The organism is Klebsiella sp. GW_Kp182, assembly GCF_040062275.1.
Taxonomy (GTDB): domain Bacteria; phylum Pseudomonadota; class Gammaproteobacteria; order Enterobacterales; family Enterobacteriaceae; genus Klebsiella; species Klebsiella michiganensis.
Window position 1 is genome coordinate 1 of the sequence record NZ_JBEAFQ010000060.1, and the last position, 40819, is coordinate 40819.

Below are 40819 nucleotides of genomic sequence, written 5' to 3' on the forward strand. Positions count from 1 at the left end.
TTTCAATCCCCTGCTCTACCGACTGAGCTATCCGGGCAACGGGGCGCATTAAACCGTAATCCGTACTCGGCGTCAATCAAATTTCTCGATTTATCTACCGGTTGCTTAAGTTTGCGGCAATTCTGCGCCTGAAGACGCTTTTTTGCTGAAAATTACATCATACCGTTGTCGCCTTCACGGATTTTCCAGCCGCTGGTCACCGAGATAGCGCGGCGTAATCCGGAGATCGCGTAGTCGCCAACAATGTCTTCGTCATCGCGCGGCGAGCTGATTGTGATTTCCGCATCGACGCCGTGACGATAGGCGCCGTGGTGGCTAAAGATGGTGCCGATAAAACATTTATCGTTCAGCCAGACCGGGATATATGCCACGGTTTCATAGATATAGTTCGACGCTACCCCGCTGTAGTAGTTTTCCGCGTCGTCGGATGATGTGCCCGGAGGAATAGGGCAAATTGGCGCGTCATTGTCGCTCTGCGGCTTATCCTTGAGCAGGTTGCTCTGCATTACTTCCAGCGACTTCAGCAGGTCTGACTTTTCCCGCTCATTCAGCGCGGGCGTCAGAGGCTGGTCTTTTTCCGGCGAGCGAATGTCGTTAAGGGTGTAGCGATAGCGGATTGTCACTGCCGGCGTACTGCCTGAGGGGCCAAACGGGCGCAACAGATAGAGATTATCTTCGCCAAACTGGCCGTTGTACCAGAGCGCGTAAACCTGGCCGTTAATGCGCACCCAGTGACTCCACTGGTTGGCGCCGCGGCCGTTGAGAGAATAGAGCGCGCCCGGAACGCCTGCGTCAAAATCATCGCCATTGCCGCTATCATCGCTGTTGACCGCAGCAAAAGCGTCGTCGCTGCGTTTTAGTATCCCGGTATAGCTAAAGAGTCCGGTGCCGCCAACGTAGCTGTCGATAATTAAATCGCGTTTACCGTCTCCGTCGAGGTCGACCAGCGTAAAGCTGACTTTACCGTTTTCGGAGTCGGCGCTGATATCGGACTGGAGAAACGCCTGCCACTCATCATCGCTGATATCGGCGGACGGTTTTGTCGTCGATACCAGAGAGTCGTCCGCGTAGGTCAGCGTAAAATGGCTGACGTTCCCGCTGAGGGGGAACTGCTCGGCGATATTATTCAGATCCAGTTCAGGATTGGCCTTCTGCTCCTTTAATACGGCGTTATACAGCGCTTTCAGCGCGTTGTTATCGGCATCTTTCTGCTGCTTCGGAATAACCTGGCTCACAAAGGTGGGCAGCATCCACGCGCCGCCGGGGGCGATCTCCCGGCAGTCGCCGGTGGTGTATTTCAGGCTCTGGACAAACGTTTTGCCATCCCAGACGCGCTCTTCACCGCTGATGCAGTCGGCGATACCGCGGCCTTTATTGAAAAAGGTGAGCACGCCGTCGGCATAGCTGGAGGCGTCAGTGGTGACCAGCTGAGGCTGGGTCATAAACGCCTTGTCGACCACCCACGTTGCATAGCCGTCGTTGTAGGCAGCGCGCCAGCACAGCGCCTGAATCAGCGTGTGGCTTTTATCCAACGGCGTTGCGGTGATCTGGCGCTCAGATGCCGGGATATCCGCGTTTTGCCAGTCGTCGCAATGGCTGTTTAGCAGAGGGACGAGCTGAGGACGGAGTTTCTGCCGCTGCTTTGCCGTCAGCGCTGCGGTGGCAGCATTGTGGATGACCGGCGCGGCGATAATTTCCGGCGCGGGCGCGGCTGACAAAATATTGTCATCACCGGCGTCGCCCTGGCGTAACAGCGCATCGGCAGTGCCCAGGCGCTGCTGAAACTCATCCATTTTCAGGAATACGGCGCTGCTGCCCGCGTCGGAGAGCGTCTTACGCTCGCCGTTAAGGGCAAGCTCAATTTTGCCGTTGTGCTCCAGGGCCTGAATCAGGGCCGCCGTTTGGGTGTCGTCAAAGCGAAAGTGGCTCTCGTCGGCGGCCTCAAGTGGACCGTTATCCCGATCGTCAATGAACAGATTTACCGTTGCGTCAGGGGGGATATCGCGTTCGGTTTGCGCGAAAGTCGCCACAGCGATGACGTGCTGCGCCGCGCCCGCATTGCGGGTCAGCAGAACGCTGACTTCGCCCATGGTGGCGCCATAGCCGGCGGCTCGGCAGGTCCCGGTGTTGTCGCAGGCGAGCTCCCAGTCTTTGTGCGCGAAAGAAAAGCCCTGCGGAGAAGCTGCCAGGAGCGGTGTTGAACACAGCCCCATGATGGCAACCCAAAGAAGAGAGCGCATATCAAACCCTGTCAGCATATCGATGAGGAGGGGATTATATGCGCGATGAATTGGTTAAGATATCGGAATCAGGTCAGGGCGCCGCCCATACGGCACTGGGCAAAACGCAAAATGTCTTCTGCCAGGCGACGCGCGGTATCGACATCCGTCTGGCTGCGCTTGATCAGCAGTCGGCTCAGGCAGCCTTCAACGATTAGCTCCATCTGCTTTGCGACCATTGCCGGATCGTCAACTTCGAGCTGGCTAAGCAGTTCATGGGTATAGGCCAGCGAAGCCTGCTTTTGCTGCTCGGCCAACTGATGGATCGGATGCTGAGGGTCCGGATAAAAAGTACAGGCAGCAATAAACAGGCAGCCGGGATAACGATGGTTGCTTACGCAGGTGGTCAGCGCGGCGTAGCGGGCCAGCAGCTTCTGCTCCGCGCTGAGCGACTCGTCCAGTAAAAGCTGGCGGCGCCAGGCATCGACCTGATGGCTGAGATAGCGAAGCGCGTCGTACAGCAGCGCTTCCTGGTCAGGCCAGAAACGTTTGAGGTCATTGAGCGGGTAAGCCACGCGCTCGGCGACCATTTCCAGCGTGGTGTTAGCGATACCCTCGATTTCGAGGATTTGGATGGCTTCACCCAGGACATCTTCACGTTGCACGGTCTTTTCCTCCATTATTCCTCCTACAGTGTCGCTCACGGTTGTCGATCGCGCAAATGGGCGCTGAATGCCGCGGCATCCATAAAGCCGGTGACGCGCTGCGCGGGCTGCTCCTCCCCCTGTTCATTGAAAAACAGAATGGTGGGCAAGCCGAGCACCTGGAGGTGCTTCAGCAGCGCCGCGTCCTGCGCGCTATTTTTGGTGACATCAACCTGCAGCAGAACGGTCTCTTTCAGGGCCTGTTGCACCTCAGGTGAGGTAAAGGTGTATTTCTCGAACTCTTTGCAGGCCACGCACCAGTCGGCGTACAGGTCGAGCATCACCGGTTTGCCTTTCGCCAGCGCCAGCGCCTGATTGAGCTCATCGACGCTATGGATACGGGTAAACTGGAGATGGGACTGCCGTTGCGCGACCGGCGCATCGAAAGCCCAGTCCTGCAGCGGACGGGCGCTGACCAGCGCGGCGCCGAGCATCGCTATTTGCACAATACGCAGCCAGGGGCGCGTGCCGCCCAGCGAGGTAATAAACGCCCAGCTAAAAAAGGCGACGCCAAGCAGCGACCAAAGCCGCAGGCCCCACGGTTCGCCCACGACACGCTCGAGTAAAAATACCGGCAGCGCCAGGATCACAAAGCCAAAGGCGGTTTTGACGTGGGCCATCCACGGGCCGCTTTTCGGCAGCAGACGGTTACCGAATACGGTCACCAGGATCAGCGGCAGCCCCATACCGAGCGCGTAGAGGTACAGGGTACCGCCGCCCAGCCACAGATTACCGCTCTGGGCAATATAGAGCAGAATGGCGCTCAGCGGCGCGGTGGTACAGGGCGAGCAGATTAATCCGGCAATCGCCCCCATGGCGAATACGCCGCCGGGTGAACCGCCCTGGCGTTTATTGCTCATCATCGTCAGGCGCGTTTGCAGCGACGAAGGCAGCTGGAGCGTAAACAGACCAAACATCGACAGCGCCAGCAGGATAAACAGCACCGACAGGCCGATCAGCACATAAGGGTGCTGCAGCGCCGCCTGGAACTGCAGGCCCGCAGCGGCAACGACCAGCCCCAGGGCGGTGTAGGTCAGGGCCATACCCTGGACGTAGATAAAGGCCAGCAGCAGCGCGCGGGCGGTGGAGAGGCGTTTTTGACCGCCCAGCACGATGCCGGAAATCAGCGGATACATCGGCAGAACGCAGGGGGTAAACGCGATGCCGATACCAATCAAGAGCGCCCACAGCGCGCTAAAGGGGAGAGCGGCATCTTTATTGTCCACAGCGGGGGGCGGAAGTTCAGACGGCGACTCTACCGGCAGCGCCGGGCGCGTTTCCAGCGGCAGAGGCGGGGTCAGCCCGGGTTGCCCGACGGCGGTATCGCTGCCGGAGCGCGCGAGCGCGTTGCCGAGCGGCACGATTTTGGTTTCCGGCGGATAGCAGAAACCGGCATCCGCGCATCCCTGATAAGTCACGGTAAGAGTCGCGCCGGCGGCGGCGTGAGTCAGAGTGACCGGCACGGTCAGGCGCTGGCGGTAAATTTCGCTTTTACCGTAAAACTCGTCCTCATGCCATTCGCCTGCAGGCAGCGAGGGATCGGTAAACGCCGCATCGGCGGACGTCAGCTTTATCTGTTTACGGTAAAGATAGTAACCATCCTTGATTTGCCAGGTCAGATTAAGATCGTGTTGATTCTGCTGAAAATCGAAGGCAAAAGCCTGGTCAGCAGGAACAAAGTTCGAGCGGCCAGGGGCGTCGAACAGGCCGGCAATGGCCGATGTGCTGCAAAGCAGCAGGATCAGCGTAATGATGCGTTGAGCCATGAGAGGTAATCGTTGTCTCCGTGAATAACGGGCAGAACCAGAAGTTCAGGGGTTTGATACGGGTGATGGGACTTCAGGCAGTCCAGCAGCGCCTGCTGATGGGCACGGTCGGTTTTCAGCAGCATTTGCACTTCATACTCCTGCTCCAGTTTTCCTTCCCAGTAGTAAAGCGATGTCGCTCCCGGCAGGAGAGTGGCGCAGGCGGCGAGTTTTTCCGCCAGCGCTTTGGCCGCCAGGTCCTGGGCGGTCGCTTCATCCGGCGCGGTACAGAGTACAACAACAGCATCAGGCATCGTCATCGTGAACCTCGTATCAGCGAAAAGAGGCACTATAGCATGCAAGATAGGGAGGATTAACGAAACGGGCCAGGATCTGGCCCGAATTTGAAGAGATTTACAGCATGATGCCGCCGAAAATAAACCCGAGGATCACGCATAGCGTAATGGCGATGACGCCGGGGATCAGGAAGGCATGGTTAAAGACATATTTGCCTATGCGGGTGGAGCCGGTGTCATCCATTTCGACCGCCGCCAGCAGGGTGGGGTAGGTCGGCAGAACGAAAAGGGCGGAGACGGCGGCAAATGAGGCGATGGCGGTGAGCGGGCTCACGCCCAGCATCAGCGCGGCGGGCATCAGCGCCTTAGTGGTCGCGGCCTGGGAATATAGCAGGGTCGCGGCGAAGAACAGCACCACCGCCAGCAGCCACGGGTAGTTGTGCAGCAGGTCGCCCGCCACGGTCTGGATATCGCTGATGTGGGCTTTGACGAAAGTATCCCCCAGCCATGCGACGCCGAGAACGCAGACGCAGGCGCTCATGCCGGATTTAAAGGTGCTGGCGTTGAGCACTTCACCGGTGTCGATTTTGCAGGTGATGCTTATCAGCGTCGCGATAGTCAGCATAAACACCACAATCGCTTCGTTACGCGGCAGGACAGGATCCTGGATCAGCCCTACGGTATCGCTGATGGCGGTGGCGTAGAACATCACCGCGACGATACCGATCAGAAACAGTAATACCGAGCGTCTGGCGTGCGGCTTCAGTTCAAAAACCTGGCTGCCGCGCAGTTTGACTTCCCCTTTTGCCAGTCGCTCCTGATAAATCGGGTCGTCTTTCAGCTCACAGCCGAGGAAGTTACAGACGATGGCGGTAAGCATGACGGCAATCAGGGTAACCGGAATACAGATCGCCAGTAGCGTCAGGTAGCTGACGCCCAGGGGCTCGAGAATACCGGCAAAGAAGACCACCGCTGCGGAAATCGGCGAGGCGGTAATGGCAATCTGCGAAGCGACCACCGCAATGGAGAGCGGGCGTGAGGGGCGGATGCCCTGTTCTTTTGCCACTTCGGTGATAACCGGTAAGGTTGAGAACGCCGTATGCCCGGTTCCGGCAAGCACGGTCATAAACCAGGTGACCAGCGGCGCGAGAAAGGTGATGTATTTGGGATGACGCCGGAGCATTCGTTCGGCAAGGCTGACCAGGTAATCCATCCCTCCGGCGACCTGCATGGCGGCGATAGCGGCGATAACCGCCATAATGATTTCGATGACGTCGAAGGGGATCGCGCCAGGTTTAATTTGAAACACGAGGGTCAGGACGAGGACGCCCAGGCCACCGGCGAAACCGATGCCGATTCCCCCGAGCCTGGCCCCCAGATAAATCGCCAGCAGGACAATAACGAGTTCTGCACCAAACATATTTGCCTTCCTTGTTTTATTAACAAGTTGATATTGGGTTGTTGTAATTTAGTAAATCAATAAGAACAAAAAGGGCATGTCATTGCTGACATGCCCGTGGTTAGTTTAATCGGAAAACCTACTGTTCGCTTTCATCGGTATAACGCTTCGCTTTATAGGCCGGATGCATCAGGTTTTGCGCAGAGAAGATATCGTCCAGCTCCGCCGCGGTCAGCAGGCCGCGTTCAAGCACCACATCCCGCACGCTTTTGCCCGTTTCAGCGCAGATTTTGCCGACGATATCGCCATTGTGGTGGCCGATATACGGGTTGAGGTAGGTGACGATGCCAATGGAGTTGTAGACGTAGCTTTCACATACCGCTTTGTTGGCGGTGATGCCGCTGACGCATTTTTCCAGCAGGTTGTAGCAGGCGTTGGTCAGAATATGGATAGATTCAAACATCGCCTGGCCAATCACCGGTTCCATCACGTTCAGCTGCAGCTGGCCCGCTTCGGAAGCCATGGTGACGGTGGTGTCGTTACCGATTACTTTGAAGCATACCTGGTTGACCACTTCCGGGACCACCGGGTTAACCTTGGCGGGCATGATGGAAGAGCCCGCCTGCAGTTCAGGCAGGTTGATTTCGTTCAGGCCAGCGCGCGGGCCGGAAGAGAGCAGGCGCAGGTCGTTACAGATTTTGGACAGTTTTACCGCCAGGCGCTTCAGAGAGCTGTGGACCATCACGTAGGCACCGCAGTCGGAGGTCGCTTCGATCAGATCTTCCGCGGGGACAACCGGCAGGTTGCTGACTTCCGCCAGTTTTTGTACCGCCAGCTGCTGATAGCCATCCGGGGTGTTCAGACGGGTGCCGATAGCGGTCGCGCCAAGGTTCACTTCCAGCAGCAGTTCCGCGGTGCGCAGAATGCATTTGGTCTCTTCGTTAAGCAGAACATTAAACGCGTGGAACTCCTGACCGAGGGTCATCGGTACCGCATCCTGTAGCTGAGTCCGGCCCATTTTCAGAATGTCCTGGAACTCCACGGCCTTCTGCTGGAAGCCTTCGCCCAGCTGATTAATCGCATCGATCAGTTTGAGGATGGAGGCGTAGACCGCGATGCGGAAACCGGTCGGGTAGGCATCGTTGGTGGACTGGCATTTGTTAACGTGGTCGTTCGGGTTGAGATACTGATATTCGCCTTTCTGATGGCCCATCAGCTCAAGGCCGATGTTCGCCAGTACTTCGTTGGTGTTCATGTTAACGGAAGTGCCCGCGCCGCCCTGGAACACATCGACCGGGAACTGGTCCATGCATTTACCGTTATTCAGGACCTCATCGCAGGCGGCGATAATGGCATTGGCGACGCTTTTGGGGATAGTTTGCAGCTCTTTGTTAGCCTGCGCAGCGGCCTTCTTCACCATCACCATTCCGCGGACAAATTCAGGGATATCGCTGATTTTGTTGTTGCTGATGTAGAAGTTTTCAATCGCTCTCAGAGTATGGACGCCGTAGTAAGCGTCAGCTGGAACTTCCCTTGTACCCAACAGGTCTTCTTCGATACGAATGTTGTTTAACATGTGAACCTTCTCTTTCAAGCTGCCTATGAATTCACCAAATACGCAGAATTAATGGGATCTAGCGCATTTTCTGGCCGCAGATTATTTCCTTAATCGGCCCGGTGCCCACGATCATATGCTGATGATAGCGAATATCAGCCGCCCTGATCACTTATTATGTAGTGAATCTTATAAGAATTATTAATCTGTGAAATGAGTCACCGGTTTTCTAATTTTGAAAAAAATAAGCTTTTTTTACGATTGAAAAGTGACGTTTTGGCCCAACATCTTGCTGATGCGAATAGCACATCTATGACTACGGGCGCCGATGCTGGCGTCTGTTAATGAAGGAGACGCCGGTGCGTTGGATTCCGTTAATTGCCGTTTTTTTATACGTTTACATTGAAATCTCGATCTTTATCCAGGTCGCTCATGTGCTTGGCGTTCTGCTGACGCTGATTCTGGTGATCTTCAGCTCGGTGGTGGGGATATCGCTGGTGAAAAACCAGGGCTTTAAAAACCTCATGCTGATGCAGCAGAAGATGGCGGCGGGGGAGAGCCCGGCCGCAGAGATGATCAAAAGCGTGTCGCTGATTATCGCCGGTTTGCTGTTGCTTCTGCCGGGGTTCTTTACCGATTTCCTGGGGCTGCTGCTGCTGTTACCTCCGGTACAGAAGCATCTGACCTTAAAACTGATGCCGCATCTGCGCTTTAGCCGGATGCCGGGCGGCGGGTTTAGCGCCGGAAAGGGCGGCGGCGATACCTTTGAAGGCGAATACCAGCGTAAAGACGACGAACGCGACCGTCTCGATCATAAAGACGATCGCCGCGACTAACATGCATTGCCCGGGCCGGTTACTCCGGCCTGGAATACCCCTCCGCCAGCCTGCGCTTCGGTAAAAACAGCCACAGTACCGCCAGCATGATAAACGCGTAAAGGCTCTTCCAGCCCACCATCGCCAGCAGCAGCAGGCACAGCAGGCTGCCAAACGCCGCTAACGCGCGATAACGTCCCTCAAGCAAACGGCAGCCCGCCAGCATGCACAGCAGATAGATCATAATAAAAATGCCGTTGGCGTAGACGATCAGCGCATCAAGATTGATATTGAGCGCATAAATGCATAACGCGCTAATGACGCAGCAGCCGAGCACCGCGTTCAGCGCGTTGCGCGGAATCTGTCGCGGCGACAGCCGGGCCAGATAGCTCTCGGGTTTGTACTGCGCCTGCGACCAGACCAGGCGAGCAAAACTCTGAATATAGATATTGAGGCTGGCGAAGCAGGCGAGATAGCCGATAACGCAGGCAATCCACAGCGCCTGCACGCCAAACAGGTGCACCACGATATTGGGCAGCGACGCGGCGGCGGCCATCTCCTCGCCAAAGGCATGAAAATGCAGGACCAGCACGGTACAGGCCCAGTAGACGGAACCCGCCAGTAATAAGCCAATCATCAGCGCGCGGGGGAAATCGCGTTCCGGCTGCTTAAACTCAGAGGCCAGGTGTGCAAAAGCCTCCAGCCCGACAAAGCACCAGAACATCACGGAAAGCGCGGAGAAAAGCTGCGAACTATCGATTTCAGCGGGCGCGGGGAAGGGGATCTGCGCGGGATTGATCGCGCCGCGCCACCAGATGGCGACGATCAGGGCGACAATCAGCACGGCAACCAGCGTTTGTAGATTGGCGCTGGAGCTGGCTCCGCGGGAACCGACCCACCAGATAATCGCCAGCGTTCCCAGCTCGGCCAGCAGCAGCTGGCTGTCGTGCCAGCCAAAAAGCGCCTGACCAAAGCCGGTGGCGATGTGCAGGGCCGCGGGTAATCCCACCGGGATCACCGATAAAAAGAGCCAGCCGGTGACGCGCGCCAGACGCGGGCCAAAGGCCATATTCACAAAATGCGCCACGCCGCCGGCGCTGGGAAAGTGGCGGCCCAGCGTCGCAAAGACGATAGCGATGGGAAACACCAGTAAAATCAGCGCCGGCCAGGCCCAGAGGCTGTTATCGCCGGCGACCAGCGCGGCCAGTGCCGGAACGGCGAAGACCCCGGTTCCCAGTAATGACGTGGAGAGTAATCCCACGCCTTGAGCCAGCCCTAACTCCTGTTTTAAACCACTCATGATTCAACCTTGCGCCCGGCAAAAAAAGGATGGTATCACAATCGCTTTTGCTTATGACGTCAGGCGAGGACGGCAAATTTATGTGCGTCCGAGCACGAGGACAAATTTTTTTTTGCGTTTCCCCTTGAAGCGGTAAAACCCCATCCCCATCTCTCAGGGCACTAGCCGGAAAACCGTGTGCGGACCGGCGTCATCCATAACTGATAATGACTTTCTCAAAGGAGAGCTATCAAAATGAGTATTCGTCCGTTACATGATCGTGTGATCGTCAAACGTAAAGAAGTTGAAACGAAGTCTGCTGGCGGCATCGTTCTGACCGGTTCTGCGGCAGCAAAATCAACTCGTGGCGAAATCATCGCTGTCGGTAAGGGCCGCATCCTGGAAAACGGAACCGTGCAGCCTCTGGACGTTAAAGTTGGTGACATCGTCATTTTCAACGATGGCTATGGCGTGAAGTCCGAGAAGATCGACAATGAAGAAGTGTTGATCATGTCCGAAAGCGACATTCTGGCAATTGTTGAAGCGTAATCCGCGAACGACACTGAACATACGAATTTAAGGGAAAGATAAAATGGCAGCTAAAGACGTAAAATTCGGTAACGACGCTCGTGTGAAAATGCTGCGCGGCGTAAACGTACTGGCAGACGCAGTTAAAGTAACCCTGGGCCCGAAAGGCCGTAATGTGGTTCTGGACAAATCCTTCGGTGCGCCAACCATCACTAAAGACGGCGTTTCCGTAGCGCGTGAAATCGAGCTGGAAGACAAGTTCGAAAACATGGGCGCGCAGATGGTGAAAGAAGTTGCCTCTAAAGCGAACGACGCTGCAGGCGACGGTACCACCACCGCAACCGTACTGGCTCAGGCTATCATCGCTGAAGGCCTGAAAGCCGTTGCTGCGGGTATGAACCCGATGGACCTGAAACGTGGTATCGACAAAGCTGTCGTTGCCGCCGTTGAAGAACTGAAAGCGCTGTCCGTACCGTGCTCTGACTCTAAAGCCATTGCTCAGGTAGGTACCATCTCCGCTAACTCCGACGAAACCGTAGGTAAACTGATCGCGGAAGCGATGGACAAAGTCGGTAAAGAAGGCGTTATCACCGTTGAGGACGGTACCGGTCTGGAAGACGAACTGGACGTGGTTGAAGGTATGCAGTTTGACCGCGGCTACCTGTCCCCGTACTTCATCAACAAGCCGGAAACCGGTGCTGTTGAGCTGGAAAGCCCGTTCATCCTGCTGGCTGACAAAAAAATCTCCAACATCCGCGAAATGCTGCCGGTTCTGGAAGCCGTAGCGAAAGCTGGCAAACCGCTGGTTATCATCGCCGAAGACGTAGAAGGCGAAGCGCTGGCGACCCTGGTGGTGAATACCATGCGCGGCATCGTTAAAGTGGCTGCGGTTAAAGCTCCGGGCTTCGGCGACCGTCGTAAAGCTATGCTGCAGGACATCGCAACCCTGACCGGCGGTACCGTTATCTCTGAAGAGATCGGTATGGAGCTGGAAAAAGCGACTCTGGAAGACCTGGGTCAGGCGAAACGCGTTGTTATCAACAAAGACACCACCACCATCATCGATGGCGTGGGTGAAGAAGCTGCGATTCAGGGCCGCGTTACTCAGATCCGTAAGCAGATCGAAGAAGCGACTTCTGACTACGACCGTGAAAAACTGCAGGAGCGCGTTGCGAAACTGGCAGGCGGCGTTGCGGTAATCAAAGTTGGCGCAGCGACCGAAGTTGAAATGAAAGAGAAGAAAGCCCGCGTTGACGATGCCCTGCACGCGACCCGTGCTGCGGTTGAAGAAGGCGTGGTTGCCGGTGGTGGCGTAGCGCTGGTTCGCGTTGCGGCTAAACTGGCTGGCCTGACCGCTCAGAACGAAGATCAGAACGTCGGTATCAAAGTTGCGCTGCGCGCAATGGAAGCTCCGCTGCGTCAGATCGTATCCAACGCCGGTGAAGAGCCGTCAGTTGTTGCTAACAACGTGAAAGCCGGTGAGGGTAACTACGGTTACAACGCCGCAACTGAAGAATACGGCAACATGATCGACTTCGGTATCCTGGACCCAACCAAAGTGACGCGTTCTGCTCTGCAGTACGCAGCATCCGTTGCTGGTCTGATGATCACCACCGAGTGCATGGTTACTGACCTGCCGAAAAGCGACGCGCCTGACTTAGGTGCTGCTGGCGGTATGGGTGGCATGGGCGGTATGGGCGGCATGATGTAATCGTGCGCTATACCCCTTAGAAATAAAGAACCCTCGGGCAGAAATGCTCGGGGGTTTTTCTTTTTGTCGTCTTTTTAGTATAAGGTTGTACATCCGGGCCAGTGCGTCCAGCTCATTGATCGTGGGGAATAACATGCAGGTAAAATATTTAGCAGGGATTGTCGGCGCAGCATTGTTGTTAGCAGGTTGCAGCTCCAGCAACGAATTGACCTCTGGTGGCCAGAACGTACGCTTTGTTGAGGATAAACCGGGTTCCGAATGCCAGCTGTTAGGCACTGCGACCGGTACGCAGAGCAACTGGCTGTCCGGGCAGAATGGTGATGAAGGCGGCTCTATGCGCGGTGCGGCAAACGCTCTGCGTAACCATGCGGCAGAAATGGGAGGCAACGTGATTTACGGCGTCAGCAGCCCGACGCAGAATCTGTTGTCCAGCTTTGTCCCGACAGATAGCCAAATGAACGGCCAGGTTTATAAGTGCCCGAATTGATTTAACAGGTGCCTCTTTTGAGCCAATAGAGGCACCTGGCATATTTTTTAGCGCGCGTTGATTTTGGCCTGTGTCGCCATGTAGAACGCATGTAAAGGCCGCAGGCACTCCTCCAGCGACAGCATTCTTCCCGGCTGAGAAGGAATAATTTGGCTAAAAATCTGGCAGGGCTGATGCTTTGCGTGCACTTCTTTCAGTTTTGGGCTCTTCTCAATTAAGCGCATCACTACGCTATTCTCCTGCTCTGACGGATGGGCGGCGTTGGTTTTAATCACCGCGCCGGAGATGATTTTTCGTCCTGCCTCCGTATCACAGCAGTACAGCACGCCCAGATAATGGGAAAACAGATTGAGCTTCCACTCATCCTGGATGTACTGTTGATAATCAACATTCTTGTTATTCGTTAAATCCAGGGCATATAGCATCAGGCTTTCCAGTGATGACGTTAAATTTTTAATCAGTTCGTTATCACCGGCGTTTTTAAGAGATTGCTGAACTCCAACCAGCAGCGCTTCAACCTGCATATCATCAATGCGCAGCGTAGCAATTTGCTCGTTTTGCAGCACCAGAATGAGCGTTGACCAGGTATCTCCTGGTTTTAACGTAATCGATATGACTCGCCTTTCCGAATTGGGCTGCTGGACTTCCGGCATATCTATAACCGGGGTGTTTTCTATGAGCTGCTCATTAAAAGCGACCAGTTCGCTCTTATAACTTTCACCTTCAGCGTTTAAGCGCTGTAATACGATGGCCATCCTGTGTTGTAAAACTAACAGGAGGTCGGTAAGCGCCTGGGCCTGAAGATAGTAAGACTGGCAAAGTTGATTACTCAGCTTTACTTTGAGCATTAAAGCTAAAAATTTGTCTTCATATTTAATTGATGCGGTATTAAAACCAATAAACGTGCCTTGCATTCGGATCTCCTTTTCCTGAGGGTTACGCTGGTGCCAGCGTGCGTAGCTGTGATAAATCAATGATGCGATCGGCCGAGGCAATGGTGGATGGCCGATGGGCGACGATGATTCGGGTAATGCTTAGCCCAGAGATAGACTGGTTAATCACCGACTCATTTTTAAGATCGAGATGACTGGTGGCTTCATCCATAAACAGAATGCTGGGTTTTCGATAGAGGGCGCGAGCGATTAAGAGCCGCTGTTTTTGCCCGCCAGAGATGCCTAAACCGAGCTCGCCGACAATGGTTTCGTACCCCATCGGCATTTTCATGATTTCATCATGGATATTACATCTGCGTGCGCATTCAACGATAAAGTCCATATCGGCGTTATCTTCAAAGCCGCTGATATTATCGATCAGGGAACCCGAAAAGAGTCTGTCTTCCTGCAGAACGCAGGCCGTTCCATGACGGAAGTTGTTAATGCCGATTTTCTGAATATCGAGGTTATCCGCTATCACATCGCCGCTGGTTGGGGACAGCAGGCCGCACATGACTTTCAGTAGCGTGGTTTTACCGACGCCGGAAGGGCCGACCAGCGCGATGGATTCGCCCGGTTCAACGGTAATATTTAAATTAGAAAAAATAGGCTGCGAGAACGGATCGTACTGGTAGCTGAGATTCTTCACTTCCAGTTTAACGCCCGTGTTTTCTGCAAAAACGCGTCGTGAAGGCAGTTCTTTTTCCGGCTCGCTAAAGACGATCTCTGAAAGACGCTCATTATGTAACGACAGCATACGCAGCTGCATAATCAGATCGATCAAACTTGAGGCGCGCTGCGAGAACTGACCGCGATAGGCATTAAAGGCCATAAACATGCCAAGGGTCATATTGTTATCAATAACCATAATTGCCCCCAGCCAGAGAACCGCAACCTGGTCGATAGAAGTAATAAAGGTATTAATACCGCCAAACATCATATCGAACCGAGTCTGTTTGATGCCGGCATTACAGGCGTCGATGTTGATATTTAACCAGTGCTGCGAACGGCGTTCTTTTAAGTTCAACGCCTTAATGGTTGAAATACCGTAGAGCGACTCCATAAAGTGCGAGCTGGAACGGGCGCCCTTGATAACCTGCTCTTCGGCAACGCGGCGGTAGAAGCTGTAGGTCGCAAAACGCATGATGACGTAGCATAAAGTAAAGCCCACCACGACCCAAACCAGCCAGCCGCCATAAAGCGTTAGCATAATCAGCAGGCCAACGGTCATAATCGAATCGATAATGCCGGTAACAATACTATTGGTGAAGGTTGAGCGGATAGTATCCAGCGAGGAGAAACGAGACTGAATATCGCCCAGATGGCGCTTCTCAAAAAAGGATAACGGCAGGCTCGCCAGATGATCGAACAGCGTTGTCTTCCACTGAATATTGGTCAGCGTATTTAACGTTAATGAGATCCAGGCCCGCAGCATACTAATAAATGTACGGAAGAGCGTGAAGAAAACCAGGCCAATACAGATAACCGAAAGCAGGCTCTGATCGTGCGCCATGATGACGTGGTCGGTAACCAGCTGCGTGCCGATGGGTAACAACAGACCGATAGCCTCAACCACTACCGAAAAGGCAAAGATCTTGAGCAGGACGGATTTCAGCCCAACAATATTACGCATCAGGTCCAGCAGGCGTAGACGAGATTTCGCCTGTTCCTGCTGAAAGTTTTGGTCCGGCCATAGCTCCAGCGCAACGCCGGTAAAGTTATTGGACATTTCCTGGATGCCAATAACCCGTTTACCCAGCGCCGGGTCGTGAACAATAAAGCTGCTTTTACGCACTTTAGTGAGCACCACGTAATGATTCAAACCCCAGTGGATGACGCAGGGCAGCTTTAGCTGCTTGATTTCATCCAGGTCGAGGGATAGCGCGCGGCTTTTCAACCCGGCATGTTCCGCCGTTTTGCTCAACGACATGAGCGTAACGCCCTGAGAAGGACTGCCGTAGCGATGGCGGAAGTTGAGCAGGTCGATATTGAGCCCGTAGAAGCCGCAAACCATCGCCAGACAGGCGATACCGCATTCGGCAGCCTCCGACTGTAATATCACCGGCGTTTTATGGCGGAGCGAAAAATTTAGCTTATCGGTAATCGTTTTAAACAGTTCTTTATGCATCGATCGGGCCACTCACGCTTTGCGTCATCTTATAGAAAGGGGTAAACATCCACATATAAAGCGGACGCTCTTCAAGAAAAACTACCGCCTGAGCCTTCAGGCCGTTAGAGAGCGTGAGCGTTTTTCCGTTGTAGTTAAAAGTCTTGTCTTTAATTTTTATAATGGCTTTATAGAGCGCCAACTCCTGCTGGCTAGTGCCGTTATTAACGTTGGTATATTCAGCCATCTCCTGGCGTGATGCTGGAACCGAGGAGATAGAAATAACCTTTCCTGGAAATTGCCCAAATTTATCCGCAGGAAAAGCATCATAGCGAATATTAATCGTGTCGCCTGGCTTCACATAAGGGATAGTATTATTGGGTAACCATAGGATGAGATAATACTCAATATCCCCTGTGGGTTTGATCTGTGCGAGGCTGCTGCCGTTCTCAACCATCTGCCCCTTAGTCACGGCCAGCGACTCAATCTTTCCATTGGTCGTTGCTTTAATAATGAGATTACCATTCGCGTTGGATTCTACCAGCTGATTTTTGTAATCATTAATTTGATTGTGCTGGCTGGAAATCTGATTATCAAAGTCTGCTGCTTTGGTTATTTTATCGCTATTGGTTTGCGTGAGCTGAGATTCCAGCTGCATTTTTTGGGTAACCAGGGATTGATAGGCGCTTTGCTGTTGAAAATATAAAGAATGCTGATAGTTATACTGGTCTTTAGTGATCAGACCATCCTTGAGGTATTTATCATAGCTGGATAAGTTGGTATGCATTTTGTTTAAGCCTACCTGAGTCGTCGCCAGCATGCGATTAGTTTCAGCCAGTGAGGCGCTGGTAGTTTTAAGCTGTTTATCAAGGGCGGTTAATGTTTCAGCTTTATTGCGCGTCAGTTTGCTTATAATATCTTCCGCATTAGCAATTTTTTCATTAATCACTTCAATTTGGGCTGCGCTCACATTCCCATTAATGGTATTACGCGAAACGTCAAGCTCATAAAGCGGTTGGCCTTTGTTTACGATATCACCCACTTTTACGTGCTGATTAACAACAAAACCTTGCTGTGGTGCGAAGACGTTCACGGAGTGGGGGAGCGTAATGACTTCGCCACGCACATCAATGCGCTGAGTGAAGGTACAAAATATGAGAGATAATACAAGAGCAATAAGAAAAAGTGATGCTAACAAGGTAACCAACCATGCCGGGATGCCTGCTAACAATAATGCTTTCCCTTTCCAGTGAATTTTTTTGTACTCAATCGCTTCCTTGCGATAGATATTTTTTAACATTGTTATCAGCTTTGAGATAGAGAATTAAGATAAAAGAAGGCTCGTCAGAGCCTTCATAAAGTTATGGTCTGAAAACTTTCTTACCAGTAGGCTAGCGTACCATCAACAAATCCATCAAACATCTCGATACATTTATCGAGAGTGATATCCCAGCCAACCATGGCACCAGCAATAGCGCCACCAACGCCGCCAACGCACAGACCGTAAATCATCCCCACCGCCTGGCCAATTGACCCGATACCCAAAATGCCGCCACCGTTACCGCCGAAGATGCCGCCCATAGCAGAACCGGCAAGTGCGCCAGCTGTGGCGCCTAAAATGGATGCTCCGATAGCTTCAGCGCTATTAAAAACAATACTGGTTAAGGCTCCAGTTATCGATGAGAAGTCCCAGGAGTAGCCACCAGAAATCTCTTCCATTTCAAATACAGTGAGTTGTTTCATTATATATTCCTTTAATATATGAGTGCTTTAAGAAAACAACAACAAGTCAAAATCTATTTTGACATTTTTAGAAAATGAAATACACGAAGGTGCAAGGTGGTATTTCGAGGCTGATTCTAATATGTGACTGTTATTTTTCAATGTCCGTGTTGATGATTGATTAGTGAATTTTTAGCGGTTCATGTATCAGCTTTAGTGAATTAATATTGATGGCGTGATTGTGTGTGAGAGAACGGATTGATAACGACAGGCATTTTAACCGCCACACTTCAGGCTGCCTGAGCGTTGGCTGAGCGCGCTCAGCCCAGCCACTTAATGCAGTAAACTGCCAGGTATTCTCTCACTCACCACTCGAATAATTTTGGATTTATAACGTTTTTGCTTTTATTCATCATTAAGTCTATGTAAAACTTGCTGGTATATGCTTATATCCTTGCTCACAGGGGAATTATTCCTCCTGCAGGATGACCTCTAAATCTGTTTTTATCTCCCCAGTGATGCCTGCAGAGACATTTTTAGCGATTTTAAAATAGTCAGCAGTGAGCGTTAAATCCTGACTCTTAGTACTGACGAAGGGGTAGGCACTCAGATCGTTAAATTTTATCGCAGAACCATTTTTTTTAAGAATGATACCTATGTTTTGAGCGCCGTCTGGTAATGAATTTAGTAATAGTCCATTTACGCTTGTTGATGCTACAGATATAGGGCTAAACCAGTAAACATATTTTTTATTGATTTCTGAATCCGGGCAGTTAATATCGAGTATAATATTTTTGGACTTGCCTGCGGCACTGCCGACTGCTACGGAATTTAAATCCGAAATATCAATGGTTGATAGTTTTACGATACCTCCATTGCGCGGCGAGATTTCGCAGGTAGTTTCCTTAAAAGTAATGTTAGTCAAATCCACATTGATTCTGAATAATTCAGCGGTATTCGATGCACCCGTGTTGGTCTGATTTGGCGGGCCAGCCATAAAATAAACCGCCGTTTTGTTTCCCTTTTGTTTCGTTATGGGGCCGGTTTTCACTAACCAGACCATGACCTGTCCAGACGCTTTAGAAAAATAATGATTGCTGGCTATTTCTGGCTGATCTATTTCTGCAGGGGAAAAATAGTTAACTGATGGTAAGGTAATATCAGAAATCTGAAACCCAATACCGGGGATACCTGTCTCATAAACTATTTTTCCACCAATTTTAGTAATATTAGATGGGCTTACGACAGGTACGGTTCTGACGACATAAACATCGCTGGAACTACACGATGAAAATGTTTTGGGATTTACACTTCCACGTCTTGCCGACGCTAATATGCTACCGTTAGGTAATGTGGAATCCGCGATGACAGAACCGTTAAAACTAACGGTAATCGCACCGCCACCCGTTTTACTATATGAGCAGGTAGCCACCGCCTGTAAGCTTATGCTGAGTAAACTAATAATAAAAAAAAGACATTTCATAGTATTACTTTCCCTGTTGGTGGCAAACCGCAGTCGTCTGCGCGATGCCTTCGATTTCCCTGGCCAGACTATAAGCCGCTTTACACTGCTGGCCAGTCTTTGAACCCCACTGGGCATAGACTTCACCGTTATCTTTTAGACCGGACATGTAGACCATCCCACCATCAGACACGATACTGGCCTGGGCATTTTTATCGGTAGTTGACGTTACCGTTGCGCCATACGGCACGTTTTCGCCTGATGCTCTCTTAAGGATAAGGAATGCGCGGCGGCCAATATTACCCGCGAAGTTCGCCCGTACCACGGCTGCACGTGTAGGCACGACTTTTTGCGTCGTATTTGGCAATTCCATATTATTCCCCAGAGTCGTGCTATCTAAGGTTACGTTGGTCCGATGGTATGGCGTAACGTACGGAATAATCGCGTAGCCGCGGGAGTCCGTTTCGATAGTCGCGTCGTTTTCCAGGCGTACATTTTTCAGCCCGGGTGCTTTAACCAGTACGGCGGTTTCAGACATTTCCTGACCCAGGGTAATACCGTCGGCATGCATTAATACGCCGCCGCTGAGACCATAGTTAATCAACTGGCTATGTTTGGCATAACTGTAGCCGGCGTTAACTGAACCCGTTGAACCACGATAGTTGCCGTAGACGCCGCCGCTGGCATCCTCCCGATTGCTGTAGCCCTGCTGTACGTTCCAGTCGAGGTTATGATTTTCCAGCGCCACCCCGCTCAGAGAAACATACTGATCGGTCGAGCCCGGGCTGCTGTTGGTGACGTTGTAGGTCGCATAAGCATTAGGCAACCACTCGCTTAAAGGAATAGAGATATTAAATGAAACGACATGGTCATCCTCTACATAACGGCCGGAGCCACTATTTCCCCAGCTGTAGCGGCTATAGCTATAGCCGGCATAATAGTTAAAGCGACGGAACCCGCCGTTGTAACCAATATTCAGCGAGTTATTGTGGCGCTTGCTGTCCCAGTAATCCTCGAATATACCGGATACAGAAAGGCTACCTAACCCGGCCCCCAGGCTTTGGCTCACGGTAATATTGGTTCTGTTACGCAGAGAGCGTGGAGTATAGCCGCCGTATCTGTTGCTATAGGTGTTCATCACATCGCTTAGCGTATTGTACCCGGAGGTCGAATAGCGGTAGCCGGCTACGGTAATATTGGTGCCGGTCTCAAGAATATTTTTACCATAGCGGATACGCCAGGATTGGCCGGACGTTTTATCTTTATCTTTCTTGTGGGACCAGGCTGTCGTGACGTCTGCGGAAACCGCGCCAATATCGCCAAGGTTTTGCCCGACTCCGAAAGCGAGCGCCTGATAGTTGGATGCCGCCTGCAAACCGGTATAGAAAGTGGTGTTGCTTAAGACACCGTAGCCGATCGTAGCCTGCGTAAACGGTTTTTCATCTATATTGCCGTCATATGGGCGATATTTACCGCTCGTGACCTCATACTCCATCTGGCCTTCTCTGAGCATTAATGGCAGAGAGGCGTAAGGCACGACGAAGTTCTGTTGGGAACCATCGGACTCCTCGACGGTGACGTAAAGGTCACCGTTGCCGCCGGTCGAGTAGAGATCGGTGATTTCGAAAGCGCCCGGAGCGACAAAGGCCTGGTAGATTTGATAGCCATTCTGTTTAATGACGATGCGAGCGTTGGTCCTGGCAATACCCCGAACAATTGGTGCGAAACCGCGCAGGCTTTCAGGAATCATATCCGTATCGGTTGCCAGCTGAATCCCCGTGAAGGGCACGCTGTCAAAAATGCTGGAGAGAGAGGTGCTTTCACCCATGACTAAAGTGCTTTTCAACGACACAATGCTTCGCTGCGCATAGAGATAGACGGAATCCCAGTCACTCTTCGTACCTGCTGATTTATTCCAGGTACTAAGGTTGCGCAGGCGCCACGGCCCAATGTTCAGGCCGGATTGTAGGTTAAGATTGTAATACTCATTGTCTGCTTCATAGTCTTTGCCTGAACTGAACTGATAGTTGGTCAGCAAGGCGTTAATACCGTCATCAAACTCATCGGGAGAAACAAATCCCTGAGCTATCGTCGACAGGGCTGCCTGCGGTATGGATATCAGCAGCTGTTGAGTATTAAAGTTAAAATCGGTGGTGAAATCCGGGATGACGCTCGTATCAGCACAGCCGTTAGCATCCTCTTTTAATGTTGGAAATGCTTCGGAACGTAAACCATAGGTGGTTAATTTAGCAATGCTTAAACATGGCGCGAGTTTTAAGGCATCAGTCGCCGGATCTTTTTTGTCAACAAAGCGAATATCGGCCGTTTCTTGCAGACTATTATTTAAAATAACGTCAATGCGGTACACTCCTGGTGCCTGTGCATCCCTGGTTGAATACAGGGACAGGTCCGGTATTGAGGATGGATCGCCCTGATTTACTGACTTTATAAAAGCGGGATCAAAAAAATCACGTGCCAGGGCATTAGCGCTTAAACCGAGAGCGAGCGCCGGAACGAGAACGAAAAATGTGTGGTAGGTTCCGGATAGCGCCCCTCCCATCTTTTTTATTGAAATAGACATACTTTTCACCCTGGCCAATGAAAAAGAATTTAAATCGATGAGGTGTTAGCTGGGCCCGAGCCCCCATTATCCGTAGCCACCTTCCATACGATCTCTGAACCATTTATACCTGCAGGCAAAGTAAATTCTTTGCTGGAAAAAGCATCAATGTTATTAACTGAACTAGTAATATCCCTGCCGTTTATTGTTATTGTTTTAAAATAAATAAAGAATGGGGTCGGGTTTTTTAACGTTATTTTATTACCGGACTTACGCCACTGCAGATTTCTGGCCTCAGTAGTAATATTCATATCCTGAATAGCGCGTGGACGATAGATGAGGCGCATTCTGTGGCGAACGGCGAGCTGTAGCTTGTTTTTATCGGCTTCACTATCGCTGGTTGGCGGGATAGACATAACGTTAAAGAAGTAGACGGTTTCACGATCCTTTGGTGCTTTGGATATATACGCATTAGGAAAAACACGCACCGTATTCGTTTGCTTTCCCTCCAGACGGAAAAGTGGAGGCGTCACCATAAAAAAGCTGTCTTTCGTTCCTTCAGGTGCTTCTACCCAGGATTTAATAAGATATGGCGTATCATCTTTATTTTCAATGTTTGCGCTGATTTCTCGCGCGCCTTCTTTATAAAGATGACGGGTTGAATCCACCACGACTCCGCTGTGGGCTACGAAGCTGATGGTAATAAAAGAAAGTGTAGTTAGCCTTAATAATGACTTCAGCATAATTCATTCCCTGAATATAAGAATGGGGTTTACCTCAGGTAAACCCCGGCATGCTTATTAGTAGCTAATAGTAAAGGTTGCTACACCCTTAACTGCACCATCGGTAACGCCATTTGCGGTTTTAACGTATGCGGCTTTATAACGCAGATAAGAAGGCGTACCCGCAGTATATGCAATAACCTTAGGCGTAGTGCCGGTGAAGCTTACGCGAGTTCCATCGGTATTAACCACGGTAACCGCAGCGTTAGTCGCCGGGCTGGCCGCGGAGTTGGTCAGCACGTCATCCTGGCCGCTGATATAGTCGCCTGTTACGGTGACGTTGATATTGCCACTAAAGTCTTTAGCGCCTTTCTGGCAGTCTTCGATTTTGTACTCAATATCTTTTGCTGTAGACATATACGGTGCGTTGACAGCCAGGGCCTCCAGCACGGATGCTTTTACATCATCCAGCGTTAAAGATCCGCCTGAAATCATCGCGGACGGCGTTACGTTACAGGATTCGCCGGTGTCGGTTACGTTGCCCAGAATAGTCAGGTTAGAACTGTTCCCTGCCGCAAAAGCCTGGGCACTCAGAACTGCTGAAGCAGCGACCATTACAGCTACAATTGTTTTTTTCATTTATTTAATCCATATAGAGATACTAAAGTCCTGAATAGCGTCATGGCGTGGATGTTAATTAGTATGAATAGTAATAACTAGCATTCCGCTATGCTGCCTGAGCGCTATCGTTATCTTTCTCCTGCCGCCACTATTGTACAAATCAGCGCGTATTGTGCCGGAGCGGTAACAAATCTAAGTGCAGGGTAGATAAAATGCATGTGAATTCTGCTTGAATTTAAAGCTTGTTTATTGAAGGTTGCAAATTCACAAGTAGACTTCGTAGATAATAACGAGCGTATCTGGAACGTATAGTTGTAAATCAGTCTTCCATTTGGTTCAAATATCATGATAATATTATCTTTGCTCTGGGAGGAGCGGGAATTTATCCTTGAAATTATCTAATCTGGCAGGCTAAAAGGGATGTGTTGTGTTTGCTAAAGGTGAATTTGAATTTAATTCATCTTTGTTTCATATGGAATGGTGAGAGAGGATTGGGATTATGATATTCAATGAATATATCATTAATAATGAAGTTATTTTTAATGTAAATATGAATGAGCTACAGCCTGTAGGAGAGAATGGGGACAGCGTGACCCTCAATGTGCCAACGGCACGCTGCCTGCAACTTTTGCTCGAAAGCAACGGGAAGATTATATCCAGGGAGGAGTTTCTGGATATAGTGTGGAAAAATAGAGGGATTGTTGTTTCTCAGAATACGTTCTATCAGAACATTTCCTTGCTAAGAAAATCATTACTGAAAGCAGGATTATCGCAAGATATTATTGTCACAGTAAGGCAGCGGGGATTTGTTCTCGCCGCAGGATCAAATATCGCGTCATTCTTCCGAACGGACGAAAAAGAGCCAGAAAACCCTGAAAATGTGCAGATCACCGCGAGCACATCTTCGCCTCCGGTTGAGAACAATGTGACTCATAATTTAGCCATTCAGGAAGATGCGCAAAAAAGTTTCAATGACAATAAAGCAACAGAGTTCAAATTACCCAAGTGGATTTTACCCCTGCTATTGGTTATGACCGCAGCAAACATTCTTTCTCTTTTCTTGTAGCTTTAATGAATGGGTCTACAGCTTGCTTTTATATTTGCTTTTACTTTCTTTCAGAAAGGATAACGACTGGTTTTACGAAAATGATTAAGCAGTAGTAGTTATATACCAGTGAGTAATAGCAAATAGGCAGTCTGCCTGGCCATGCCCGGCAGACGGATTGACTATTGCTGCTTTAACCCCAAGTCGAGGGGCGTCTTGCTGGGTTCCCCGCCGATTTCCCGCGCAAGTTTTGGTACTAAATAGCCGGACACCAGCGTCAGCAATTCGCGCACGATCGCTCTGGCCTCTTCGTCACTGACCATAAAATGCGCCGCTCCCTGCACTTTGTCTAACACGTGCAGATAATAAGGCATGACGCCGGCGTCGAATAGCGCGTTGCTCAGGTCGGCAAGCGTGTTGGCGTTATCATTTACGCCGCGCAGCAGCACGCTTTGATTCAATAAGGTCACGCCAGCCATACGCAGTTTTTTCATGGACGCACGAAACGCCGCATCAATCTCGTTGGCGTGGTTAACGTGGTTTACCAGCAGTACCTGTAACGATGATGCAGCAATACGTGCAACCAGCGTATCAGTAATACGCGCAGGAATCACAATGGGCAGCCGGCTGTGAATACGCAGGCGCTTGATGTGCGGAATAGATTCCAGCTGCGTCAATAGCCAGTCGAGTTCATGATCCTTGGCCATAAGCGGATCGCCGCCGGAAAAAATGATCTCATCCAGCTGGGGATGTGCCGAAATGTACTCCAGGGCCTGCTGCCAGTTACGCTTATTGCCCTGGTTTTCAGCATAGGGGAAGTGACGACGGAAGCAATAACGACAATTTACCGCGCAGCCGCCTTTCACCAGCAGTAGCGCACGGTTGCTGTATTTATGCAGCAGACCGGGTACAACGCTATGCTGTTCTTCCAGCGGATCGGTAGAGAATCCTGGGGCATTAATAAACTCTTCCTGGGAGGTAAGTACCTGACGTAGAAGAGGATCGTTGGGATTGCCTGGCTCCATACGGGCAATAAACGCCCGCGGAACACGCAGTGCGAACAGGCGCTTAGCATCACGTCCTGCCAATAGATTCGCATCTGCGTCTACATTTAAAAGATGCAGCAGTTCATCAGGACTGGTCACAACATCGGCAAGTTGCGTTAACCAATCTTCTCTGGATGGGGTATTTAGGGTTACAATATGCGCCATTTTGTGGCTTAGCTACCAATTAACAAAATTTCAGAGGGCCTTATGGCGACTTACTATAGCAACGATTTTCGTGCCGGTCTTAAAATCATGATGGACGGCGAACCTTATGCCGTTGAAGCCAGTGAATTCGTTAAACCCGGCAAAGGCCAGGCTTTCGCGCGCGTTAAGCTGCGCCGCCTGTTGACCGGTACTCGCGTTGAGAAAACCTTCAAGTCTACCGATTCTGCTGAAGGTGCGGACGTTGTCGATATGAACCTGACTTACCTGTATAACGACGGTGAGTTCTGGCACTTTATGAACAACTCTACCTTCGAACAGCTGGCCGCTGATGCTAAAGCCGTTGGCGATAACGCTAAGTGGCTGCTGGATCAGGCTGAATGCATCGTGACCCTGTGGAACGGTCAGCCTATTTCCGTCACCCCGCCAAACTTTGTTGAGCTGGAAATCGTTGAAACCGATCCAGGCCTGAAAGGCGATACCGCGGGTACCGGCGGCAAGCCTGCAACGCTGTCCACTGGCGCAGTGGTTAAAGTTCCTCTGTTCGTACAGATTGGCGAAGTCATCAAAGTCGATACTCGTTCTGGCGAATACGTCTCCCGCGTGAAGTAATTCAGGCGGCGAAAGAGTTGGCGCAGCGCCATGCTGCGCCTCTACAGGTTGAAACCGCAGGCAAGGAAGATGAGTCCTACACTGAAACTGTTGCTACTGTTATTGCTGAGCGGTTCTCTGCTTGCCGGGTGCAATACGGCTCGCGGCGTGGGCGAGGATATCCAGAGCCTGGGTCATGCTATTTCTCACGCGGTCAGCTAATCTTATTTCATCAGGCAATTCTTATTCATATACTCACGCTCTATCTGATTCACTTTCTTCACTTCTTTTTCTCTTAAAAATCGTCTCGCTTCCCTCATCCTGGACCAGTTTGTCTATGCTTATAGAGCACGATAACTAAAACTGGTTAATAAGGATGACATTATGGTAAAAAAAGCGATTGCAGCGTTCTTTACGGTTTTGGCACTTTCCTCTGTACTGACCGCATGTAACACCACGCGCGGTGTAGGTCAGGATATTTCAGAAGGCGGTAGCGCGATTTCGGGCGCCGCGACCAAAGCTCAGCAATAGACCATGGCGGTACGGCCGTTGGTCGTACCGTTCTTCCTCACCGTTGCCACGTCGTGTATAATTCCTGCGGAATATCATCTACCTTACGGGACGGCCTGTAAGCGTTTCACATCTGGGGACGGCCCCATCAAAGGAGCCATATGTCCTGGTTTATTCTGTTTATCGCGGGTCTGCTGGAAGTCGTCTGGGCTGTCGGCCTGAAATATACCCATGGGTTTAGCCGCCTGGTGCCAAGCGTGATAACGATTGCCGCCATGGTCATCAGCATGGCGCTGTTGTCGTGGGCGATGAAAACGCTACCCGTGGGGACGGCTTACGCCGTTTGGACCGGAATTGGCGCGGTCGGCGCAGCCGTGACGGGGATTATCCTGCTAGGCGAATCCGCCAGCCCGATGCGCATTGCCAGCCTGGCGTGTATTGTGATTGGTATCATTGGCTTGAAAATGAGCGCGCATTAATACTGCTGATTGACCCACAGCAGTTTGCTGACGTCGAATCCCTGCCGGGTAGCGATATCCAGCATCTGCTGCTTCACTTCTGGCGGGATTTTCGGCGCTCGCGCCAGTAGCCAGAGATAATCCCGGTCAGGTCCGCAAACCAGCGCGTAGCGATAATCCTTGTCCAGCGCAATCACGTTATAGCCGCCATAGAAGGGGCCGAAAAACGACACTTTCAGCGCGGCTCGCGTGGGCTCCCCGGTAAAGTAAGCCACGCCGTCGGTTTTCTGCCACATCCCCCGGTCGGGGTTGTATCCCTTATTGACCACGTCCAGCCCACCATCGTCGCGCAGGCTATAGGTTGCGGTAACTTTTTCTAAACCGCTCTCAAAATGGTGATCGAAGCGGGCAATCTCATACCAGGTGCCAAGATAGCGTTGAGGGTTGAACGGACTGACCACGGTTACGCCAGAAGGTGGCGTCGGCGCGCTGCAGGCTACAAGCAGAAATGAAGCGGCAACAACCGCAATAACGGGTAGCAGACGCATAATGTTTTCCTTGCCAGTTTTAAGCTAAGTGTAGATTCAGGCAGGAAAAATGCGGCAGAATTTTCTTGAGAAGCGAGCCCGGTAACATAATGCTACCGGGCTTATCGCCGAGGAGGTAAAAGCGGCCTCCGGCGAGCGCTTTAGATGAACAATATGCCGACCAGAGTGACGACGGTCAGAATCGCCGCGAGGCCGTAGAAGACCCACTTACCGTTGGGTACGTGAATTTTCAAATCATGCATCGCATGGTGAATACGGTGAAGTCCACACCATAGCGGCAGCACAATCATCAGGAAAATGAATGCGCGGCCAATAAAGCTATGGGCGAAAGCCAGCACGCGTTCGTAGCTGAAGGCGTCCGCGGGCGCCAGTCCGAGCGGCAGCATAATACCCACCAGCAGCACGATAACGGGGGCGACAATCGCTCCCCACATGCCGCCAGCGCCAAACAGCCCCCAGAATACCGGTTCATCAGAACGTTTTGGTTTGGGATTAATCATTCCAGCCTCCTTACCAGAACAGCGCGACAAACAGGATCACCACGGTGACGACCGTAGTGACGACCCAAAGCCCCTTAATAACCGGCTCTGGCCCCATTTTCTCGCCTTTAAGGATAATATTGGCAGCTTTCGGTGCCAGCTCAAACCAGGTTTTGGTATGCAGCAGCGCGGCTGCAAGCGTGATCAGGTTCAGGATCACGACAATCGGATTTTGCAGAAAACCGATATACCCGGCCCAGCTCTCCGCGCCGTGCTTCAGTGCGAACAATCCGTAAATCAGCACGATGCTGAACCAGACCGTGGGTACCGCTGTTCCCTCACGCAGCATATAGAAGCGATAAAACGGCAGCTTTTTCCACCAGGTGGACGGCATCGGCCGCACGTAGGGTTTGCGTTTAGTCGTCATACTGCACTCCTTAGCGTGGTTTCAGGGTGGCGATAAGAAAGTCTTTCGAGCTTTCTACCTTGCCCTGCTGGATCGCGGCCGCCGGGTCGACGTGTTTCGGGCAGACTTCGGAGCAGTAGCCCACGAATGTACATGTCCAGACGCCATTCTGGCCGTTAAGCTGCGCCATACGTTCCTTTTTACCGTGGTCGCGGCTGTCTTCGTTGTAGCGATGGGCGAGGGTGATCGCCGCCGGGCCGATAAACTCCGGATTAAGACCAAACTGCGGGCAGGCCGCGTAGCACAGGCCGCAGTTAATGCAGCCGGAGAACTGGTGGTACTTGGCCATTTGCGCCGGGGTCTGGGTGTTAGGCCCCTGATCGGGCGTGCGCGGGTTACCAATGATGTACGGCTTAATCGCTTCCAGGCTTTCAATAAAGTGGGTCATATCGACCACCAGATCGCGCTCAATCGGGAAGTTAGCCAGCGCCTCGACTTTAATGCCTTTGGTGTATTCGCGCAGGAAGGTTTTGCAGGCCAGTTTTGGCACCTTGTTCACCATCATGCCGCAGGAACCGCAAATCGCCATGCGGCAGGACCAGCGGTAGCTGAGGTCCGGCGCGAGGTTGTCTTTGATATAGCCCAGCGCATCAAGCAGCGAGGTTTGCTCATCATAGGGAACTTCATAGAAAGCGCTGTGCGGTGCGATGTCCACTTCCGGGTTGTAGCGCACCACTTCGACTTTCATGTTTTTCATCTCAGCCATTCGTCGTCTCCTTCTTCTCGGCTGCTTCCGCTTCCGCACCGTACACGCGTTTTGCCGGCGGCAGAGTGGTGATTTTCACATCACTGTACTCCAGACTGGTGTGACCATCGGCATCGCGGAAGGCGAGGGTATGCTTGAGGAAGTTGACGTCGTCGCGCTCGGTGCAGCCTTCATCCAGGCGCTGATGCGCGCCGCGGGACTCTTTACGCGCGAGGGCGGAATGCGCCATACATTCGGCGACGTTCAGACCATGGCCCAGTTCGATGGTGTACAGCAGGTCGGTATTGAACACGCTGGACGTGTCGGTGATCCGCACGCGCTTGAAGCGCTCCTGCAGCTCGGCGAGCTTATCGACCGTTTTCTGCATGAGCTCCGGCGTACGGTAGATGCCGCAGCCTTCTTCCATCGACAGACCCATTTCGTCGCGAATCTTCGCCCAGTTCTCGTTACCTTCCTGATTAACCAGATCTTTCAGGCGCTTCTCGATATCGACGACCTGCGCGTCCAGCGCGGCGCTATTGGCTTCGCCCGCTTCGGTTGCGCGCTGCATGGCCTGCTCACCGGCCAGACGACCAAAGACCACCAGCTCCGCCAGGGAGTTGGAGCCAAGGCGGTTGGCGCCGTGCAGACCCACGGAAGAACACTCGCCAACGGCAAACAGCCCTTTGATACGGGTTTCACACTGCTGGTCGGTTTCGATCCCGCCCATGGTGTAGTGTGCGGTTGGACGCACCGGAATCGGCTCTTTTACCGGATCGACGCCAACGTAGGCTTTCGAGAGTTCACAGATAAACGGCAGACGTTCAAGCAGCTTTTTCTCACCCAAATGGCGCAGATCGAGATAGACCACATCGCCTCGCGGCGTAGGGATCGTGTTGCCCTTGCGCCATTCGTGCCAGAAAGCCTGGGAGACTTTATCGCGCGGACCCAGCTCCATATATTTATTTTTCGGTTCGCCCAGCGGGGTTTCCGGACCCATGCCGTAATCCTGCAGGTAGCGGTAGCCGTTCTTGTTGACCAGAATACCGCCTTCGCCGCGGCAGCCTTCCGTCATCAGAATACCGGAGCCCGGCAGGCCGGTGGGGTGATACTGCACGAACTCCATATCGCGCAGCGGTACGCCGTGGCTGAGCGCCATACCCATCCCGTCGCCGGTGACGATACCGCCGTTGGTATTGTAGCGATACACGCGTCCAGCGCCGCCGGTAGCCAGAACTACCGCGTTGGCGCGGATCTGCACCAGCGTACCTTCCATCATATTCATCGCGACCAGACCGCGAGCCTGCCCATCATCGACCAGAATATCCAGAACAAAATGTTCGTCGAAGCGTTGGATTTGCGGGAATTGAAGCGAGGTCTGGAACAGGGTGTGCAGCATATGAAAGCCGGTTTTATCGGCAGCGAACCAGGTTCGTTCGATCTTCATACCGCCGAATCGCCGGACGTTGACGCTGCCGTCCGGGCGGCGGCTCCACGGGCATCCCCACTGTTCGAGCTGGGTCATTTCCGTCGGGCAGTGATGAACGAAGTAGTCAACGACGTCCTGCTCACATAGCCAGTCGCCGCCGGCAACGGTGTCGTGAAAATGGTACTCGAAGCTATCATGATCCTGCGCGACGGCAGCGGAACCCCCTTCAGCAGCAACGGTATGGCTGCGCATAGGATAGACTTTTGAAATTAGAGCTATTTTTGCATTTGGATTAGCTTGCGCGGCGGCTATTGCGGCGCGAAGACCTGCTCCGCCTGCGCCTATTACGGCAAGATCGGCTTGAAAAGTTTGCACGACATTCCTCCAGTTTTTGTTTATTTCGCCGCCGGGCTGGCGAAAACGTATCACTGCTCCTTTATAGGTAAGGAGTATAGCCGTAGGGTTATGAGGGAAAATTGACGTGTTCGATTTTTTTATCGTTCTGTGCGGTCGTTTATCTCATTGCTTTATGTTTTTGGGTTATCAATAAATTAAGTGTATGTAACGCGTTTACGTATTCGCACAAAATTTGTTTCATCCGCCAGTTACGAGTAGACTTCGTGCCCTTGTTTCAAATCGGAGAACGTACCATGAGCGAAACGGCAACCTGGCAGCCGAGCGCATCCATTCCAAATCTATTAAAACGTGCAGCGGTCATGGCGGAAATTCGCCGTTTCTTTACCGACCGCGGCGTGCTGGAGGTGGAGACGCCCTGCATGAGTCAGGCGACGGTGACGGATATTCATATGGTCCCGTTTGAGACGCGTTTCGTCGGTCCTGGTCATTCTCAGGGGCTGAACCTGTACCTGATGACCAGCCCGGAGTATCACATGAAGCGCCTGCTGGCGGCCGGCTGCGGCCCGGTCTTTCAGCTGTGCCGTAGCTTCCGCAATGAAGAGATGGGGCGCCACCATAACCCGGAATTCACCATGCTGGAGTGGTATCGTCCGTGCTATGACATGTACCGGCTGATCAATGAAGTGGACGATCTGCTCCAGCAGGTCCTCGACTGCCAGCCAGCCGAAAGCCTCTCCTATCAGCAAGCCTTCCAGCGTCATCTGGAAATCGATCCGCTGTCGGCGGATAAAACGCAGCTGCGTGAAGTGGCGGCGAAGCTGGATCTGAGCAATATCGCCGATACGGAAGAGGACCGGGATACGCTGCTTCAGCTACTTTTTACCATGGGCGTCGAGCCGCACATCGGTAAAGATCGTCCGACGTTTATTTATCACTTCCCGGCAAGCCAGGCGTCGCTGGCGCAAATCAGCACCGAAGATCACCGCGTGGCGGAACGTTTCGAGGTCTATTACAAAGGCATTGAGCTGGCGAACGGTTTTCATGAGCTGACCGATGCGCGCGAACAGCAGCAGCGTTTTGAGCAGGATAACCGCAAGCGCGCCGCTCGCGGCCTGCCGCAGCAGCCAATCGATCGTCATCTGCTGGCCGCTCTCGAAGCCGGGCTGCCGGATTGTTCCGGCGTGGCGCTGGGCGTTGACCGCGTCGTGATGCTGGCCCTGGGGGCAGAAAGCATCGGTGAGGTTCTCTCTTTCACCGTCGACCGCGCCTGATCCTCTCTCAGCTTCCCTTTCGATGATGGAAGGGAAGCCCGCCTTTTAGCCCTAATACCCACAAGAACCGTTTGGGTTTTTGCTACTATCCGCGCTCATTTTTTTTGGCTATCCGGCATCCTCTGCCGCGATACCGCGTTTGGATAGATTTATGCACCAGCAAATAAAGAAGATGAGCCTGATTGGGCTGATATTAATGATCTTCACCTCGGTATTTGGTTTTGCAAACAGCCCCTCTGCGTTCTACCTGATGGGCTACAGCGCGATGCCGTTTTATCTCTTCTCCGCTCTGTTTTTCTTTATCCCTTTTGCGCTAATGATGGCGGAGATGGGAGCGGCCTATCGTAAGGAGGAGGGCGGGATCTATTCATGGATGAATCATAGCGTCGGCCCGCGCTTTGCGTTTATGGGGGCCTTTATGTGGTTTTCATCCTATGTGGTCTGGATGGTCAGCACGGCGGCTAAAATTTGGGTGCCGTTTTCCACATTCTTATTCGGCGCGGATAAAACGCAATCCTGGGCGCTGGCCGGACTGACCTCCACGCAAACGGTCGGTATTCTTGCCGCGTGCTGGATGCTGCTGGTGACCTTTGTCGCGGTAAAAGGCATGCACAAAATCGCCAAAATTACCGCCGTCGGCGGGATCGCGGTCATGGGCCTTAATCTGGTCCTGCTGCTGGTGAGCCTGGTGATTTTACTGCTCAACGGCGGCCATTTTGCCCAACCATTGGATTTCACGGCCTCGCCTAATCCAGGCTATCAGTCCGGTCTGGCGATGCTATCGTTCGTGGTTTTTGCCATCTTTGCCTACGGCGGAATCGAAGCGGTTGGCGGTCTGGTGGATAAAACCGAGCAGCCGGAAAAGAATTTTGCCAAAGGCATTGTTATCGCGGCGGTCGTCATTTCTGTTGGCTATTCGCTGGCGATTGTTCTGTGGGGCGTGAGCGCCAACTGGCAGCAGGTATTGAGCAACCCTTCCACGAACCTCGGTAATATCACCTACGTGCTGATGACCCGCCTTGGCGCCACCCTGGCTAATGCGATGCATCTGCCGCCCGCCGTCGCCGCCCTGAGCGGATTATGGTTTGCCAGAATCACCGGACTCGCCATGTTCCTCGCTTATACCGGCGCTTTCTTTACCCTGAGCTACTCGCCGTTAAAGGCGATTATTCAGGGCACGCCAAAAGCGCTCTGGCCTTCAGCAATGACGCGAATTAACGCTAACGGTATGCCGGCGAACGCCATGTGGTGGCAGTGCCTGCTGGTGAGCGTGTTTATTCTGCTGGTTTCCTTTGGGGGCGATACCGCGTCGGCGTTTTATAACAAACTGACGCTGATGGCGAATGTCTCTATGACGCTGCCGTATCTGTTTTTAACGCTGGCATTTCCTTTTTTTAAGGCGAAGCAGGATCTCGATCGCCCCTTTGTGATTTTTAAACACCGCGGCTCGACGCTGCTGGCGACCGCCGTTGTGGTACTGGTGGTGGCATTTGCCAATATCTTTACCGTGATTGAGCCGGTGATGGAAGCGGGTGACTGGAGCAGCGCGCTGTGGATGGTCGGCGGACCGGCTTTCTTTTCGCTGCTGGCGCTGGGGATCTATGAGAATTACCGCCGGCGTACGGCGGTGCAGCTGATGGTCGAGGAGAGCTAAAACGCTGGCCTTGCCTGCGTTCAGGCAAGGCCGTTCTTACAGGCTGCCGGGCGTGCGGCTGGTTTTCCCTGCCGAGGTCAGCGCCCTGCTGCTTTTTCTGCCATCGATGCTCTCCAGGCGCATCTGGAACGGCGGGAACGGCATATCGATACCGTGCTCGCGGAATCCGGCCAGAATCAGCTGGTGCATCTCGTGGCGCAGCGGCATCCGGTGACCCATTTCGGCGGCGTAGATACGCAGCTCGAAAATCTGGATCCCCTGCTGCAGATCAACGAGGAACGCTTCCGGCGCCGGGGTATCGATAACCAATGAACAGCGGTGCGCGGCATTTAACAGGATCTGCGCCACCTCTTCGGTATCGGCATCTACCGGAGCAGGCACCGTTAGCACCACGCGGGTCACGGAATCCGACAGCGACCAGTTGATGAACTGTTCGGTGATGAACGCCTTGTTCGGTACGATAATCTCTTTACGGTCCCAGTCGCTGATGGTGGTGGCGCGGGTATTAATACGCGTCACGCTGCCGGTGAGATCGCGAATGGTGACCGTATCGCCAATGCGGATCGGTTTCTCAAACAGGATAATCAGGCCCGAGATAAAGTTGGCGAAGATCTCCTGCAGGCCAAAACCGAGACCCACACCGAGCGCGGCAATAAGCCACTGCAGCTTGGACCACTCAATCCCAATCATCGAGAAGCCGACCAGCCCGCCGATCAGCATCAGCAGATACTTAGTGATGGTGGTGATGGCGTAGCCGGTGCCCGGCGTCAGTTCCAGATGCTGGAGGATAGCCAGCTCCAGCAGCGCGGGCAGGTTGCGCACCAGCTGGGTAGTAATAATCAGCACCAGGATGGCTATCAGCACCGCGCCGAGGGTAATCGGCTCCAGGCTCTCAACGCCCTGTACCGTGGAGGTGACGTCCCACAGCGAGATATTCTCCAGGAAGCCAAACGCGGAGTGGATTTCTGACCACAGCACGATAACCGACACCAGCGCGATCAGCATCAGCAGGGAGCGCACCAGACGCAACGACTGGGTACTGATGGCATCAAGATCGACCTCGCTGACCTCAGCTTCCATCGAACCTTCCGGGCTGCTGGTATGCTGGACTTCCTCTTCGCCGCGGGCGCGCTGGGCGAGGATCTCCGCCCGGCGGTGCTTCGCGCGATCGAACGCCAGGCGGCGCCGCTGGATCAGCATCCAGCGGCGTATGATGTGATAAACCACCAGCAGCAGGAACCAGATGGCGACCGAGGTTTCAAGCCTGGCGAGCAGCGCCTGCGACGTGGCGAGATAGCCGATCGCCGCCGCCAGCATCGCTATCAGCGGCGCGCCGAGCAGCATATTCCACAGCAGCCGGTTCAGCATATTGTCGCCGCTGCCTTCTTTGTCGAGATACAGCGGAATGCCGGCGCGTTTCAGGCTCAGGGTCACCATCGCCAGCGCGCCGCAAATCAGCATAAAGCAGAGGCGGCCCAGCGAGGCGGAGAACTCGCGATCGTTGAGGTTATCGAAAGTAATCAGCGCCATAATCAGCGGCACGATCAGCCCGATGCTCATCAGGTAGTAGCGCATCGCTTTGCTGACGCGGCTGCGCGGCCAGCCAAAGTGGGCGATAAACAGGCCGTTAGGGCGGGCGAACGTGGCGCAAATCATCACGACCCACAGCAGCGGTACCGTGGCGGTGACGCTATCGCCAATCGCCACGGCCAGCGGGAAAGGCCAGGCGGCCTGCAGGCCATAGCCCAGCGTCATCCACAGCACCGGCAGCGGCGAGGCCACCAGTATGGACCAGAACACCGTGCGCAGGGTGAGCCAGAAGTGATCCTGCGTAACCTTACCGACGCGCGCGCTGGAGCGCTCAAGGAAGCTGGTGAAATGGCGGCGTGAGCTAATACTGAACCCCACCAGAATGAGCGCGACGAAGAGCGGCAGCAGGGTCTCTTTACTGGTCAGCATCATCATGCTGGCCTTACCGAGCTGGCTCATGGTATCGAGCGAGATCAGGCGGCGGAGATCCTGAACGATCTCCAGCGGCCATGAGAAGCCGATTGGGCTGACGTCCGAGGTCCAGAACAGATAGCGGTGGGTCGCTTCGTTGATCTCTTTAAGCGCATCCTCTAGCTGACCGTTGGCGACCTTCAGCTTGGTCAGTTCGAGCATAAGCGTATCGCCGCCGCGCAGCAGGGAGTTGAGCAGCTCGGTCTGCGTGCGCATCTGGGCCTGCAGAATACGGGTCTGTTCCGCGGTGAGCGGTTCACCGCTGGCCTGACGAATTTGTCTTAGCTGCGGCTGTTTGCCGAGCTGATCTTCATAGCGTAAACGCTGCACGCGCAGCTGCGCCATTTCGGTATCCAGCTGCTGCGGCCGCGGGATTTCCGGCAGCCGCGCCACCTGCGCGCGCAGGGCTTCGCCAAGCAGATTGGAAGAGCCCAGCCACTGGGACTGCTCGCGCAGGGTGTTTAACGCCTGACGCACCTGGAGGGTCTGATTGGTCGCCTGGCGCTGCTGCGAGGCGATCAAATCCATCCGCTGCGCCTGCTGGTTAAGCGCCTGCGACAGCTCGCGGTTAACTTTAAACTGCGCCACGATATCCGGCGGCAGATTTTCGCTGTTTTCCGCCAGCAGTTCGGTGCTTTCCAGCGCTTTCTCCGCCTCGCGCTGCCGTTGGTTATTGAGCTGATTTCGCAGCGCCTGTAGCCAGGCGTCGAGCTGCTCGCTCTCTTTCTGCGCCAGCTCGGATCGCAACCGTGAGAGCTCCTGGCGGTTATTGGCGGAAAGCTGCGCCAGATCCAGCTCATCGACCAGCGCTTTCAGCCGCGCGGACTCCGCCTGCAGACCAAGATTTTGCGCCTGTGCCAGCGGGGTATTGCTGCTTTGCGCGCCGACCCGGCGTTCAACCTCATTCAGCTGGCGGCGGGCATCGCTCTGCTGCTGCGGCAGCTGGTTGAGGGAGTCGGCGATGTCGCGGGCGCGATCCTGCTCCTGCTGAGCTTTACGACTGGCTTCCAGCAGCTGGCTGCTGACCTGGAGAATCTCCTGGTTCAGGGCATCGGAGGAGAGGGTAGTGGAGACCTGGCGCGGCTCATCGCTGAGATTGTTGAGCTGCGCGCGCAGGTTTTGCGACAGTTTGGGGAAGTTATCGATAACGTCCTGGTACTGGCGGGCGCGCTCAAGGGAAGCATTACGCTCCTCAAGGGCGTTCAGGGCAGATTGCAGGACTTCAACGGTTTCAGGCTGGGCGGGCTTTGCCGCCTTCGCCTGTTCCAGCTCCTGGGCTATCTGTTTAGCATCCGGGGCTGTCGCTGCGTACGCCCCAAAACTGAGGCACCAGGCCAACAGGAAAGTGTATATCAGGCGCACGGCGTAACCTTTTTTCAGGAATTAACCTTCGTCTTGTTTATCGTCAACCAGCGGGCTGGCTGCGTGTTCAGCGCGGACTTCTTCTTCCGCCAGCGGCGCGGGCTCTACCGGCGCCGCGGCTTCAGGCGCGAGCGCCAGCGGCTGGCCTATTTTGGTCACCGACAGGCTTTGTAACTGCTCAACCAGCTTCACCTGGCCCGGAGCAAACAGGTTAATCACCGTGGAGCCCAGCTTAAAGCGGCCCATCTCCTGGCCTTTCAGCAGGGCGACGGAGCCTTCGCTATCGCCAGCAGGCCAGGTCCAGCGCTTAATGATGCCTTCGCGCGGCGGCGTGACGGTACCGGACCACACGGTTTCGATGCTGCCGACGATGGTGGCGCCGACGAGGATTTGCACCATAGGGCCAAACTCAGTATCGAACAGGCAGATGACGCGCTCGTTGCGGGCAAAAAGATTCGGCACGTTTTGCGCGGTCAGATGGTTTACGGAAAACAGATCCCCCGGCACGTAGATCATTTCGCGCAGAATACCGTTGCACGGCATATGCACGCGGTGGTAATCGCGCGGCGAAAGATAGGTGGTAACGAAGCTACCGTTACGGAACAGGTCAGCCATCTGGTAGTTACCGGCCAGCAGCGCTTCCAGGCTGTAGTTATGGCCTTTAGCTTGCAAAATTTTGTCGTCTTCAATGGCGCCCAGTTGGCTGATGACGCCGTCGGCGGGCATTACCAGCACGCTCGGGTCTGTGTTTAGCGGACGGACGTCGTCGCGCAGCGGGCGAACGAAGAAGTCGTTAAAGGTACGGTAGCTGGCGGTGTCAGGCTTTTGCGCCTCTTTCATATCGACCTTGTAATATTTCACGAACAGATCGATGACCAGTTTTGTCAGCCAGCCTGCTCGTTTGCGTGCACCCCAGCCTGCGAGGCGGGTGAGCCACAGTTTAGGCAGAATGTATTGCAGTGAAAGTTTAAGATCGTTTAACAAGGTAGCCTCCAGGCCATTATTTGTCGTTCCTGGCCCCGCGTAGCAGCGGAGCCTGAAAAAAGGGGGACGATTCTAACGATGCTCAGCTTAAATGTCAGTCATCGGTTGATGAAAAGCTTTTACGCGTTTTTACCTGTACCTGCGCCATGCTTTCCAGAATGCGATGGTAGTTTTCAAACCGGCTTTCGGCGATTTCGCCTTTCTCCACCGCTTCGCGAATGGCGCAGCCCGGGTCATTGTCGTGTTTGCAGTCGCGGTATTTGCAGCGGCCTAAATAATCATGGAATTCGACAAAGCCGTGGGTGATTTGTTCCGCGTCGAGATGCCACAGGCCGAACTCGCGTACGCCCGGCGAGTCAATCACATCGCCGCCGTGCGGGAAGTGGTACAGGCGCGCGGCTGTGGTGGTGTGCTGCCCCAGTCCGGAGACATCCGAAACGTCATTGGTGAGGATTTGGTCATCATGCAGGCCCAGCAGCGCGTTCAGCAGGCTGGATTTGCCTACCCCTGACTGCCCGGCAAAGATACTGATACGATCGGTGAGCGCCTCTTCAAGCGGCTTCAGGCCATCCTGCGTGCGGCTGGAGACCATCAGTACGCGGTAACCAATATGGCGATAGATGTCCATTTGCTCGTTGACGAAGTCCATGCTCGCCTGATCCAGCAGGTCGATCTTATTGAGCACGATCAGCGGCTCAACGTTCAGCGTTTCGCAGGCCACGAGGTAGCGGTCGATAATATTCGGAGAAAGCTCAGGCAAGATCGCGGAAACAATGACAATCTGATTGATATTGGCGGCGATGGGTTTGACGCCGTCGTAGAAATCCGGACGCGTCAATACGGAGGTCCGTTCATGGACGGCCTCGACGATGCCCTTGACGTTGACGCCGTCAGCTTCGCTTTTGCCAGGCCGCCAGACCACGCGATCGCCGGTGACCAGCGAACGGATAGTGCGGCGTATGTTGCAACGGTGGACGCTACCGTCGGCGGATTCGACATCGGCATGCATGCCAAAGCGGCTAATGACGGTCCCTTCGGATTTCTCACCGAACAGGTTGTCATCAAAATCGGCCTTCTCCGAAGTCGTTTTCAGGCGGCGCTGGTGGTTGGCCTTCACGCGGCGCTGTTGGCCTTTGGAGAGTTTATTTTTACTCAATCGAACTGGCTCCTGGTCGCCCTGTACGGGCAAAACCTCTATGATACACGCTATTTTAGATGAATATAGTGACGTAAGAAGGGTGGAAAATAACATGAGTGCAGATGAAAACAACCTGATTTGGATCGATCTTGAAATGACGGGGCTGGATCCGGAGCGCGATCGCATCATCGAAATCGCCACCCTGGTGACCGACGCGAATCTGAACATTCTGGCGGAAGGGCCGACCATTGCGGTGCACCAGTCAGACGCGCAGCTGGCGCTGATGGACGAGTGGAACGTGCGTACCCATACCGGCAGCGGGCTGGTGGAACGGGTGAAGGCGAGTACCCAGGGCGATCGTGAAGCCGAACTGGCGACTATCGAATTCCTCAAAAAGTGGGTACCGGCGGGTAAGTCGCCGATCTGCGGCAATAGCATCGGCCAGGATCGCCGCTTCTTGTTTAAATATATGCCTGAGCTGGAAACGTATTTCCACTACCGCTATCTGGACGTCAGCACGCTGAAAGAGCTGGCTCGTCGCTGGAAGCCGGAAATTCTCGACGGCTTTAAGAAACAAGGAACCCACCAGGCGATGGACGATATTCGCGAATCGGTCGCGGAACTGGCCTACTATCGCGAACACTTTATTAAGCTTTAACGCCCGTGCCGGGGCCAACACACCCCGGTCATCCCCCCGACTATTTAAACCACTTCTGTTCCATGGCCTGGAACTCCGGCGAGGCTTTTACGACATCCAGAGCGGCATTGATGTTATTCAGCAGCTCAGGATCGTCTTTACGTACCGCAATGGCGTACTGCTTACCGTAGTAGCCGGGATCCGTGGCGCGTTCGTCCATCATGGCGTAGTCGGGGTTATCCTGGAGCCATTTCGTTAACGTCTCCTGATCGCCCATCACGCCGCTAATCACGCCTTCTTTCAGCGCGCTCAGGGCGCTTTCGTCGCTGTCGTAAGGCACCGCATGCACGGCTTTTTGTTTGTCCCGCAGATAGTGCTGATGAAGGGTGCCTTTCACGACGCCGATTTTTTTATCCTTCAGATCGGCAAAGGTGTGGGCGGCGTCTTTCGCGGTGACAACTACGCCGGACAGCGCCTGACGATAGGGATGGCTGAACGCAACCTGCTTTTCTCGCATCGGAATCACTTCGATACCGGCAATCACGGCGTCGAATTTCTTAAAGCGCAGCGCCGGGATGAGGGTATCGAACCCCTGGGGAGTGAATTTGCATTCGACCTGCATCTGCCTGCACAGCGCGTTGGCCAGGTCGATATCAAAACCCGTGGGCTGATTTTTACCATTGACGGTTTCATACGGCGGATTGGCCGTCGTTGTCCCAAAATGTAGCGTTGTTGCCGATGCTGTTCCTGTGGCAAGCGTGGCCAGCAGCAGGACGGTAAGCGCTTTTTTCATTTTATTTCCCTGGTTGTCATCGTTGTTGACCGTCAGCGGGCGATATCCGCCTATAAACTTGAGCGATTTTGCGCCTTTAGCGGGCCCGGAAAAAGTGATTTTGCCGCATTTGCTGGTTATTTAGACAATTCAGGCCGGTGTGTGGTGATAAAGTGGTCACTTAAACCAAAAACGAAAAAAATTGCGCTCAGGGGGGTTGCAGGTAAATCGAATTCTCGTATAATGCGCCTCCCGTGACGAAGCAGAAATGCAAATCACGACGCCATAGAAATATGGCCAGAAGTATGCGGGAATAGCTCAGTTGGTAGAGCACGACCTTGCCAAGGTCGGGGTCGCGAG

Annotated in this window: 37 protein-coding genes; 12 read left to right on the forward strand and 25 right to left on the reverse strand. The window is 53.3% G+C overall.

Going from position 1 to position 40819, the window contains the following annotated elements; all coding sequences use genetic code 11:
• Positions 1 to 152: 152 nt before the first annotated feature.
• From ABLU88_RS24730 to aspA, 6 genes are all read right to left on the reverse strand, one after another.
• Positions 153 to 2240: a DUF1176 domain-containing protein gene (locus ABLU88_RS24730; protein WP_348838309.1), complete on the reverse strand. Its 2088-nt coding sequence runs from the start codon at positions 2238 to 2240 to the stop codon at positions 153 to 155.
• Between the two features lie 68 nt (positions 2241 to 2308).
• Positions 2309 to 2899 (reverse strand): transcriptional regulator, encoded by a 591-nt coding sequence (locus ABLU88_RS24735; RefSeq protein ID WP_004097892.1) that lies wholly within the window; start codon positions 2897 to 2899, stop codon positions 2309 to 2311.
• Positions 2900 to 2919: 20 nt separating this feature from the next.
• Positions 2920 to 4689: a protein-disulfide reductase DsbD gene (locus ABLU88_RS24740; RefSeq protein WP_348838313.1), complete on the reverse strand. Its 1770-nt coding sequence runs from the start codon at positions 4687 to 4689 to the stop codon at positions 2920 to 2922.
• A complete protein-coding gene (gene cutA, locus ABLU88_RS24745; protein WP_192467699.1) occupies positions 4665 to 4988 on the reverse strand; it encodes a divalent cation tolerance protein CutA in 324 nt (107 codons plus the stop codon). The genes ABLU88_RS24740 and cutA overlap by 25 nt, the downstream gene beginning before the upstream one ends.
• A 94-nt stretch (positions 4989 to 5082) precedes the next feature.
• Positions 5083 to 6384: an anaerobic C4-dicarboxylate transporter gene (locus tag ABLU88_RS24750; protein ID WP_014227594.1), complete on the reverse strand. Its 1302-nt coding sequence runs from the start codon at positions 6382 to 6384 to the stop codon at positions 5083 to 5085.
• Between the two features lie 118 nt (positions 6385 to 6502).
• The gene (gene aspA, locus ABLU88_RS24755; RefSeq protein WP_004097898.1) at positions 6503 to 7939 is read right to left on the reverse strand and encodes an aspartate ammonia-lyase; all 1437 of its coding nucleotides are present in this window, start codon (positions 7937 to 7939) and stop codon (positions 6503 to 6505) included.
• 338 nt (positions 7940 to 8277) lie between these two features.
• Between aspA and ABLU88_RS24760 the strand changes: the two genes are divergently transcribed.
• Positions 8278 to 8754, forward strand: a complete 477-nt coding sequence (locus ABLU88_RS24760; protein ID WP_224382147.1) for an FxsA family protein — start codon at positions 8278 to 8280, stop codon at positions 8752 to 8754.
• A gap of 19 nt (positions 8755 to 8773) precedes the next feature.
• Here ABLU88_RS24760 and yjeH read toward each other — a convergent pair whose 3' ends face one another.
• Entirely contained in the window at positions 8774 to 10033 is a 1260-nt protein-coding gene (yjeH, locus tag ABLU88_RS24765) for an L-methionine/branched-chain amino acid transporter (RefSeq protein ID WP_025107653.1), read from the reverse strand.
• Positions 10034 to 10267: 234 nt separating this feature from the next.
• On the opposite strand from yjeH, the gene ABLU88_RS24770 reads away from it, so the two are divergent.
• The 3 genes from ABLU88_RS24770 to ABLU88_RS24780 all read left to right on the forward strand — a co-directional run bounded on the left by ABLU88_RS24770 (position 10268) and on the right by ABLU88_RS24780 (position 12738).
• A complete protein-coding gene (locus ABLU88_RS24770; RefSeq protein WP_003855929.1) occupies positions 10268 to 10561 on the forward strand; it encodes a co-chaperone GroES in 294 nt (97 codons plus the stop codon).
• Positions 10562 to 10604: 43 nt separating this feature from the next.
• Entirely contained in the window at positions 10605 to 12251 is a 1647-nt protein-coding gene (gene groL, locus ABLU88_RS24775; RefSeq protein WP_004097907.1) for a chaperonin GroEL, read from the forward strand.
• A gap of 133 nt (positions 12252 to 12384) precedes the next feature.
• Positions 12385 to 12738 carry a DUF4156 domain-containing protein gene (locus ABLU88_RS24780; protein WP_004097909.1) on the forward strand — a complete coding sequence of 118 codons (354 nt, stop codon included), beginning with the start codon at positions 12385 to 12387 and terminating at the stop codon, positions 12736 to 12738.
• Positions 12739 to 12785: 47 nt separating this feature from the next.
• On the opposite strand, the gene yjeJ is transcribed toward ABLU88_RS24780, so the two are convergent.
• The 8 genes from yjeJ to ABLU88_RS24820 form a co-directional block, all read right to left on the reverse strand.
• The gene (gene yjeJ / locus ABLU88_RS24785; RefSeq protein WP_025107651.1) at positions 12786 to 13652 is read right to left on the reverse strand and encodes a YjeJ family protein; all 867 of its coding nucleotides are present in this window, start codon (positions 13650 to 13652) and stop codon (positions 12786 to 12788) included.
• A gap of 22 nt (positions 13653 to 13674) precedes the next feature.
• The gene (locus ABLU88_RS24790; RefSeq protein ID WP_348838319.1) at positions 13675 to 15798 is read right to left on the reverse strand and encodes a peptidase domain-containing ABC transporter; all 2124 of its coding nucleotides are present in this window, start codon (positions 15796 to 15798) and stop codon (positions 13675 to 13677) included.
• Positions 15791 to 17077 carry an HlyD family secretion protein gene (locus ABLU88_RS24795; RefSeq protein WP_064405839.1) on the reverse strand — a complete coding sequence of 429 codons (1287 nt, stop codon included), beginning with the start codon at positions 17075 to 17077 and terminating at the stop codon, positions 15791 to 15793. Before ABLU88_RS24795 ends, ABLU88_RS24790 begins: the two co-directional genes overlap by 8 nt.
• An 80-nt stretch (positions 17078 to 17157) precedes the next feature.
• Positions 17158 to 17520 carry a hypothetical protein gene (locus tag ABLU88_RS24800; protein WP_004097919.1) on the reverse strand — a complete coding sequence of 121 codons (363 nt, stop codon included), beginning with the start codon at positions 17518 to 17520 and terminating at the stop codon, positions 17158 to 17160.
• A gap of 448 nt (positions 17521 to 17968) precedes the next feature.
• The gene (locus ABLU88_RS24805; protein ID WP_025107648.1) at positions 17969 to 18982 is read right to left on the reverse strand and encodes a fimbrial protein; all 1014 of its coding nucleotides are present in this window, start codon (positions 18980 to 18982) and stop codon (positions 17969 to 17971) included.
• Between the two features lie 4 nt (positions 18983 to 18986).
• Positions 18987 to 21521, reverse strand: coding sequence for a fimbria/pilus outer membrane usher protein (locus tag ABLU88_RS24810; protein ID WP_348838332.1), 2535 nt, complete (start codon positions 21519 to 21521; stop codon positions 18987 to 18989).
• 50 nt (positions 21522 to 21571) lie between these two features.
• Entirely contained in the window at positions 21572 to 22264 is a 693-nt protein-coding gene (locus ABLU88_RS24815; protein ID WP_048262030.1) for a molecular chaperone, read from the reverse strand.
• A 57-nt stretch (positions 22265 to 22321) separates the two neighbouring features.
• Complete coding sequence (locus tag ABLU88_RS24820; RefSeq protein ID WP_025107645.1) at positions 22322 to 22882, reverse strand: type 1 fimbrial protein; 561 nt, start codon at positions 22880 to 22882, stop codon at positions 22322 to 22324.
• Between the two features lie 481 nt (positions 22883 to 23363).
• On the opposite strand from ABLU88_RS24820, the gene ABLU88_RS24825 reads away from it, so the two are divergent.
• Positions 23364 to 23930 carry a winged helix-turn-helix domain-containing protein gene (locus ABLU88_RS24825; RefSeq protein WP_004097927.1) on the forward strand — a complete coding sequence of 189 codons (567 nt, stop codon included), beginning with the start codon at positions 23364 to 23366 and terminating at the stop codon, positions 23928 to 23930.
• A gap of 161 nt (positions 23931 to 24091) precedes the next feature.
• Here ABLU88_RS24825 and epmB read toward each other — a convergent pair whose 3' ends face one another.
• Entirely contained in the window at positions 24092 to 25120 is a 1029-nt protein-coding gene (gene epmB, locus ABLU88_RS24830; protein ID WP_032695144.1) for an EF-P beta-lysylation protein EpmB, read from the reverse strand.
• 42 nt (positions 25121 to 25162) lie between these two features.
• Between epmB and efp the strand changes: the two genes are divergently transcribed.
• The 4 genes from efp (at position 25163) to sugE (ending at position 26697) form a co-directional block, all read left to right on the forward strand.
• Positions 25163 to 25729 (forward strand): elongation factor P, encoded by a 567-nt coding sequence (gene efp / locus ABLU88_RS24835; RefSeq protein ID WP_004097931.1) that lies wholly within the window; start codon positions 25163 to 25165, stop codon positions 25727 to 25729.
• A 69-nt stretch (positions 25730 to 25798) separates the two neighbouring features.
• On the forward strand, positions 25799 to 25930 hold the full coding sequence (locus ABLU88_RS24840; protein ID WP_025107643.1) for an entericidin A/B family lipoprotein: 132 nt from the start codon (positions 25799 to 25801) through the stop codon (positions 25928 to 25930).
• A gap of 162 nt (positions 25931 to 26092) precedes the next feature.
• Entirely contained in the window at positions 26093 to 26239 is a 147-nt protein-coding gene (gene ecnB, locus ABLU88_RS24845; protein ID WP_004097935.1) for a lipoprotein toxin entericidin B, read from the forward strand.
• Positions 26240 to 26379: 140 nt separating this feature from the next.
• The gene (gene sugE, locus ABLU88_RS24850) at positions 26380 to 26697 is read left to right on the forward strand and encodes a quaternary ammonium compound efflux SMR transporter SugE (RefSeq protein ID WP_014227609.1); all 318 of its coding nucleotides are present in this window, start codon (positions 26380 to 26382) and stop codon (positions 26695 to 26697) included.
• Here the strand turns inward: sugE and ABLU88_RS24855 are convergent.
• The 5 genes from ABLU88_RS24855 to frdA form a co-directional block, all read right to left on the reverse strand.
• Positions 26694 to 27224 (reverse strand): lipocalin family protein, encoded by a 531-nt coding sequence (locus ABLU88_RS24855; protein WP_025107642.1) that lies wholly within the window; start codon positions 27222 to 27224, stop codon positions 26694 to 26696. The genes sugE and ABLU88_RS24855 overlap by 4 nt on opposite strands.
• A gap of 140 nt (positions 27225 to 27364) precedes the next feature.
• Complete coding sequence (gene frdD / locus ABLU88_RS24860; RefSeq protein ID WP_004097938.1) at positions 27365 to 27724, reverse strand: fumarate reductase subunit FrdD; 360 nt, start codon at positions 27722 to 27724, stop codon at positions 27365 to 27367.
• Between the two features lie 10 nt (positions 27725 to 27734).
• Entirely contained in the window at positions 27735 to 28130 is a 396-nt protein-coding gene (gene frdC / locus ABLU88_RS24865; RefSeq protein ID WP_348838326.1) for a fumarate reductase subunit FrdC, read from the reverse strand.
• 10 nt (positions 28131 to 28140) lie between these two features.
• Entirely contained in the window at positions 28141 to 28875 is a 735-nt protein-coding gene (locus ABLU88_RS24870; RefSeq protein WP_004097940.1) for a succinate dehydrogenase/fumarate reductase iron-sulfur subunit, read from the reverse strand.
• The gene (gene frdA, locus ABLU88_RS24875; protein ID WP_025107641.1) at positions 28868 to 30658 is read right to left on the reverse strand and encodes a fumarate reductase (quinol) flavoprotein subunit; all 1791 of its coding nucleotides are present in this window, start codon (positions 30656 to 30658) and stop codon (positions 28868 to 28870) included. Before frdA ends, ABLU88_RS24870 begins: the two co-directional genes overlap by 8 nt.
• A gap of 275 nt (positions 30659 to 30933) precedes the next feature.
• Here frdA and epmA point away from each other — a divergent pair, with 275 nt between their 5' ends.
• Both epmA and yjeM read left to right on the forward strand, forming a co-directional pair.
• Entirely contained in the window at positions 30934 to 31911 is a 978-nt protein-coding gene (gene epmA, locus ABLU88_RS24880; protein WP_025107640.1) for an elongation factor P--(R)-beta-lysine ligase, read from the forward strand.
• A gap of 151 nt (positions 31912 to 32062) precedes the next feature.
• Positions 32063 to 33565, forward strand: a complete 1503-nt coding sequence (gene yjeM / locus ABLU88_RS24885; protein WP_046876848.1) for a glutamate/gamma-aminobutyrate family transporter YjeM — start codon at positions 32063 to 32065, stop codon at positions 33563 to 33565.
• A gap of 36 nt (positions 33566 to 33601) precedes the next feature.
• Here yjeM and mscM read toward each other — a convergent pair whose 3' ends face one another.
• The 3 genes from mscM to rsgA form a co-directional block, all read right to left on the reverse strand.
• Positions 33602 to 36928: a miniconductance mechanosensitive channel MscM gene (gene mscM / locus ABLU88_RS24890; protein ID WP_048262028.1), complete on the reverse strand. Its 3327-nt coding sequence runs from the start codon at positions 36926 to 36928 to the stop codon at positions 33602 to 33604.
• A gap of 21 nt (positions 36929 to 36949) precedes the next feature.
• Complete coding sequence (gene asd / locus ABLU88_RS24895; RefSeq protein WP_048262026.1) at positions 36950 to 37912, reverse strand: archaetidylserine decarboxylase; 963 nt, start codon at positions 37910 to 37912, stop codon at positions 36950 to 36952.
• A 94-nt stretch (positions 37913 to 38006) separates the two neighbouring features.
• Entirely contained in the window at positions 38007 to 39068 is a 1062-nt protein-coding gene (gene rsgA / locus ABLU88_RS24900; protein WP_004097952.1) for a small ribosomal subunit biogenesis GTPase RsgA, read from the reverse strand.
• Between the two features lie 94 nt (positions 39069 to 39162).
• Between rsgA and orn the strand changes: the two genes are divergently transcribed.
• The gene (orn, locus tag ABLU88_RS24905) at positions 39163 to 39708 is read left to right on the forward strand and encodes an oligoribonuclease (protein ID WP_049082935.1); all 546 of its coding nucleotides are present in this window, start codon (positions 39163 to 39165) and stop codon (positions 39706 to 39708) included.
• A gap of 40 nt (positions 39709 to 39748) precedes the next feature.
• Here orn and ABLU88_RS24910 read toward each other — a convergent pair whose 3' ends face one another.
• On the reverse strand, positions 39749 to 40480 hold the full coding sequence (locus ABLU88_RS24910) for an arginine ABC transporter substrate-binding protein (RefSeq protein ID WP_025107636.1): 732 nt from the start codon (positions 40478 to 40480) through the stop codon (positions 39749 to 39751).
• Positions 40481 to 40819 lie beyond the last annotated feature (339 nt).

Excerpts from the sequence above, each read along its gene's own strand:
- ABLU88_RS24735 (WP_004097892.1), bottom strand. The coding sequence starts at position 2,899 with ATGGAGGAAAAGACCGTGCAACGTGAAGATGTCCTGGGTGAAGCCATC.
- ABLU88_RS24730 (WP_348838309.1), bottom strand. The coding sequence starts at position 2,240 with ATGCGCTCTCTTCTTTGGGTTGCCATCATGGGGCTGTGTTCAACACCG.
- ABLU88_RS24855 (WP_025107642.1), bottom strand. The coding sequence starts at position 27,224 with ATGCGTCTGCTACCCGTTATTGCGGTTGTTGCCGCTTCATTTCTGCTT.
- orn (WP_049082935.1), top strand. The coding sequence starts at position 39,163 with ATGAGTGCAGATGAAAACAACCTGATTTGGATCGATCTTGAAATGACG.
- ABLU88_RS24750 (WP_014227594.1), bottom strand. The coding sequence starts at position 6,384 with ATGTTTGGTGCAGAACTCGTTATTGTCCTGCTGGCGATTTATCTGGGG.
- ABLU88_RS24805 (WP_025107648.1), bottom strand. The coding sequence starts at position 18,982 with ATGAAATGTCTTTTTTTTATTATTAGTTTACTCAGCATAAGCTTACAG.
- ABLU88_RS24800 (WP_004097919.1), bottom strand. The coding sequence starts at position 17,520 with ATGAAACAACTCACTGTATTTGAAATGGAAGAGATTTCTGGTGGCTAC.
- ABLU88_RS24780 (WP_004097909.1), top strand. The coding sequence starts at position 12,385 with ATGCAGGTAAAATATTTAGCAGGGATTGTCGGCGCAGCATTGTTGTTA.
- aspA (WP_004097898.1), bottom strand. The coding sequence starts at position 7,939 with ATGTTAAACAACATTCGTATCGAAGAAGACCTGTTGGGTACAAGGGAA.
- ecnB (WP_004097935.1), top strand. The coding sequence starts at position 26,093 with ATGGTAAAAAAAGCGATTGCAGCGTTCTTTACGGTTTTGGCACTTTCC.
- cutA (WP_192467699.1), bottom strand. The coding sequence starts at position 4,988 with ATGACGATGCCTGATGCTGTTGTTGTACTCTGTACCGCGCCGGATGAA.
- yjeJ (WP_025107651.1), bottom strand. The coding sequence starts at position 13,652 with ATGCAAGGCACGTTTATTGGTTTTAATACCGCATCAATTAAATATGAA.
- ABLU88_RS24810 (WP_348838332.1), bottom strand. The coding sequence starts at position 21,521 with ATGGGAGGGGCGCTATCCGGAACCTACCACACATTTTTCGTTCTCGTT.
- ABLU88_RS24790 (WP_348838319.1), bottom strand. The coding sequence starts at position 15,798 with ATGCATAAAGAACTGTTTAAAACGATTACCGATAAGCTAAATTTTTCG.
- ABLU88_RS24820 (WP_025107645.1), bottom strand. The coding sequence starts at position 22,882 with ATGAAAAAAACAATTGTAGCTGTAATGGTCGCTGCTTCAGCAGTTCTG.
- epmA (WP_025107640.1), top strand. The coding sequence starts at position 30,934 with ATGAGCGAAACGGCAACCTGGCAGCCGAGCGCATCCATTCCAAATCTA.
- yjeM (WP_046876848.1), top strand. The coding sequence starts at position 32,063 with ATGCACCAGCAAATAAAGAAGATGAGCCTGATTGGGCTGATATTAATG.
- yjeH (WP_025107653.1), bottom strand. The coding sequence starts at position 10,033 with ATGAGTGGTTTAAAACAGGAGTTAGGGCTGGCTCAAGGCGTGGGATTA.
- sugE (WP_014227609.1), top strand. The coding sequence starts at position 26,380 with ATGTCCTGGTTTATTCTGTTTATCGCGGGTCTGCTGGAAGTCGTCTGG.
- epmB (WP_032695144.1), bottom strand. The coding sequence starts at position 25,120 with ATGGCGCATATTGTAACCCTAAATACCCCATCCAGAGAAGATTGGTTA.
- ABLU88_RS24910 (WP_025107636.1), bottom strand. The coding sequence starts at position 40,480 with ATGAAAAAAGCGCTTACCGTCCTGCTGCTGGCCACGCTTGCCACAGGA.
- ABLU88_RS24840 (WP_025107643.1), top strand. The coding sequence starts at position 25,799 with ATGAGTCCTACACTGAAACTGTTGCTACTGTTATTGCTGAGCGGTTCT.
- frdD (WP_004097938.1), bottom strand. The coding sequence starts at position 27,724 with ATGATTAATCCCAAACCAAAACGTTCTGATGAACCGGTATTCTGGGGG.
- groL (WP_004097907.1), top strand. The coding sequence starts at position 10,605 with ATGGCAGCTAAAGACGTAAAATTCGGTAACGACGCTCGTGTGAAAATG.
- ABLU88_RS24815 (WP_048262030.1), bottom strand. The coding sequence starts at position 22,264 with ATGCTGAAGTCATTATTAAGGCTAACTACACTTTCTTTTATTACCATC.
- ABLU88_RS24795 (WP_064405839.1), bottom strand. The coding sequence starts at position 17,077 with ATGTTAAAAAATATCTATCGCAAGGAAGCGATTGAGTACAAAAAAATT.
- ABLU88_RS24770 (WP_003855929.1), top strand. The coding sequence starts at position 10,268 with ATGAGTATTCGTCCGTTACATGATCGTGTGATCGTCAAACGTAAAGAA.
- efp (WP_004097931.1), top strand. The coding sequence starts at position 25,163 with ATGGCGACTTACTATAGCAACGATTTTCGTGCCGGTCTTAAAATCATG.
- ABLU88_RS24740 (WP_348838313.1), bottom strand. The coding sequence starts at position 4,689 with ATGGCTCAACGCATCATTACGCTGATCCTGCTGCTTTGCAGCACATCG.
- frdC (WP_348838326.1), bottom strand. The coding sequence starts at position 28,130 with ATGACGACTAAACGCAAACCCTACGTGCGGCCGATGCCGTCCACCTGG.
- ABLU88_RS24870 (WP_004097940.1), bottom strand. The coding sequence starts at position 28,875 with ATGGCTGAGATGAAAAACATGAAAGTCGAAGTGGTGCGCTACAACCCG.
- ABLU88_RS24825 (WP_004097927.1), top strand. The coding sequence starts at position 23,364 with ATGATATTCAATGAATATATCATTAATAATGAAGTTATTTTTAATGTA.